This is a genomic window from Enterobacter sp. PGRG2 (assembly GCF_030291195.1).
Taxonomy (GTDB): Bacteria; Pseudomonadota; Gammaproteobacteria; order Enterobacterales; family Enterobacteriaceae; genus Enterobacter_D.
Map to the genome: position 1 here is coordinate 90,301 of NZ_CP127837.1, position 44,097 is coordinate 134,397.

Genomic DNA, 44,097 nt, shown 5'->3' on the forward strand with positions numbered 1-44,097 from the left:
TCCGTTCACTTTGCGTTCCGTGTCAGGCGTGACGCCGCTGACGGTGAACGTGCTAAGGGGGCCACCGCGGCCCCCTTAGCAATCCCCGCGGCCCCGCAMAGAAACCGRTGCTGCGCACTGCGCTCACCTCCCGMCCGTCTGCCCGCGGTCGGCTCTATTCGGCCTCCTGCCTCATTTCGCCTCTGGCCGCCATCCATGGCGTCCAGCCCTTGTCATCCGGCCTCCGGCTCGCCGGTTTCAGCGGGGACTCAACCCCTCGCGTCATTATCTTTATTTTTTATAAGGCGACGGAGTGGCTTTAATTTTTTTACGAACTTACAGGAAGCTGTGAGTGGTGTTTTTTAGAAATCATGAAGTGTGGGGAGTCCGGCTGAAAATCGCTGAGGCGTTCCCTTACGGCCGGGGCAGCCCGCATGGATGCGGGCTGAGGGCGCGACTTGCAGGGACGCTGCATCGCGCCCGACCCGAAGCCGGAAGGGATAAGCCGAGGGCACCGCGAAGCGGCGATTTTCTTGCCGGGAGCCCGGGGGTGCAGGGGGCGGCGGCGACTGGCCGCCCCCTGCGYGCTCTGTGCGCCTGAAGTCTGAGTCGTACGCAGAAGTCAGTAAGAGCGCAACTTACCACATTACACCAAGCGTGCAGCCGCAATAATCCCCTGCCCCAATGCGATCCCCCCATCCCCCGCCGGTAACGCCTTCGGAAACAGCAACCTGAACTCCGCCAGATAATGCCGTAAGCGCGCCACCAGCAGCCGGTTGTGCATCACCCCGCCGCCAAAACACAACGTCGTGATCCCCCGCGCCTGCGCCTCGCGCCGCATCAGTCCCGCCAGCCCTTTTGCCAGCGCATCATGAAACGACCAGGCTTTTTCGCTTACCGTTGCGTCCCACCTGAGCCATGTCCGCCAGAACGTCGTCAAATCATGCGGCTGCAACTGCACCGGATGCGCCACGCCGGAACATTCACTTGCCAGCGCCTCCAGCCGACAGGCCGCCTCGCCCTCGTAGCTCAGGCTTTCCGGCGCGCAGCCGAGCGCGCAGGCCACGGCGTCAAACAGCCGCCCGCAGGATGACGCGCGGGGGGAATTAATCCCCTGCGCTATCGCCCGCGCCAGCAACGGCCAGTTTTTATCCTGTAGCACGCGGGTTTGCGGATAACGCTGCCAGTCCGGCACAAAGGCCAGACAGTGCGCCAGCAGGTTGCGCCACGGCTGTCGTGCCGCGAGGTCGCCGCCGGGCAGCGCCACCGCCGGTAAGCCGCCGAGGTGCTCGCATTCGCGGTAGTTCACCCGCAGACACTCCCCGCCCCACAGACGGCCGTTTTCACCCATGCCGATGCCGTCAAGGATCAGCGCGATCGCGTCACCACCGTCACGCGGCCAGCCGTGTTCTGCCAGACAAGCCGCCGCGTGAGCGTGATGATGGAGCACGTGGCTCACCGGCAGGCCGAGCGCCTCGCCCCATTGCGTGGAGCGATAGCCGCTGTGGGCATCGCATACCGCCTGCTGCGGCGTGAAGTCATAAATTTTCTGCATCAGATCGAGGGCGGCGCGCCACTGGGTTTCCACCCCGTCCTCGGTCAGATCGCCAAAATGCTGGCTCAGCACCGCCCGGTCGCCCCGCAGCAGACAAAAGGTATTTTTCATGTCCGCCCCGAGGCACAGCAGCGGCGGCACATCCTGGAAGCCCGGCGGCAGCGGCAGCGCGTCCGGCACGAAGCCGCGCGCCCGGCGCAGCATCTCACCGCTGACGCGCATCACCGAGTCATCCATGCGCTGCACGATATCGCGGTTATGCAGTAAAAAGCCGTCGGCAATATCCGCCAGATCGTTGAGCGCCTGGTCGTTGGTCAGCGCAGGCGGTCGTCCGCTGAGGTTGCCGGAGGTCATCACCAGCGGACGCTCCAGCGCCTGCATCAGCAAATGCTGGAGCGGACTGGCGGGCCACATCACGCCCACCTCCGCAAGCGACGGCGCAATGGCCTCGCACAGTTCCGGCAACGCGCTTTTCGCCACCAGCACAATGGGCGCGGCGGCGGTTTGCAGATGTTCTGCCGCCGCCTCACAACTGCCGCGGGGGATCATCACCGCCAGCGGTTTGGCCGGACGGCGCTTACGTTCCCGTAGCCGCATCACCGCCTGCTGGTTTTGCGCATCAACGGCGAGATGAAAACCGCCCAGGCCCTTGATGGCGACGATCTTTCCCGCCGCCAGCATGGCGATTGCCGCCTGCAATGCCGCCTCGCCCACTTCGCTTACCCCTGCTGCCTGCCATTCAAGCTGCGGGCCGCAGTCTGCGCAGGCCACCGGCTGAGCATGAAAACGCCGATCCGCCGGATTGCGGTACTCCGCATCACAGACCGGACACAGCGGAAAGGCGCGCATCACAGTAAACGGACGGTCGTAAGGCATGGCGTGAATGATGGTAAACCGCGGCCCGCAGTGGGTGCAGTTGATAAAGGGGTAACGGTAGCGCCGCTCGGCAGGATCGTTCATTTCCGCCAGACAGGCCGGACAGGTGGCGGCGTCCGGCACAATCTGCGTGTCCATGCTGCCGCCGGTGCTGTGGCGAATGGTGAAAGCGGTGGGCGCATGGTCCCACTGCCAGGGGGTCACCTCAGTATCGTCAATGCGCGCCAGCGGCGGGCAGTGCCGGTACAGTTCACGAAGAAAACGCGTGGCGTCGCCAGACAGCCGGATTTCGACGCCGTGCCCGTCGTTGCAGACATCGCCACGCAGATCGAGTTGTTGCGCCAGCTGCCAGACGAAGGGGCGGAAACCCACCCCCTGCACCTTGCCGCGCACACGGATCAGTACGCCGTTATTTCTCATTCTGTCCTGTCATACCACTGCATCACGCAGCCGGTTTTTCATCTCGAGATAGGTGGTCTGAGTGTAATCTTCCGCCCAGCGCTGGTCGTCGATCGCGCTCACCTTCACCGCGCAATATTTGGTTTCCGGGGTTTTGGAGATCGGATCGAGATTGTCCTGGGTCAGTTCATTACAGGCGCCAATCCACCACTGATAGGTCATGTACACGCTGCCGGTGTTGATACGTTCGTTAACATCGGCACGGCTGATCACCCTGCCACGGCGCGAGGAAACCCACACCAGTTGCCGGTCCTGAATGCCCAGCGCGCGGGCGTCCTGCGGGTTGATCTGTACAAAACCCGGCTCATCCGCCAGGGTTTGCAACGCCGCGCAGTTACCGGTCATCGAGCGGCAGGAGTAGTGCCCCACTTCGCGCACGGTGCACAGCACCAGCGGGTAGTCGGCGTCCGGCACTTCCGCAGGCGCGCGCCACGGGGCGGCAAACAGATGCCCTTTGCCGTCCGGCGTATCAAATTTATTGCCTTTGTAGAGGAAAGGCGTGCCGGGGTGATCGAGGGTCGGACAAGGCCACTGTACGTGTCCCATATCGCCCATTTTTTCATACGTCACGCCATAGAACAGCGGGCACAGCGCGCGCAGTTCATCCCAGATCTGCTGATTATTGTCGTAGTGCATCGGGTAGCCCATCTCGGTGGCGATGAGGCTGATAATTTCCCAGTCACGTTTGACGTTATAGGCAGGCTCAATGGCTTTTTCGAAGCGCTGAAAGCCGCGGTCGGCGCAGGTAAAGACGCCGCCGTGCTCGCCCCAGGAGGTGGCGGGCAGGATCACGTCCGCCTGCTCGGCGGTTTTGGTCATGAAAATGTCCTGCACGACGATAAAATCAAGGGCCGCAAAGCCTTTGCGCACCAGGCCCAGATCCGCTTCGGTCTGCAATGGATCTTCACCCATGATGTAATAGGCTTTCACTTTGCCTTCGATGGCCAGATGCGGCACTTCGGTGATGCGTACGCCGGGTTTATCGTCCATGTCGTCAGGGTTAATGTCCCAGGCGGCAGCGAATTTTGCGCGCACCGCCGGATCCACCACATCCTGATAGCCGGGGAACTGGTTAGGGATGACGCCCATGTCGCACGCCCCCTGCACGTTATTCTGCCCGCGCACCGGCCCGACGCCGACGTGCTCGCGCCCCAGATTGCCGGTAAGCAGCGCCAGGCTCGCCAGCCCTTTCACCACGTCCACCGCCTGACCGAACTGCGTCACGCCCATGCCCCACATAATGGTGGCCGACGGCGCGGCGGCGTAAGTGCGCATCGCCTGACGGATCTGCTGCGCCGACACGCCGGTCAGGTGCTCTACCTTTTCCGGCGCATAATCTTTTACCGTTTCCCGGTAGCCGTCCAGCCCGCTGGTAAAGCTGGCGACGTACTCTTTGTCGTAGAGCTGCTCTTCCAGCAGCACATAACCAAAGGCGTTAACCAGCGCCATATTACAGCCGTTTTTGATTTGCAGATGCTGATCGGCGATGCGCGCGGTTTCGATACGGCGCGGATCGCAGACGATAATTTTCGCGCCGTTCTGTTTCGCCTTGATCACCCGACGCGCCACAATGGGATGCGAATCCGCGCAGTTATAGCCAAATACCAGCAGGCAGCGGGAATTTTCAATGTCGCCGATGGAGTTACTCATCGCGCCGTTGCCAAGCGTTTCCTGCAATCCCGCCACCGATGGACCGTGACAGACGCGCGCGCAGCAGTCGACGTTATTGGTATTGAGCACGCCGCGGGCGAATTTCTGCATCACATAGTTGGTTTCGTTCCCCGTTCCGCGGGACGAACCGGTGGTCATGATGGCGCGCGGGCCGAACTGCGCGCGGATCTCGCCCAGGCGTTTTGCGGTATAGCGGATCGCCTCGTCCCAGCTGACCGGCGTGAGTTTGCCGCCTTTTTCGTAGCGGATCATCGGCTGCGTCAGGCGTGGCGTGAGGAGCTTAGTATCGTTCAGAAAATCCCAGCCATAATAGCCTTTCAGGCACAGCTGATTCTGGTTGGTCACCCCTTCGGCGGCTTCCGCGCGCACGATTTTATTGTTCTCAACGACCAGTTTAAGTTTGCAGCCTGCGCCGCAGTAGGGACATACGCTTGTGATTTTTTTCATCAGTAACAGACCTGTTAAAAGTTGAAATCGGGTTCGGGTTAAAACAGCATGCCGGTGGTATCCAGGGCGGAACGACGACGTTTATCGGCGCTCATTTTTTCCAGCATATTGCGGTCGACACAGACCAGCGCCCGGGTCGGGCAGACTTCCATGCACGCCGGACCGGCGTCACGGTGATGGCAGAGATCGCATTTGTTGGCTTCGGCTTTTTCGGCGCGCACGTTCAGGCCCGCGCCGCTGTTGCGCACGACCGGGCGCACCACCACTTCCATTGCGCCATACGGGCAGGCGACCACGCAGGTTTTGCAGCCGATGCAGCGTTCCTGCATCACATGCACAAAGCCTTTATCGCGGCTGATTGCGCCGTTCGGGCAGACGTTGGCACAAGGGGCGTCTTCACACTGACGGCACAGGGTGGCGGTGGAGATATTCACACCTTTAATCACATGGATACGCGGCAGAAAGGTGGTGGGCGTCAGGGCAGCGCAGTCCTGATCTTGCTGATGCGAAACCACGCAGGCGACTTCGCAGGTGCGGCAGCCAATGCATTTACTGGCATCCGCCATGATGAAACGGTTCATCGGGTTCTCCGGCTGTAAAGGTTACCGCGGAGCTATACATGAATCGTGCCAGATTTTAATTTATTGATATTTATAAATATTTTAGAAAAGACGAGGCAGAAAGAAAGTGTCATCGACACGAGTGACGATGACACCTGTCGACGTCAGGCGTGTGGCCCGTCAATGATGGAGTCGCGGGAATGTAATTCCCCGGCGAAGGTTTGCTGATATTTAAATTCACCGCCGTCGAGCATAAAGATTAACCGGTTAATGGTTTCTTTGATCATTTCCGTGACCGGAATACGCACGCTGGACAGCGACGGCATAATATAAGGGGCCAGCGCAATATCATCGAATCCCAGCACGGAAACCCGCTCGGGAACCGTTATTCCAGCCTCATGCAGCTGCTTAATTGCGCCAATCGCCATGTCGTCATTACTGGCCACCAGCGCGGTAAAGCTTTGCTGCCGTGAGAGCAGCGTTTTCACGCCCTCAGCGCCGCTGGCCGGCGTCCATTTTCCTTCGACAATCAGATCGTTGCGCAGGGCAACGCCATGCTGCGACAGCGCATCTTTATAGCCCGCCAGACGTTCAATACCGGTTGGCGAATCCAGCGAGCCGGTAATAAAAGCAATATCCCGGTGGCCGCGCGCTAATAAAGTCGACACCGCTTTAAAGCTGGACTGCTTTTGATCCGACCAGACGCAGTGGCTGCTATTTTTCCGCAGCCGACGATTAAGCACCATAACCGGCTGAATATGGTTTTCGACAATCGCATCCAGTTCATCCACGCTGAGAAAGCGCGGATAAATAATGATCGCGTCACAGCGCATATCGAGTAAATACTGGATCGCCTGACGCTCTTCTTCCGCGCTGTGTTTACCGTCGGCGAGGATCAGCTGGCGGCCATGATCTTCCGTCATCCGCGCGGCATGGAACAGCAACTCGCTGAAATAGACGCCGTAATAGAGGGTGTTGGTCACCACAAGGCCGAGCGTCTGCGTCTTTTTCGTCGCCAGATTGCGCGCCAGCAAATTAGGCCGGTAGCCGCTCTCCTCAATCGCCTGAAACACCCGGTCTTTGGTTTCCTGGCTCACATAGCCATTCCCTGACAGCACGCGGGATACCGTGGCTTTGGACACCCCTGCCCGCTTTGCGACCTCCAGCATCGTCGTCATGATCATTGTCCCTTTAATGTCGATAAGCGGCAGTGTACTTCACAGTCACGCAGTTTGCAGCTTTGGTGCCGGGCGGCGACGGCGTCTGGCCCGGCCTACAGCTAACCAAATATTTGGCGAGCCTCATCACAAATCAATATAAAAATCATTGTTTGATTCACAAGAACTCATCATTCTTTTGTGGAACCGGTTTCCTATCTGCTGTGTCATTGTCTGACAATGAAAGCGTATCTTACTGATAAAACAGGATTACTTCCCGATGGCTAAGAATTATGCGGCGCTTGCCCACTCTGTGATTGCTGCGCTGGGCGGCGTTGACAATATCGCTGCCGTGACGCACTGCATGACGCGTCTGCGCTTTGTAGTAAAAGATGAATCGCTCATCGACGCTCCCGGCCTGAAAAGCATCAGCGGCGTAATGGGCGTGGTACGTAACGATAACCAGTGCCAGGTGATCATCGGCAACACGGTCTCGCAGGCGTTCCGCGAAGTGGTGAGCCTGCTGCCGGGAGATATGCAGCCGGTGGAAACCGCATCAAAACAGAAACTGACCTTAAAGCGCATCGGCGCAGGGATTCTGGATGTGCTGATCGGCACCATGTCCCCACTGATTCCGGCGATCATCGGCGGATCGATGGTCAAGCTGCTGGCGATGATTCTGGAGATGACCGGCGTGCTGGAAAAAGGCGCGCCAACGCTGACCATCCTGACGGTGATCGGCGACGGGGCCTTCTTCTTCCTGCCGCTGATGGTGGCGGCTTCGGCGGCGATCAAATTTAAAACCAACATGTCGCTGGCGATAGCCATTGCCGGTGTGCTGGTGCACCCGAGCTTTATCGAGCTGATGGCGAAAGCAGCTCAGGGCGAGCACGTCGAATTCGCTTTTATCCCGGTAACGGCGGTGAAGTACACCTACACGGTGATCCCGGCGCTGGTGATGACCTGGTGCCTGTCTTATATCGAACGCTGGGTCGATAAGATCACCCCGGCGGTGACGAAAAACTTCCTCAAGCCGATGCTGATCGTGCTGATTGCCGCCCCGCTCGCCATCGTGCTCATCGGCCCAATCGGTATCTGGATCGGCAGCGCCATCTCTGCGCTGGTATACACCATTCACGATTATCTTGGCTGGCTGTCCGTCGCCATTATGGGCGCGCTGTGGCCGCTACTGGTGATGACCGGCATGCACCGCGTGTTTACGCCGACTATTATTCAGACCATCGCCGAAACCGGTAAAGAAGGCATGGTGATGCCGTCAGAAATTGGCGCTAACCTCTCCCTTGGCGGCTCCTCACTGGCGGTGGCATGGAAAACGAAAAACCCGGAACTGCGTCAGACGGCGCTGGCGGCCGCAGCCTCTGCCATTCTGGCGGGCATCTCGGAACCGGCGCTGTACGGCGTGGCGGTACGACTGAAACGACCGCTTATCGCCAGCCTCATCAGCGGCTTTATCTGCGGCGCGGTGGCGGGCATTGCCGGACTCGCCAGCCATTCAATGGCAGCACCCGGACTGTTTACCAGCGTGCAGTTCTTCGATCCGGCCAATCCGATGAGCATCGTCTGGGTATTCGGCGTGATGGCGCTGGCGGTGGTGCTGTCCTTTGTGCTCACGCTGATGCTGGGCTTTGAAGATATTCCGGTAGAAAAAGAAGCGGCGAAAGCGCGTGAGTTGCAGGCGGCGAAAGCGACCGTCAGTACCGAAGCCAGAGCATGATTTAAGGAGAAGTAAGTATGTCAGTATTTCCGGAAGGATTTTTATGGGGCGGCGCGCTGGCCGCCAACCAGTCTGAAGGGGCATATCGCGAAGGCGGCAAGGGCCTGACCACCGTCGATATGATCCCCCATGGCGCAAACCGCCTGGCGGTGAAGCTGGGCCAGGAAAAGCGCGTGGCGCTGCGTGATGATGAGTTCTACCCCAGCCATGAAGCGATTGATTTTTATCATCGCTACAAGGAAGACATCGCCCTGATGGCGGAGATGGGCTTCACGGTGTTCCGCACTTCCATTGCCTGGGCGCGTCTGTATCCGAACGGCGACGAGCTGACGCCCAACCCGGAAGGCATCGCCTTCTATAAAGCAGTGTTTGAGGAGTGCAAAAAGTACAACATCGAACCGCTGGTGACGCTGTGCCATTTCGACGTGCCGATGCATCTGGTGGTGGAATACGGCTCGTGGCGCAACCGCCAGATGGTGGAGTTTTTCACCCGCTATGCGCGCACCTGTTTCGAAGCCTTTGACGGGCTGGTGAAATACTGGCTGACGTTCAATGAAATCAACATCATGCTGCACAGCCCGTTCTCCGGCGCGGGACTGGCGTTTGAAGAAGGTGAGAATCAGGACCAGGTAAAATACCAGGCGGCGCACCATGAGCTGATTGCCAGCGCGCTGGCGACTAAAATAGCCCATGAGGTGAACCCGCAGAATCAGGTGGGCTGTATGCTGGCGGGCGGTAATTTTTACCCCTACTCCTGCAAGCCGGAAGATGTGTGGATGGCGCTGGAGAAAGATCGCGAAAACCTGTTCTTTATCGACGTGCAGGCGCGCGGGGCCTATCCGTACTATTCCGCCCGCGTGTTCCGCGAGAAAGGCGTACACATTGAGAAAGCGCCGGGAGACGATGAGATCCTGAAAAACACCGTCGATTTCGTGTCGTTCAGCTATTACGCCTCCCGCTGCGCATCGGCTGATATGAACGCCGGGAATACCAGCGCGGCGAATATCGTGAAGTCGCTGAAAAACCCGTACATTCAGGCCAGCGAATGGGGCTGGGGCATCGATCCGCTGGGCTTACGCATCACCATGAATATGATGTATGACCGGTACCAGAAGCCGCTGTTCCTGGTGGAAAACGGTCTTGGCGCGCGGGATGAAATCGATGACAACGGCGAGATCAACGACGATTACCGCATCAGCTATCTGCGCGAGCATATCCGGGCGATGGGTGACGCCATCGAAGACGGCGTGCCGCTGATGGGTTACACCTCCTGGGGCTGTATCGATCTGGTATCGGCGTCCACCGGTGAAATGAGCAAGCGCTATGGTTTTGTGTATGTTGATCGTGATGACGCCGGCAACGGCACCCTCGCCCGCACGCGCAAGAAATCGTTCTGGTGGTATAAGAAAGTGATTGCCAGTAATGGCGCGGATTTGGAATAAATTGCATTGCCCGGTGGCGGCTTCGCCTGACCGGGCCTACAAAAATCCGCATTGTCGAAATTATGTAGGCCGGTGCAAGCGCAGCGCCGCCCGGCATTTCCCACCGGGCAGAGTTTCAATCACAGCGGTGAAAAACCGCCGTTCCCCTGCCATCCGGCGAGGCGCTGATACACCGTCTCCACCGCCGCCTTTACCGGCGGGGTCATCGGATAATAAAAGCCGACAATATCCGGCTGAATGCCGACAAAAATCACTTCGCCGACATCGTCTTTTAACTGATCGGCCAGATAGTTGAGCGGCATATTGTGGGTGGTCATCATAAACATCTCGGCGATGTCATCCGGATCGATAATGCGGATCTCACCCGGATTAAGCCCCATATCGGTGGCATCAACAATCATCAGCCTCGCGGGTTTAAGCTCGCGGATCGCCACGATGTCATTTTCCGGGGCGCTGCCGCCGTCAATCACCGTCCACGCTTCGCAGCCCCGCTCCGCGCAGATTTCCGCCAGCAGCGGACCTGCGCCGTCATCGCCCATCATGGTGTTGCCGACACAGAGTAAAACATCAGTCACGTAATCTCCTCACCATCAGGTAGATGGCATTCTCCTGATAAATATCGTGCAGCATACTGAGCAGCGTCTGGCTCCAGGCCTGTTGCTCCGGCGTCTGCTGCGCCTGGGCGCGATCAAAGGCGTTGGCCAGCATGCTGATATGCGAATGGTCAATGACGATCTCGCCATACTTCGGCACGCCTTCCATTTTGCGCCGCGCCTCGCTGCCCTCCTCCAGCGTACCGATCCACGCCAGATACGCCTGCCACGGGCAGGTCAGCGCCGCTTCCAGGCAGTCGATCACCCCCAGGTGATGACCGATCGCCAGGCTGTAATAGACCACCTGCTGCGCGGCGGGCGGCGTGGCATCATTCTCGTCGACAAATTTGCGACTCAACTGACTGAAAACGACCTTCTCGCTCATCCGATGCGCGCCTCGTTCACCACGCTGTTAAGCCGCTGCACGATTTCATTCAGCCGCGGATCGTTTTCTGCTTCCAGCCAGCGCGCCACCTGCTGTTCGCCCTTGCCCAGCAGCCGCAGATAATCATCGGCAATCTGGCGGCCATAGCGATAGCCGGCCAGCTGGCGGGCAGCGCGATCCACCCGCACGCGCAGCGGCTGCATCATGTCGTCATGCAACAGTTCAGCGGGCTGGTTGTCCTGCTCACCCGGCAGACGGGCGTGAATTTTTTGCTCCAGCAGGCCCAGCGCCATGGCGAAGCCATACAGCGTGGCGGCAGGCGTCGGCGGGCAGCCCGGAATATAAACGTCCACCGGCACAATTTTGTCGGTGCCGCCCCACACGCAGTAGAGATCGTGGAAAATGCCGCCGCTGTTGCCGCAGGCGCCGTAAGAGATGCAGATTTTCGGATCCGGCGCTGACTGCCAGGCGCGCAGCGCAGGCGAACGCATGGCGCGGGTCACTGCCCCGGTAAACAGCAGAATATCGGCGTGACGCGGCGAGGGCACCACTTTGATGCCGAAGCGTTCGGCGTCGAACAGCGGCGAAAGGGTGGCGAAAATCTCGATTTCACAGCCGTTGCAGCCGCCGCAGTCCACCCGGTAGACGTAGGCGGAACGTTTGATGTTTTTCAGCAGCGAGGTTTTCATGCGCGCGATGGATTCATCCACCGTCATCGGCACCGGGATGCCGTTATCGTCACGCGGTCCAATTAAGTTTTGCATTAGCTGGCCTTCCTCATGTGGCGGGTCAGTTCAATCCGCTCTGACGGCACCAGGCATTTCTGACGTTTGCAGTCCGGGCAGGTTTCGAAGCTCTCCCGGTGCTCGTGCGCGCGGGTGTCGCCGTTGTGTTGCAGCAGGGCGATGGCGTAGTCGATCTCTTTTTGCACGGCAAAGGGCCGGGCGCAGACGCGGCATTCGCACAGCGCAAAGCGCGACTGTTGCAGGAAATCTTCTTTCTTCCATACCGCCAGTTCATAGGCCTGGGACAGGGTAATCGCCGCCGTCGGGCAGACCTCCTCGCAGCGGCCGCAAAAAATGCAGCGCCCGAGGTTAAACTGCCAGGCCTGCTCGTCGCGGGCCAGATCGGTTTCCACGCTCAGGGCGTTTGACGGACAGGCGTTCACGCAGGCGGCGCAGCCGATGCACTGCCGGGGATTGTGCTCCGGCTTGCCGCGAAAGTTTTTATCGACGGCAATCGGCTCCAGCGGGTACGACGAGGTCGGCGCGCCGGTTTTGATGACTTTTTTGATAAAGGTAAACATGGCGACTCCTTATTTCAGCGGCGAGTTTTTACGCTCGATGCTGTAGCGCTCAAGCTCTTTGTACGGCACCACTTTGCTTTTCTTCCTGCGCACATCCACCACCGTCATACGGTCGGTGCAGGAGTAGCAGGGATCGAGGCTGCCGATGATCAGCGGCGCGTCGGATACCGTGTTGCCGCGCAGCATATAGCGCAGGGTCGGCCAGTTGGCGTAGGTCGCCGCCCGGCAACGCCAGCGGTAGAGTTTCTGGTTGTCGCCGGTCATGCTCCAGTGAATATCATCGCCGCGCGGCGCTTCGGCAAAACCGAGGGCAAAACGGTGCGGGATATAGGTAAAGCCCTCCACCAGCAGCGGGCCGCCGGGCAGGTTATCCAGACCAAAGTCGATCATATTGAGCGCGGTCAGCACTTCGTTGATGCGCACTTTCAGGCGAGAGATGACGTCGCAGCCCTGTTCGCTGTGCACGGTCATCGGCAGCAGCCCGTAGCCGACGAACGGGTGATCGGCGCGGGTATCGCGCGCATGGCCGCTGGCGCGCACCATCGGGCCGACATTGCTGAAGTCGCGGGCGATCTGCGGATCCAGACGGCCAATGCCGACGGTACGCTGTTCAATATTCGGCGTGCTCATCAGCACGTCCACCAGTTCCATCACGTCGCGGCGCATCTGTTGCGCCAGTTGACGGGTCTGGATCATGTCGTCTTTCAGCATGTCGCGACGAATGCCGCCGATCAGGTTCATGCCGTAGGTTTTACGCGCCCCGGTGAGGATCTCCGCCATTTTCATGGAGGTTTCGCGTACGCGGAAAAACTGCATAAAACCGGAATCAAAGCCGACAAAGTGACAGGCCAGGCCGAGGTTGAGCAGGTGGCTGTGCAGCCGCTCCACTTCCAGCAGAATGGCGCGGATCATCTGCGCACGCTCCGGCACCTTGATGCCCATCGCGTTTTCCACCGAGGTGGTGTAGGCGGTACTGTGGGCAAAGCCGCAGATGCCGCACACGCGATCCGACAGGAAAGTCACTTCGTTATAGCCCATGCGGGTTTCCGTCAGTTTTTCCATGCCACGATGGACATAAAACAGGCGGTAATCGGCGTCGATAATGTTTTCACCATCGACAAACAGGCGGAAATGGCCCGGTTCGTCGGAGGTGACGTGCAGCGGGCCAATCGGTACGACGTTATTTTTCTTACTGCCCAGTTCGTTAATAAACTCGTAGGTTTCGCTGTCGGTGGTCGGGGCCGGGCGTTGACGGTAATCCATACTGTCTTTACGCAGCGGATAGAGTTCGTCCGGCCAGTCATCCGGCAGCACCAGGCGACGCTCATCCGGCAGCCCAACCGGGCGCAGGCCGTACATGTCGCGCACTTCGCGCTCGCCCCAAACCGCCGCCGGTACGCGCGGCGTCACCGATGGAAACTCAAGGGTATTTGCATCCACTTCCACCCGCACCGTGATCCAGCATTTGGTGCCCTGCTCCATCGACAGCACGTAGTAGACGGCGTAATGGCCGCACAGCTGGCGTTCGTCGTTGCCGAACAGCACCGACAGCCAGCCGCCCTGCTGGTAATAGAGAAACTCCACTACTTCCGGCAGATAATTCACTTTCACCGTCAGGGTGAGCTGATCGCGGGTCTGCCAGGCTTCATCCAGCACCACGCCCGGAAAGGCCTGATGCAGGGCGGCGAGGTAGTGTTGACCGATTTTTTCTTCAGACATACATAAGTTCTCTTAAATCACGCCGCCAGCAAGGAGACGAAGGCTAAAAAGGCAAAGCCGAAACCGGCCCAGGTGACGCGCGAGGTGGCGCAAAAACGCAGACGCGCCATGCTGTTTTCAAACAGGGCGATCGCTAAAACGCCGACAAGCAGTTTCACCACGGCAATGACCAGCGCCAGCAGCAGGCCGGTGACGCTAAAGTGCATCATCTGCCCCCAGGGGAAAAAGACGCCGACGAAGAGTTGCAGCACCACCAGCTGTTTGAGGCAGATGCCCCACTTCAGCACCGCAAAGCCGCTGCCGCTGTACTCGGTCAGCGGCCCTTCCTGTAACTCCTGCTCCGCTTCCGCGAGATCGAACGGCAGTTTGCCCATCTCAATAAAGGTGGCGAAGGCACAGGCGCACAGTGCGAGGATCAGCGGCAGGCTGCGACCGACGGGCCAGTGGTAAATCGCGGCGGTGATATAAGAGATGTGCGTCGAACCCGCCACCAGCGCGGCGACCCACAGTCCTAAGATCAGGATCGGCTCCACCAGCACGCCGAGCATCGCCTCGCGGCTGGCCCCCAGCCCGGTAAAGGGACTGCCGGTATCCAGCCCGGCGATGGCAAAGAAGAAGCGCGCAATGGCGAACAGGTAGATCAGGGTGATCAGATCGCCCAGTACCGGCAGCGGCGAGGCGACGGTGATCACCGGCAGCGCGGTGGCGATGGTCAGCATCACGCCGACCATCACGAACGGCATCAGGCGAAACACCCAGCCCGCCGCGTCCGGCGCAATGCTCTGCCGACCGAACAGCTTGATCAGGTCGCGGTATTCCTGGAGCACCCCCGGCCCGCGACGATTATGCAGACGGGCGCGCGCCACGCGGGTTACGCCGGACAGCAGCGGCGCGAAGGCAAACAGCGCCAGCGCCTGAAGTAACGGAAACAGCAGATTCATGTTCAGGCTCCTCGGGAAATCACAACCACCACCAGCACCGCCAGCTCGATCAGCGCCAGGCGACGGAACAGTACCGCCGCCCCTTCACGCTGCCAGCCAGGAAAGCGGGCGACCGGGTTCAGCCAGTGACGCAGCTTCAGCACCGGGGCGAAAGCGGCTTTCACCGGATGGGCAAAACCGTGGGCGGTGATCACCATCGACGGCTCATGATCGTACCCGCACACCCATGCCGCCCCGCGCTGGCGTCCCGGTAAACGGTCGCCCTTAAACAGCAGCATGATAATCAGCGGCAACAGCGGACAGGCCACCAGCAGCAGCGCGATCATCGGCTGCGACACGCTGGTCTGCGCGGTGGCTAGCGGCAGCGGTACCGCCGTTGATAACAACGGCAGCAGCCAGGGCGCGCCCACGCCGCCCGCGATACAGCACAGCGCCAGCGCCACTACGGAGAAGGTCATCAGCAAGGGCGCGGGACGGGCGTTTGCCGCCTCCGGGGTGCGGGGCGCGCCGAGAAAGGTCACGCCATAAACTTTCGCCATACACATCACCGCCAGCGCGCCGGTGATCGCCAGCCCCACGGCTAACAGCGGGCCGAGCAGACGGCCGATAAACAGCTCGCTGCTGCTCAGGCGGAAGAAGGACTGGTAGATCACCCACTCCCCGGCAAAGCCGTTGAGCGGCGGCAGCGCCGCCATCGCCATCAGCCCCACCAGCATGGCGAGCGAGATCAGCGGCATGCGTTTACCGATACCGCCCAGCTTTTCAATGTCTCGGTGTCCGGTCTGATACCAGACGCTGCCCGCGCCGAGAAACAGCGTGCTTTTAAACAGGCTGTGGTTGATGAGGTGATAGAGGCCGCCGGTCATGCCGAGGGCGATAAGCGCAGGCTGTTGCAGGGCGATGCCGGTCAGACCGGCCCCCAGACCGAGCAAAATAATGCCGATATTTTCCAGCGTGTGGTACGCCAGCAGACGCTGAATATTGTGCTCCATCAGCGCGTAAAGGCCGCCGACAAAAGCCGTCACCATGCCCAGCACCAGTAGCACAATGCCCCACCACAGCGGTGGATTGCCGCCCGCGAGCGATAATGTCAGGATGCCGAACAGGCCGATTTTCATCACCACGGTGGAGAACAGCGCCGCGGCGGGCGCACTGGCATTCGCATGGGCCTGCGGCACCCAGCCGTGCAGCGGGATGATCCCCGCCAGCAGGCCAAATCCGGCCACGCCGGAGAGCCAGATCCCGGCGCTCAGCGGTAACTGTTGGGCGGCCATATTCATCTGCGTCAGATCCAGCGTGTGATAACGCTGCCAGATCAGCCCGCCGCTGATAACCAGCAGCAGCGTGCCCGCCCGACCCAGCACAAACCACAGTTTTGCCGACTGGCCGCAGCCGGTAAGAAACACCGCGCACAGCGCCATGACCTCCGCCATGACCACCAGCACGCCAAAGTTATCTGCAACGACAGCGCACACCGCCGCCGCCATCAGGGCGTTAATCAGCAGACCGTTCGCCTGCACCCCGGCATGGCGATGCCAGTCAAGGTTAAACAGACTGACAAACAGCCCGCACAGGCCGAGGGTGATAAGCCAGATAGCCGACAGCGGCGTGATCAGCATCCCCATACCCGCCAGCGACACCGTGCCCTGCACCGCCACGCCGTTGAGCAGCACCAGCGCGCCGGCCCCCGCCGTCATGGCGCTGGCGAGCGCGCCGCCCAGCCCTGCCATCACGCCGCTCAGCGGCTTACAAAATGAAAAGGCCGCCGCCAGCAGCGCCGCCGCGGAAAAAAACAGCAGCGCGCTGTTAATGAGTGAAAGCGCGTTCAATGTGTACCTCCTGGCGGCAGCATCAGCGCCGACAGATCGCCGAAATCCGCGTTAATGGTCAGCTCGCGCTTGCGTTTGCTGGCGCGGGCGATGTCATGGTTATCGACCAGATGCAGCGCCTGCGTCGGGCAGGTGCGCACGCAGGCGGGACCGGCGTCATCGAAGCTGCACAGATCGCATTTCACCGCCACGGCGCGGATACCTGGCACCCAGTCCAGCAGCGTGCTGACACGGGCTGGCGCAGGCGGCGCGGCGGGCGCTTTCGGCGTGTTGGCGTTTGCCGGAATATGCAGCGGGCGGCTGCCGGACATTTCAATGGCACCAAACGGACAGGCGATGGCGCACAGCTTGCAGCTGACGCACAGGCTTTCATTGAGCTGCACCGCGCCATCGACGCGGTTAATAGCATTCACCGGGCAGACCCCGGCGCAGGGCGCATCTTCGCAGTGATGACACAGCTGCGGCGCAGATTCTTTTTCGTTGCGCATCACTTTCAGGCGCGGCATAGACTGCAAACCGCGCTGGCGATGCGTCTCGGCACAGGCGGCTTCACAGGTGTGGCAGCCAATGCAGAGGGTGGAGTCAGCAATTACAAAACGATTCACCAGGCATTCCTCAGGTGGTCATTTTTGACGAAATCATGCCGATGTACTGTCTGTTTCGACACTCATCGACACCCGTGCGGTTACGCCTGCGCCCTTTGTAACGGGCGGTTCACCAGCTGATGCAGATCGATGGGCAGATCCTGTTCAATGGCGGCATACAGGCCGTGGTAAACGGTGGCGATTTTATCGAGATAGTGTTCGAGTACGGCTTCGCGGGAGCGGTTGCTGACGTGGCCGTCAACCCGGCCGTCCAGCCCCAGTTGCGCCTGCGCAATCAACAGCTTGTCGTCGCTGTTTTTGCTGCCGACGTAATACTCGATGGTGTGGCTGTTAAAGCCGTCGGCGAGGGTGACGTAAACCGGAAAGTGCTCGAATAAGACAAAGCACAGATCCCGGTCCGGCGCGCAGCTCATGGCATGATGCAGCCGCGCTTTTGACAGGGTGATCCCCTGAACCAGTGAGTTGCAGTAATGACGCCATTCATCCTGGAGGCGTTGATGCCGTTCGGCAATGTAGTCCGCTTTTTCGCTAATTTCCCAGATGGTCATGTCAGGTTACCCAATTAGTTGCGATAACCGCTGTTAGCAGTTTTTATGCCAGTTTTTAATGCATTGAATTTTAAAGATAAAAAACAAAACCATTGCAAAAATGACATGTCATTTCGTCAGCGTCGACATCGTCAGTGACATGTCAAAAAGAGCTGGCATCGTTATTGCATTCGTTAGGCCATCGACTAACGGGAGGCGCTATGCACGAAATTACCCTTTGCCAGCGCGCGCTGGAACTTATCGAACAGCAGGCGGCGGCGCACGGCGCACGTCGCGTCACCGGAGTGTGGTTAAAAATTGGCGCATTTTCCTGCGTCGAAAGCAGCGCGTTGAGCTTCTGCTTTGATCTGGTATGCCGTGGCACGGTGGCGGAAGGTTGTACACTGCATCTCGATGAGCAACAGGCCGAGTGCTGGTGCGGGCATTGTCAGCAGTACGTCACCTTACTGAGCCAGCGCGTGCGCCGTTGTCCGCTGTGTCACAGCGACGGCTTACAGATTGTCGCCGACGACGGTCTGCAAATTCAGCGTCTGGAAATTGAACAGGAGTGAAATATGTGTACCACCTGTGGTTGCGGTGAAGGCAATCTCTATATAGAAGGCGACGAGCACAATCCGCACTCGGCGTTTCGCGGCGCGCCCTTTGCGCCAGCCGCCCGGCCCGGGCTTACCATTACTGGCATGAAAACCGCCTTTAGTCCGACGCGAACCGACAGCGGCGATCTGCATTATGGTCATGGCGAGGCGGGCACCCATGCGCCCGGCATGAGCCAGCGCCGGATGCTGGAAGTGGAAATCGACGTGCTGGATAAAAACAATCAGCTTGCCGCCCGCAACCGCGCGCGCTTCGCCGCCCGCGAACTGCTGGTGCTGAACCTGGTTTCCAGCCCCGGCTCCGGTAAGACCACCCTGCTCACCGAAACCCTGCTGCGCCTGAAAGGGAAAACCGCCTGCGCGGTGATTGAAGGCGATCAGCAAACGGTAAACGACGCCGCGCGTATTCGCGCCACCGGCACCCCGGCCATTCAGGTGAATACCGGTAAAGGCTGCCATCTGGATGCGCAGATGATCGCCGACGCCGCGCCGCGTTTACCGCTGGACGACGGCGGGATTTTGTTCATCGAAAACGTCGGCAACCTGGTGTGCCCGGCGAGCTTTGACCTGGGCGAGCGGCATAAAGTGGCGGTGCTGTCGGTCACCGAAGGCGAAGACAAGCCGCTGAAATATCCGCATATGTTTGCCGCCGCCTCGCTGATGCTGCTCAATAAAATCGACCTGCTGCCCTATCTGAATTTTGACGTCGAACACTGTTTAGAGGCGGCGCGGGCGGTGAATCCGCAGATAGAAGTGATCCTGATCTCCGCCACCAGCGGCGAAGGCATGGACAGCTGGCTTGCCTGGCTGGAGGCGCAACAATGTGCATAGGCGTACCGGGGCAGATCAGCGCCATCGACGGTTTACAGGCGAAAGTGGACGTCTGCGGCATTCAGCGCGATGTGGATCTGACGCTGGTGGGCAGCACCGACGAAACGGGCCAGTCGCGTCTCGGCCAGTGGGTGCTGGTGCACGTCGGCTTTGCGATGAGCGTGATCAACGAAGCGGAAGCCCGCGACACCCTGAGCGCCCTGCAAAATATGTTCGAGGTAGAGCCGGACGTCGGCGGTCTGCTGTACGGTGACGCCCACAACAGCGGAGGCCGGTGATGCGTTTTGTTGATGAATACCGCGCCCCGGAACAGGTGATGCAGCTTATCGATCGCCTGCGGGATCGCGCCCGCCTGCTCTCTTACACCGCTTCCCGCCCGCTGCGCATTATGGAAGTGTGCGGTGGTCATACCCACGCGATTTTTAAATTCGGCCTCGATCAGCTGCTGCCGGACAATATCGAATTCATTCACGGGCCGGGCTGCCCGGTATGCGTGTTGCCGATGGGACGCATCGACAGCTGCGTGGAGATCGCCAGCCGTCCGGAGGTGATTTTCTGCACCTTCGGCGATGCCATCCGCGTGCCGGGAAAAAACGGTTCGCTGTTGCAGGCGAAAGCGCGCGGCGCGGATATCCGCATCGTCTATTCGCCGATGGATGCGCTGACGCTGGCGGCGGAAAATCCGCAGCGCAAAGTGGTGTTTTTCGGCCTCGGCTTTGAAACCACCATGCCCGCCACCGCCATTACGCTGCAACAGGCGAAGGCGCGCGGGCTCAATAATTTCTTTTTTTTCTGCCAGCACATCACGCTGATCCCGACGCTGCGCAGCCTGCTGGAAGCGCCGGACAACGGCATCGACGCCTTTTTAGCGCCGGGGCACGTCAGTATGGTGATTGGCATCGACGCCTACGGCTTTATCGCCAGCGACTTTCAGCGACCGTTAGTGGTGGCGGGTTTCGAACCTCTTGATCTACTGCAAGGCGTACTGATGCTGGTTGAGCAGAAAATAGCAGCCCGCAGTCTGGTTGAAAATCAGTACCGCCGCGTGGTGCCCGATGGCGGCAACGCGCTGGCCCGTCAGGCGATGGCCGAGGTGTTCTGCGTCGAAGGCAAAAGCGAGTGGCGCGGGCTTGGCATGATCGAACACTCCGGCGTGCAGCTGACACCGGCGTACCAGTCATTTGATGCGCAGGCGCATTTTCGCCCTGCCCCGCAGCAGGCGTATGACGATCCGCGCGCCCGCTGCGGCGACGTGCTGACCGGTAAATGCAAACCGCACCAGTGCCCGCTGTTCGGCAAAACCTGCGATCCGCAGTCGGCCTTTGGCGCGCTGATGGTCTCCTCAGAGGGAGCCTGCGCCGCCTGGTATCAGTATCGCAGTCAGGAGAGTGAAGCATGAGTACCGTACAACTGGCCCACGGCAGCGGCGGCCAGGCGATGCAGCAGTTGATCGGCAGCCTGTTTATGCAGGCCTTTGACAATCCCTGGCTGGCGGAGCAGGAAGATCAGGCGCGCCTTGATCTCGCCACGCTGAGCGCCGCGGGCGACCGGCTGGCTTTTTCCACCGACAGCTACGTTATCGATCCGCTGTTTTTCCCCGGCGGCGACATCGGCAAGCTCGCCATCTGCGGCACCGCTAACGATGTGGCGGTGAGCGGCGCGCTGCCGCGCTTTTTCTCCTGTGGGTTTATCCTTGAAGAAGGATTGCCCCTCGACACGCTGCGGGCAGTAGTCAACAGCATGGCGGCGACGGCGAAAGCCGCCGGTATCGCGATTGTCACCGGCGATACCAAAGTCGTGCAGCGCGGCGCGGCGGATAAGCTTTTTATTAATACTGCCGGGATCGGCGCTATCCCCGCCGGGATCCGCTGGGGGGCGCAACAGCTGCAACCCGGCGATCTGCTGCTGGTGAGCGGCACGCTCGGGGATCACGGCGCGACCATTCTCAACCTGCGGGAAAACCTCGGTCTGGATGGCGATCTGGTGAGCGACTGCGCCGTACTGATGCCGCTTGTCCAGTCTCTGCGCGACATTCCCGGCGTCAAAGCCCTGCGCGATGCCACCCGCGGCGGCGTCAACGCGGTGGCCCATGAGTTTGCCGCCAGTTGCGGCTACGGTATTGAACTGCGCGAGGCCGACCTGCCGATGAAACCGGCGGTGCGCGGCGTCTGTGAACTGCTGGGGCTTGAGGCGCTGAATTTTGCCAATGAAGGCAAACTGGTGATCGCCGTGGAACGCCATGCCGCCGATGCGGTACTGGAGCGACTGCGCGCCCATCCGCTCGGCCGCGACGCGGCGCTGATAGGCGAAGTGGTCGGGCGCAAGGGCGTGCGTCTCGCCGGATTATATGGCGTGAAGCGCATACTGGATCTGCCGCACGCTGAGCCGCTGCCGCGCATTTGCTGATATTTGCGCCGCCGCCACCTGTATTCATTAAAACTCTTTTTGCACCGGCTTTCGGTGCCTTTCTGGACTAGCGATATGTCGTATACACCGATGAGCGATCTCGGGCAGCAGGGCCTGTTTGATATTACGCGCACGTTATTACATCAGCCCGATCTGCCGTCGCTCTGTCAGAGCCTGACGCAGCTGGTGAAGGCGTCAGACCTGGCGGACAGCGCAGCGATCGTATTGTGGAACGCCGACGATCATCATGCCCGCTATTACGCCACGCGGGCAGATGGCCGCGCGGTGAAATATGAAGATGACACCCTGCTGGCGCACGGCCCGGTGCGGCGCATTCTGTCACGCCCGGAAGCGCTGCACTGCAATTACGCGGAGTTCTGCGACACCTGGCCACAGCTGGCGGCCAGCGGCCTGTACGATCCCTGGGGGCACTACTGTCTGCTGCCTCTGGCGATTGACGGGCGGATCTTCGGCGGCTGCGAGTTTATTCGTCAGGCGGACAGGCCCTGGAGCGAGAAAGAGTACGCCCGTCTGCATACCCTCGCCCAGCTCACCGGCGTGGTGATGGAACATATTCAGCAGCACCCTGACGGCGCATCCGATCACGAACTGCTGTGCCGCGAGCGGGATAACTTTCGCATTCTGGTGGCCATTACCAATGCGGTATTGTCCCGGCTGGACATTGACGATCTGGTCAGCGAGGTGGCGAAAGAGATCCACCACTATTTCCACATCGACGCCATCAGCATCGTGCTGCGCAGCAGTCGCAAAGGCAAACTCAATATTTACTCCACCCATTATCCGAATGACCGCTCGCCGGTGCATGAGCAAAGTGAAGTAGACGAGGCGGGTACGCTCTCAGAGCGGGTATTTAACAGCAAGGATGTGCTGGTGCTGAAACTGCACGAGCGCGACAAACTGGCCCCTTATGAGCGTCGGCTGTTTGAAACCTGGGGCAATAAGATCCAGACGCTGTGCCTGCTGCCGCTGATGTCCGGCAGCACGCTGCTCGGCGTGCTTAAACTTGCGCAGTGCGATGGCGAAACCTTTACGCCGTCCACCCTGTCGCTGTTGCGGCAGATCGCTGAACGGGTGGCCATTGCCGTCGACAATGCGCAGGCCTATCAGGAAATTCACCGCCTGAAAGAACGGCTGGTGGATGAAAACCTGGCCCTTACCGAGCAGCTCAATAACGTGGACAGCGAATTCGGGGAGATCATCGGCCGCAGCGAAGCCATGTACAGCGTGCTGCAACAGGTGGAAATGGTGGCGAAAAGCAACAGTACGGTGCTCATCCTTGGCGAAACCGGCACCGGGAAAGAGCTGATTGCCCGCGCTATTCATAATCTCAGCGGACGCAACGCGCGCCGCATGGTGAAAATGAACTGCGCCGCCATGCCTGCCGGACTACTGGAAAGCGATCTCTTTGGTCATGAGCGCGGGGCTTTTACCGGGGCCAGCGCCCAGCGCATCGGTCGCTTTGAGCTGGCGGATAAAAGCTCGCTTTTCCTGGACGAAGTGGGCGATATGCCGCTCGAACTTCAGCCTAAGCTGCTGCGGGTATTGCAGGAGCAGGAGTTTGAACGCCTCGGCAGCAACAAACTGATCCAGACGGATGTGCGCCTGATCGCCGCCACCAACCGCGATCTGAAGCAGATGGTGGCCGATCGCGAATTTCGCAGCGATCTCTACTATCGCCTGAACGTCTTTCCGATCCGCATTCCGCCGCTGCGTGAACGCCCGGAAGATATTCCCCTGCTGGTCAAAGCCTTCACCTTCAAAATCGCCCACCGGCTGGGGCGCAATATCGACAGCATCCCCGCCGAAACGCTGCGTATTTTAAGCAACCAGCCATGGCCGGGTAATGTGCGCGAGCTGGAAAACGTTGTCGAGCGCGCCGTGCTGCTGACGCGGGGCAACGTTCTGCAACTGTCGATGGCGGAAATGAGCGTGCCGCAACGCTTCGATGCGGCGGTGGAAACGCCGCAGGAGGGCGAAGATGAATATCAACTGATCGTCAGGATCCTGCGTGAAACCAACGGCGTGGTTGCCGGGCCAAAAGGTGCGGCGCAGCGGCTGGGGTTAAAACGCACGACGCTGCTCTCAAGGATGAAGCGGCTGGGGATTGATAAAGATACGCTGTACTAAACGGATGGCCCGGCGGAATAAAGGTCGGGCTATTTTTTGGGGCGGTATTTTTCCGGCAGTTCCGGCACCGGGCGCTTATCATCGATCAGATGGCGCACCGTCAGCACCGGGTGCCGCCACAGCATCCGCGGCCCCGCCCAGCGCATGATCGCCTTCATCTCTTCACGCTTTACCGGCTGATAGCAGTGCACCGGGCACTGTTTGCACGCCGGTTTTTCCTCGCCAAACACGCATTTATCCAGCCGTTTTTCCGCATAGGCGTACAGCGCGTCGTAATGCTCCGCGTCGGCAACGGCATCGGGTGACTGCCGCTGATAGAGCGTGATCATTTTACGGATAGTGAGTTTTTCGCGGGCAATGCGTTTGCCGGACATAGGAACGCGCTCCTGAATATAAAGATGCTTTTATTTTACAACTTTCCATACCCTGCCACCAGATCGGTGATTTTTTGTCTGTCTGGCTATTAAATGCGAATAATTTTCGCTCAGACCTATAGCGTGTGCTATATAACATAGCAAAGGCTATATTCGCTGTATTATTAACCACGCCATCATGAGGGATACCATGCCGTACTCATCACGTCTGAGATTCGTGTTCGCCGCTGCCCTGGTTGCGCTGTTCGCCCTTTCGCCCGCGCAGGCAAAAGAGAAATTCAGGGTCATCACCACTTTCACCGTGATCGCAGATATGGCGCAAAACGTGGCGGGAGATGCGGCAGAGGTCAGTTCGATCACCAAACCGGGGGCGGAGATCCACGAATATCAGCCGACGCCCGGCGACATTAAACGCGCCCAGGGCGCGCAGTTGATCCTCGCCAATGGTCTGAATCTGGAGCTGTGGTTTGCGCGTTTTTATCAGCATCTGTCCGGCGTGCCGGAGGTGGTGGTATCTGATGGTGTAAAACCGATGGGCATCAGCGAAGGCCCCTATAACGGTAAACCTAACCCTCATGCATGGATGTCTGCCGAAAATGCGCTGATCTACGTGGATAACATTCGTGATGCGCTGGTGAAATACGATCCGGACAACGCGCAAATCTACCAGCAAAACGCGACAGCCTATAAAGCGAAGATCCAGGCAACGCTGGCTCCGGTGCGCGCGCAGCTGGACTCACTGCCTGCGGACAAACGCTGGCTGGTGACCAGCGAGGGGGCGTTCTCCTATCTGGCGCGGGATTATGATCTCAAAGAGCTGTACCTGTGGCCGATCAATGCCGATCAGCAGGGCACACCGCAACAAGTGCGCAAAGTGATCGACGCGATCAAGAAAAATCATATTCCGGTGGTGTTCAGCGAAAGTACGGTATCGGATAAACCGGCGAAACAGGTGGCGCGGGAAACCGGCGCGCTCTACGGCGGCGTACTCTACGTTGACTCCCTCAGCGCCGCCGGCGGCCCGGTGCCGACCTTTCTCGATCTGCTGCGCGTAACCAGTGAAACCCTGGTGAAAGGTATTCAGCAGGGCGTGGAGGCGCAAAAATGAATACCTCAGCGCAAACCCAGCCGCCAGGCCTGCATATTCAGAATGTTACCGTCACCTATCGCAACGGCCATACCGCGCTGCGTGACGCCAGTTTTAGCGTGCCGCGGGGTTCCATAGCCGCGCTGGTGGGCATCAACGGCTCGGGTAAATCCACGCTGTTCAAGGCACTGATGGGCTTTGTACGGCTGGCGGGCGGTGAGATTTCCATCCTTCAGCGGCCTGTTAAACAGGCGCTGCGGGAAAATCTGGTGTCCTATGTCCCACAGGCCGAGGAGGTGGACTGGTCCTTTCCGGTACTGGTGGAAGATGTGGTGATGATGGGCCGTTACGGGCATATGGGGATGCTGCGCCGGGCGAAAGCGCCGGATCATCAGGCGGTGGACGCCGCCCTTGCCCGCGTGGGGATGCTGGAATTTCGTCACCGGCAGATCGGCGAGCTCTCCGGCGGGCAGAAAAAGCGGGTGTTTCTTGCCCGCGCCATCGCCCAGGACGGGCAGGTCATTCTGCTGGATGAGCCATTCACCGGTGTCGATGTGCAGACCGAAGCGAAGATCATCGAACTGCTGCGCGAGCTGCGCGACGAGGGGCGCACCATGCTGGTGTCGACGCACAATTTAGGCTCCGTCACAGAATTCTGTGATTACACGGTGATGGTCAAAGGCACGGTGCTGGCGAGCGGGCCGACGGAAACCACCTTTACCGCAGAAAACCTTGAACAGGCGTTCAGCGGCGTGCTGCGTCACGTGGTGTTAAGCGGCAGTGAGGAGCACATCATCACCGATGACGAGCGCCCCTTTATTTCCCGCCGTCCTCCTGCAAAAGGAGAGCAGCCGTGAACTGGATCCTGGAGCCGTTCGGTTACGAATACATGCTTAACGCCATGTGGGTATCGGCGCTGGTGGGCGGCGTGTGCGCGTTTTTATCCTGCTATCTGATGCTTAAAGGCTGGTCGTTGATCGGCGACGCGCTGTCTCACTCCATTGTGCCGGGCGTAGCGGGGGCTTATATGCTCGGCCTGCCCTTCTCCCTCGGCGCGTTCTTATCCGGGGGGCTGGCGGCGGGCGCGATGCTGTTTCTTAATCAGCGCTCGCGCCTGAAAGAAGATGCCATTATCGGCCTGATTTTTTCATCCTTTTTCGGCATTGGCCTGTTTATGGTGTCGCTCAATCCCACGTCCGTAAATATTCAGACCATCGTGCTGGGCAATATTCTGGCCATCGCGCCGGATGACGTCATTCAGCTCGCCATTATCGGCATTGTCTCGCTGGTCATTCTGTTTCTGAAATGGAAAGACCTGATGGTGACCTTTTTTGATGAGAACCATGCCCGCTCCATTGGCCTCAACCCGGCGCGTCTGAAGCTGCTGTTCTTTACGCTGCTGTCGGTGTCCACCGTCGCCGCGCTGCAAACCGTCGGGGCCTTTCTGGTGATCTGTCTGGTGGTGACGCCGGGCGCGACCGCCTGGCTGCTTACCGACCGCTTCCCCAGCCTGTTGATGATTGCGGTGGCGATTGGCAGTATCACCAGCTTTCTCGGCGCCTGGGTCAGCTATTATCTCGACGGCGCCACAGGCGGCATTATCGTGGTGGCGCAAACGCTGCTGTTCCTGCTGGCCTTTGTGTTTGCGCCTAAACACGGTCTGCTGGCGAACCGCCGCCGGGCGCGGCTGGCAAATCAGGAGGCGGCATAATGTTCGAACCCTTCCAGTTTGATTTTATGGTAAACGCGCTGGCGATTTCGGTGATTGTCGCCGTGCCTTGTGCCTTACTGTCGGTTTTTCTGGTGCTGAAAGGCTGGGCGCTGATGGGTGACGCCATGAGCCACGCCGTCTTTCCCGGCGTGGTGATCGCCTGGATCATCGGTATCCCCGTCGCCATCGGCGCTTTTATCGCCGGACTGTTCTGCGCCATCGCTACCGGCTATCTCGACGATAATAGCCGCATTAAGCGCGATACGCTGATGGGCATTGTCTTTTCCGGCATGTTTGGCGCAGGACTGATCCTCTATATCTCCATCCAGTCGGAAGTGCATCTCGACCATATTTTATTTGGCGACATGCTGGGCGTGGCAACGAGCGACATCCTGCAAAGCAGCCTGATAGCCGCCGGAGTGGCGCTGGTGATGCTGGTAAAATGGAAGGATTTTTTACTGCATGCCTTTGATGCTCAGCAGGCAAAAGCCTGCGGCCTTAACACCGCCCTGCTCCATTATGGCCTGCTGTGCATGATCGCCCTGACGATAGTCGCCACCTTAAAATCGGTGGGGATTATTCTGTCGATTTCGCTGCTCATCGCCCCCGGCGCGGTCGCGGTGCTGCTGACGCGCCGTTTCGCCCATGCCCTGTGGCTGGCGGTGATACTGGCCGTGGTGGTCTCTTTTGCCGGGGTCTATCTCTCTTTCTGGCTCGACAGCGCCCCCGCGCCAACCATTGTCGTGCTTTTCACTGCGGTATTTATCCTCGCCTTTCTGGTCGCAGGCTGGCGGGATCGCCGGGCGACAGCCATAAATTAAGCGCCCGCCGGGGGGCGTCAGACGCCCCCAGGTAGGGTAAAAACGTTATTAATGTCAATTTATTGTTTTAAAACGATAAAAAACCATCAACTTACTGTGACTAAACTTTACAAATCACGCCAGCAGGCAGCAAAATGGCTCCTGTCTTAAACTTAAATTGGTTGCGGCTTTTTTCAGCGACCAGCTGATGGTTCCGGGTGAGGATGGAGAATGTTTTCTTTTGTCGCAAGGCAGGCAATTTTTGATGAAAATCTCAATACCTTCGGGTATGAGCTGCTCTTCAGAGATAGCATGACTAACCAGTTTCCCAATGTCTCGCCTGAACAAGCGACTGCTCAGCTTATTGAAGAACAATTTCTCGGTGTACCAACCGACCGTCAGAGCGCTGCCAGCGCGGTATTTGTTAACTTTCCCTATGAACTCCTGATCAAAGGACTGGCGGAAACCTTGCCCAAAGATCGGGTAGTTGTCGAAATTCTGGAAACCGCGCAGCCGGATCCGCGTCTGCTGGAAACCGTTAAGCAACTGCATAAAAAAGGCTTTCGTATTGCGCTGGATGATTTTTCGCTCAGCGATAACTGGAATGCTTTTCTGCCCTATGTCCACATTATTAAATTTGATGTGCGCGAAAGCACCTTACAGGAAATTCAGGCTTATATTCTGCACCACCGTGCGTTGCTCAACGGGACGATTTTCCTCGCGGAGAAAGTCGAAACCATCGAAGAATTCGACACCTGCAAAAATATGGGCTTCACCCTTTTTCAGGGGCATTTTTTTAGCAAGCCGGTGATCTTCAAAAGTAAAAAAATTATTCAGAATCAGATCATTGCGCTAAAGCTTATTCAGGAAGTTAACGCAGAATCCCCGGATCTCATGCAGATTGAGGAATTGCTCAAGCGTGATATCGCGCTCTCGTTCAAAATTATGCGTTATGCGCAGAATATTTTATACAATGCGCGCGGCATTCGCGGCAGCCGCAGCCAGTCAATTAAAGACATTGTGGTTTATCTTGGCGTCACCGAGTTGCGCCGTTTTGTGCTGGTCGCCTGTCTGACGTCGTTTAATAGCCCCAAAACTAATGAAATTTATTATTTAAGCCTGATCCGTGCCCGTTTCTGCGAACTCGCAGCCAACCGGCTGCTTGGCATCCACTCTTCTAACGATGCTTTTATGGTCGGCCTGTTTTCACTGCTGGATGTCATTCTGGGTATTCCTCAGGAAGAGCTGATCGAACAGGTGGTGATCTCCGCCGACGTGCGCATTGCGTTGCAGGAGCGTAAAGGCATGCTTTTTCAGCTGGTGAATCTGGCGCAGCTGTATGAAAACCGCCAGTGGGAAGAAGCCAGCCTGGAAGCGAAAAAGGTCGGGCTGACGCGGGGTATTGTCGCCGAAATGATTAACGACGCCACCAAATGGGCAGATGAAATGCCCATCGGTAAGCCTCAAAGAAGCGGCATTGAGCGCACGCGCTGGCGTTAAGTCTGGCGCTTATCTGTGCTTTTTCTTGCGATGTTCGGAATACATCACCGTATCGCTGTCATTGAGCATTTCAAATATATCAGCGTATTTTTCCGCATCGCTTTGCAGCAGGCCATAGGCATAGTTGATGTGATATTTGTTATCCGCATTAAGATTTAACTCATCGATTTTGGTTTGCAGTTTAAACAGAAACGCATCGGCGTCGTGATCGTTTTTCTGCTGTAGCAATACCGCAAAGGCGCTACCATCCACTCGCCCACAAATATCATCTTTATGCAGACAACTGCCAAGACTGCGGGCAAACCCGCGCAGTACATTATCGCCCTCGGCATGCCCCCAGATGTCATTAATTGACTGTAAGTTGTCTACCACGAAATAAAGCAAGCTGAATGGCGTCTGTGTGCTGGTCATCTCTTTAAAACGTTTGTCGCCAAGGCGGTAAAAACCACGACGATTAGGCAGATCGGTCAGCTTGTCAGTCATCGCCTGGCTGATGATCAGAAATTCATCTTCCACTACTGCCCCCAGGTCGAGCAGTAAATTAATTTCATCGGAACTGAAATCACGGGGTTTTGAGTCAATAATGCAGATGGTACCGGCAATGGAGCCGTCGGGCAAATGTACCGGGCACCCGGCATAAAAGCGCACAAAAGGCGCGCCTGTGACGTAAGGATTCTTCGCGAAGCGCTCATCCTTATGGGCATCTTTGACGATCAAAATCCCCTGCAACAAAATGGCATGGGCGCAAAAGGAAACATTTCGCGAGGTCTGTCGTAAATTCTCGTTGATCGGGGAGATCAGCCACTGCCTGTCGCGATCCAGCAGGGAGATCAGCGCAATAGGCACATTGAAGGTCGCCTTTGCTACACGGGTCAAGCGTGATAATCGCTCATCATCTTTTCTGTCCAGTAAATCCATCATATAGAGAGATTTAAGACGTTCAGTTTCATTGGCGGGCAGTGCGGGTATGTTCATCGGCGTCCCTCATAAATAGTCTTATTAATATAAGACATATATACAAATCCACTAACACTTTCGCATGAGGAAAATAAGGAAAAGCTTATTGCACAATATATTCTTACGTGAATGAAACGCGTTGCTGTTTTTGCATTGCATTTCTGGAATCCGCCTCGCAATTCCTCACCTTGCCTTCCGGTATTTTACTGTTAATTTATACAGCAATTTATGACGGTATGTTCAACAACCGATAAGTGGAAAAGGAGTGGTGTATGACCGGGAAGCCAGTAGTTTCAGAGGTAAAAATGTCTAAAGCGATGCGCCGTATCACGGTGGGATATGTGCGCAGACGTCATGAAGAGCGCAAAACCAAAATCCCCCGGCGTTACAGCCTGCACCCGAGTTTGTCTTTACAGGGCGACTGGCTCGCCGAAGCGGGCTTTCCCACAGGGGCCGCGGTATCGATTGTGGTCGAATTCGGGCAGTTGATCATCCGCCCGTGCACGGAGTAGTGTAATGCGCCTTTATCCGGTATATCACCGGGTAAATTACCTGCAAGGGAGAAGAAATCAGCATGGGTRTATCCCGCTTTACGACATGGATTGGGCAGGTTAACGCCACCGGGGACATCCCATGACGCCAGATAACCACGCGCCACGAATCCGACGGGCCTTTTATTATGCGCCGTTTCGCCATTTGTTTTTTGCCCGCTTGTTTACCGTTTTAGGTAACGGCATCGCGCCCATTGCGCTGGCGTTCGCGGTGCTGGATATGGGTGGCAGCGCCACCGAGCTTGGGATCGTTGTGGCGGCCCGTTCGATTTTTAACGTCGCCTTTCTGCTGATTGGCGGCGTGCTGGCAGATCGTTACTCCCGCAGTATGGTGCTGGTGTCCTCATCCATCATCGCTGCGCTGTCGCAAGGCCTGGTGGCATGGTCAGTGCTGGATGGCGCGGCGACCTTTACCCTGCTGACGGTGCTGGGCGCCATTAACGGCGCAGCGGCGGGCATTGCGCTTCCGGCCTCTTCCGCGATGGTACCGCAAACAGTGCCCGCGCCGACGCTGCGCGAAGCCAACGCTTTTATTCAACTGGGAATTTATGGCGGCACCGTTATCGGCGCTTCGCTGGGCGGGATCCTGATCAGCGCCATTGGTCCGGGCTGGGGACTGGCGGTGGATGCGCTGGGCTTTGCCGCCGCCGCGCCGCTGTATCTGTTGACCCGCGCCGTCGCGCACGCGTCTGACGGCCCGGCTTCCCATATTTTGCAGGATCTGTGCGATGGCTGGAAAGAGTTCATCGCCCGTTCATGGGTTTGGGCGATAGTCGCGCAGTTCGCCATCGTCAACGCGGCCTTCAGCGGTATCGTGATGGTGCTGGGTCCGGTAGTAGCGGACGCCACCTTTGGCCGCGCGAACTGGGGATTTATTATTGCCGCGCAGAGTCTCGGCCTAATCTCAGGATCGGTTATCGCGCTTCGCTGGCGCCCCCGCCGGGATCTGTTTATCGGCGTCATACTGGTCAACCTCTGCGCTCTGCCGGTAGCCTTGCTCAGCCTGTTACCTTCGCCCGCGCTGTTGATGGCGGCCTTTTTTATGGCAGGCGCGGGATTTGGGTTATTTGGCGTGTCCTGGGCGCAGTCGCTGCAAACGCATATCCCACCTGATAAGCTCGCCCGCGTGTACGCTTATGATGCGCTCGGCTCCTTTGTGGCTATCCCGGCAGGAGAACTGGCTGCGGGGCCACTGGCGGCACACTATGGCAGCAATAATGTGCTGCTGGCGTCTGCCGTGGCTATTGTGACGGCGACCATCGCCGTCTGCTTCACCCCATCCATTCGTCAGCTGGATAATACGCCGCCGTTGACGTCTGTCGCCAGATAAGCAAAAGGGGAAAAACAGACGCCGCTAAGCGTTGGTTTTTCCCCTTTCGTTGCCAGAGTCTGGCGCTGACAGGTTATGTCAGCAGACTGGCATTACTTTTTCGGATCGGAATCGGTTTTGTCGCCGGATTCCGGCGCTTCAGATGGATCGTCTTTTTGACCAGCCATAGGGTTCATCATATATTTCATCTTGCCCTCCTTTATTACATCTGTTCAGGCTACTAAATACGCATCAATAACGAAGCGCAAATAAACTCAGGAATATTATTAATTCCAGTCTCTTATTTTCAAAAAAGACTCTTTAAGTCTGACCTCATATTAAAAACTGTCAAGCCACACTTACCCGAAAAATTTCAACAAGCGTTCAGGATTTGTCTTATGTACAAAATACAAAGCTGAACTAATAAACTTAAAAATAAAATACAAAATATATTATGCAGACTGAACTTCTTGATTCCGGTCAAAAACTAATACCTGCGCATGAGCCACTGATTTACAAAAAAATTTGCATTAAATTAGCGCAACCCGAAGCCTGTGCTACGCTTAACTATCAGAAAGTAAAACAATGAAAACATTGAAACATAATAATGATGATGTTTCGCTGTTTCCATTGTGTCCGATAAACAAAAATGTGGGGGGGGAATTATCATTGTGATGATAGCAACTTTTCCGCCACATATATTGCCTACAACAATGTTCTATCAGGAGAAATTAATATGACTCATCTGGAAAATTATCATGACTGGTTACGTGATGCTCATGCGATGGAAAAACAAGCTGAGTCAATGTTGTCCAAAATGGCAGACCGCCTGGAGCATTACCCCGATCTGAAAGCCCGCATTGTGCAGCACATTGAAGAAACCCGTCAGCAACAAGTCCTGCTTGATCAGGTGATCGAACGCAATGGCGTTTCCACCTCAATCGTAAAAGATGCCATGAGCAAAATGGCGGCGCTGGGCCAGGCCGTTGGCGGCATGATGACGCCTGATGAAGTGGTAAAAGGCGCCATCAGCGGTTATGTGTTTGAGCACTTCGAAATTGCCTGTTACACCTCCCTGATCGCTGCGGCGAAAATGGCCGGTGATGAGGAAGGCGCACGCGTATTTGCACAAATTCTGGAGCAGGAAAAAGCGATGGCGGAATGGTGCATCACCCATATTCCAGACGTCACCGAGCAGTTCCTGATCCGTTCGGCGACACCAGACACCGAAGCTAAAAAGTAATCTTTCCACTGAGAACCGGCGCAGACCACGCCTTCGGGCGATGATGATAATACAGAGGAAATTATGTTCAGACATGTGAAGCAATTACAGTACACCGTTCGTGTAGCGGAGCCTAATCCGGGCCTCGCTAACCTTTTACTTGAGCAGTTTGGCGGCCCGCAGGGCGAACTGGCTGCTGCCTGCCGTTACTTTACCCAGGGCCTGAGTGACGACGATCCGGGACGCAAAGATATGCTGCTGGATATCGCCACTGAAGAGCTGAGCCACCTCGAAATCATCGGTACGCTGGTCGGCATGCTGAACAAGGGTGCCAAAGGTGAACTGGCGGAAGGGACTGAAAAAGAAGCAGAGCTTTATCGCTCGCTGACCGGCCGCGGCAACGACAGCCATATCACCTCCCTTCTGTACGGTGGCGGTACGCCGCTGACCAACTCCGGGGGCGTGCCCTGGACGGCAGCTTATATCGATACCATCGGCGAACCGACCGCGGATCTGCGTTCTAACATCGCTGCTGAAGCACGTGCGAAAATCATCTATGAACGCCTTATTAACCTGACGGACGATCCAGGCGTGAAAGATGCGCTGGGCTTTTTGATGACGCGCGAAGTGGCGCACCAGATGTCTTTCGAAAAAGCCCTGTACTCTATTCGCAACAATTTCCCGCCGGGTAAATTGCCGCCGATCGAGCAGTATGCCAACACCTACTTCAATATGTCTGAAGGGGAAGAAGTTCGTGGCAGCTGGAACAGCGACGAGAACTTCAACTATGTTGCCGATCCGCAGCCAGCCGTTGATGGTGGCGACGGTAAAGCCTCTGTCACGCTGCCTTCGCAGCAGGAAAGTGATTTGCTGGCGATGATCAAGCGCACGCAATCCGATCCAGCTATCAATCCGGTCACCGGCACTGACCTGGGATCTGTTGCAGAGCCGATCGAAAATACCGCAGCGAAAAAAGACGTTTAATTTTTTCAATGCATTCTGAGCGAGCCCGGATCTTATTCCGGGCTCGCGCAGTTAAGGAGTTTGTTATGACAATGCCTTCGGCGTCTATTGCCAATGAATTAGGTCGCTTACTGACGGAAAAAAAACTCTTTTTGACCACTGCTGAGTCCTGTACCGGCGGACAAATTGCCTCTGCATTATGTGCGGCAAAAGACACCCCCTCTTTTTATGGCAGCGGTTTTGTCACTTTTACGGATGAAGCAAAAATCACCACTCTCGGCGTTAAGAAGAAAACCATTGAGATGCACACTGCCGTAAGTCAGCAGACAGTGATTGAGATGACGGCCGGTGCTATTGCTCATTCTGGCGCGGACGTGGCAATTGCGGTCAGCGGTTACGCCGGGCCTGATGGTGGCGAAGACGGCACGCCCGCGGGAACTATCTGGTTTGCATGGCAATTACCGGGGTCAGAAACCTATACCCAGTGTAAACAATTTGAAGGGGACAGTGAGGCAGTATTATTGCAGGCGGCGAATTACGCCATGGCCGGCACTATTCTGCTGCTGGAAGAATTAAAATCCTGATAGCTCTTTTTATTTATCATTTCCTGAAAAACAAAATGGCAACCCCACACGTAAGTGCAGGATTGCCAGTACCGGTTCTTTAATTTTTAACGTCGTCATTCACGTCAGCAAATGAAAGAACACCGGTTAGCGCATTGACGGATCAGGAAGAACGTCCGCCGCCATGGCTGTTTTTACCGCCTTTTTTACCCGCTTCTGAGGCTCTTTCAGGGTCATTCTTAAAGTTGCCGCCGCTTTGCTGGCCGCCTTTTTTCCCTGCTTCGGATGCGCGTTCGCGATCTTGTGAGAAATTACCGGAACCGCCACGTTGCTGAGTCATAATTAATACCTCATTGAGTTTTGGTAAATCAGGGGAAGTATTTCCCCGTCAGGCAATATTAACTATAGCGTCTGCCAGCGAAGATGCAAATATAAAAGCCATTATATTAATCGTGCCAGGAGTGCCTGGAATTATCTTAAAGCGAGACATGGAATATAACGAAGCGGCAGAGTAAGAATATATTTATTTATATTTAATAATCTTACAAAAAAAAGAGGCGGGCCAGTATGCCCGCCTTCTGATTAAATACGATATATCGCAGAGCGCGACAGGATTAATGCCAGGTGGTAGCCGTTTCCTTGCGCTCTTTCAGCACGCGAGTGTTGTCTGCTTCAGTCGCGTTGCCCATCGGTTTACCGTTGTACTCCATAGTGGCATGAGAGTAATAGTTGATGCGCGGGCAGGATTTGGCGCAGCCATAGGACATGATGGTACGGAACAGGAATTCCGGATCCTGCCAGCCGAAACCATAGCTGTAGGCATAAGCGTTGGCGCTGGATTTGTTATGCGCCGCCCCCAGCAAATGGCCAATTTCATGACCGAAGCTGTAACCGCCCACCGCGCAGGAAGCCTCCACCACCGCAAAGGCGGTTGACGCTCTGGCGTTTACATAGGCCTGGCCGCAGAAACCGTACTTCTTCGCCAGCAGAACCGCAATATTGGCATTGGTCAGGCCGCGCTGGTAGTGCACTTCTTCCAGCTTGTTGTCATTGGTGTTTTTCAGATCGCGCAGCATGTCGGATGAATTCGCTGGCTCAACATAGGACGGATCGATCATGGTCCCTGCCAGCACCAGTTTCAGATCGATACCGCTGTTTTCGTAGCCTTCGTTCGTTTCTTCCACCGCCAGCTGCGCCACCGCGTCCAGATCGCCCAGGCTTTTCGCCGCCGCCGGTGTGGCAGCAACCAGCACGCTCACCCTGGTCTTTTCAGGCTGCGGCACTACGGGCACATAGCAGGTGCCCTGCGGCTCCCACACCGGGTTAACGCCCGGCACATCATCCGCCGCCACCTTATTACGGCTGCGATAGTTGATGCCCTGGTAGCTCACCAACAGATCCGCCTGCGGATAGCTGTTCTGCGCCGCCCATTCCGCCGCACAGACCTGCACGGGTACAGGTAATGGTAGTGGCGCCGGGGCTTCACCAGTCTGAACACAGACGCCATTTGGCTCCCATACCGGCGACACACCCGGCATTTCGCCTTTGGTTTCCCAGCGGCTGCGGTAGTTACGCTCGTTGTAGCTCACCATCCAGCCTTTTTCCGGATAGGTGGTATCGGCCCCCCAGGATGACTGACACGGCAGCGTATAACCCAGGCGGGATAAATCAGGCGCGTCGTTTTCTTCGTAGGTGACATCTGAAACCACCGTTTCCAGATGTTCCGTGTCGTAAGGTACGGCGGCTTCGTTGATTTTGATCACCGCATGCTGGCCGCTGCTCAGCGGCTGGATGCGGTACAGCTGTCCGTTGCGACGCACGGTGCCGGTGACCTTATCGCCTTTGCGTACCAGGATCACCGAATCAAAGTCAGCCGCCTTCAGTGACTTCATGGCGGTATTTTTCAGCATTTTGCGGTTATAGCGGCCGCGCCAGACCTGCATCCCACGATCGGTTTTGCTGAAGCTGGCTAACCAGACCTTTTCTTCCTTCGTCTGGCCCGGCAGCAGCACCGTCAGAAAAGGCGTGGAGTCGGCAATAATGTTGCTGTTAATGCCGATAACCTCAACCGAGGCCGTTGCAGGATCCGCGGCGATGGCGCGGGTTTCGCTGGAGGATTTCAGTAATTTGCTTTTGATAAAAAGGCTATTATCCGCGGCGCTGACCTGGCTGGCGCCCAATAACAGCGAGGTGCCTAATAAATATAATAGTGGGTGTCGTTTCATTGTCGTCTTCCTTTTAACGCTCATCATCCTGATGGGCGTATTCCATGAAATAGTGTGACTGACCGGTAATATGTTTAAAAAACAATCACCCCTGTCAGTTAGCGACACATCTTAAATAAACAGGTAATTGATATCTCTTGATGAAATCTGAAAAGGCGGGGAAATGCAGGCGGGTAATAGGTTAATAACATTGACTATATTCACCGGGCAGATAACTGCCCGGTGTTAACACAGATTATAAACCTGAATGACGATATTCGTCGTTTTTCACTTTTTCCGCGGCAACTTTACCGGCAATAAAAGCATGATCGGAATTGTAATATTCCCATTCGCTATAGCGTCCGGACAGAATGATGTCACGGGATAACAGCCATTTTCTGACCGTTTCAACATTTGCTTTACGCTGATGATCGTAAAGCACATACGCGCAGGGAATATCGACCTGGCTTGCGGTCAGCACGGGATCGTCAGCGGTAAAGAGCCCCACTTCAATACATTCCCGGATGCATCTGTCGATCAGCACCTGTCCCTGCTCCGGCAGCGGCTTGTCCGGTGAATAGGTGATCTCGCAGGTCAGCCCGAAGCCATTTTCCGGATTACAGTGTGGGCTGGCGTTGCCCTGCACAAAAATACGGTGGAAGACGGTTCTGCCCGCAAAATAGATCCAGTGTTTATCGGTTAAATTCGCCCGGCCTATTCCCAGGTTGACGCAGCGCACCGACACATGACGCAGGCCATTCGCCGCCGCCCGTACCGATGACGGCACTTCATCGCCCATAATATGGATAAGCTGCGGCAGCGGCATGGTGCTGATCAGCTGTTCGTACCGATACTGCCTGCCGTCCGCCAGCACCGCCAGATGCTGCTGGGCAAAGATCTGCTTCACTTCCGCCCCGGTTTCCACCGTACCTTTGATATAGGGTAAAAATGCCGTCATCAGCGCCTGGAAGCCGCCTTTCAGCGGATAGCCGAAGAAAGCGTTCGGCCCCATCGGTTTGCCCTTTTCGGTCAGCGCGCCTTCAATGATCTGTGCCAGATCCGGCAGCGGTACGCGTCCGCCCAGCCATGAGGTTTCCATCTCGGCGAGCGGCACCGCCCACAATTTTTTGTTGTACGGAATGGCGAAGTGCCTGGCGATGCCCGCGCCCCAGGTTTTATAGATGAAGCTTTCAAAATTGTCCGGCGGCATGGCGTCCTGCACGCTGTCATTGCTGCTCAGATCCGGGATGCTGCCATCCGCGCAGCAGTCCACCACCTGACCGGCGCTGCTGTCACATGAGGCCTCTTTATCGCTACGGATCGACACGGTTTTCGCCGCGGATGCCACGCCATAACGCGCCTCTATCGCGCCGAGAATACACTCTTTAATGATATTGGGCGGCAGGCCGTAGAGCGCGCCCTGGAAAGGGTAGCGGGTATAGACGCCCTCGGTGTAAACCCAGGCCTCTCGCGCCTGCCAGTGAAGGTTACTGCCAAGCAGCATGTCGTACAGCGCCTTCACGTAGCTGTCTTCGGAAAACATAATGTGTCCGGCATAATCGAAGGTGAATCCTTTGTCCTCGATGGATCGGCACAGCCCGCCGACGGTGGCATTGCGCTCCAGCAGGGTCGCGCCTTCGCCATAATGAAAGGCGGCGCTCAGCCCTGTCGGTCCGGCTCCCAGAATCAGACAGCGGGTGGACACTGCCGGCGCATGGTGCGGCGGCGTCAGGCGTAATACCGAAGGGTCGTTGATCTCCGCCATGTCCGTTGCGGCGCTGAGCACATTTTCCGGCGGCGTGCTGTACAGCAGATTATCCATCAGCGTATGCATTTTTTCGGCAGTGTGATCCCATGAAGTCGCCGCCACAATGCCCTGCATCGCCTGCTGCTGATTTTGGCGGGCCGCGTCACTCATCTGCAGCGCCGCTTCACAGGCGCGAACGTACTCTGCGGGCGTACGGGCAATCGCCACCACGTGGCCATATGGTTTTTCCACGTCGGTAATGGGCGTGCTGACCACCGGCAACTGCGCCGCCATATACTCCAGCACTTTGGTGGGGCTGATAAACTGCGTCGCGGCATTGAGCGCAAAAGGCATCAGACACACATCCCATCCCGCCAGGAACTGCGGCAGCGCCTGATAGGGCTGCATGCCGAGATAATGGATATTTTGTCGCTGCGGCAGCGAAGCCGGATCGATTTTCACCACCGGCCCGACCATTACCAGTTGCCAGTCGGGATGCGCGTCCGCCAGCGCGCTGATAATGTCCAGATCCATACGCTCATCAATCACGCCGCAAAATCCCAAACGTGGATGGGGAATATCGTCCTGTAAAGGATGATGGTTAGCGCGATCCAGCGCCTGTTCAAAATGCACCGCATCGACGCTGCTGGTGAAGCAGTGCACGTTGTGATGCCGCCCGGCTTTCGCTGCATACAGGCTTGGCCCGCCGGTGAAAACAATATCCGCCCGTGAGAGCAGCGCGGATTCACGTTGCAGCAGCTGACGCGGCGCTTTTTCGAAGGCGGCCAGCTCATCCATGCAGTCGTAAACCACCAGCGCGGGCGAAAACACTTTCAGCAGCGGCAGCGCCATTGGGGTATAAAACCAGACGATGGGCGTTTCGTCGTCTTCGGTAATTTCCGCCAGCAACGACTGCATATACTCGATCTGCCCGTCATGAAAACCGGTAACCGGCGATGGCGTATGCGGCTTCACGACGGTCACATTAGGCGCGGGCTGGCTCAGGTAAAGCGCCGGTTCATCGGCGGAAAATACCGGCTCTTCGATAAAAAATATCGAATAGTGCTCAGCCAGACGGGTCATCAAATGCTGCGGGCGCTGAAATACAAAATCCCAGCGCAGATGGCTAAAAACATAGATTCTTTTCATAGGTTTTCTCTCTTTGCAGGCCCTGTGCGCCACGCTAAATAAACACTGGAAATGATCGAGCATCTGCCGGGCGCGGTTGAGCGCCTGCGCATAGACTGGATCGAGCTGACGTTCAAAAGGGTCATGTCCTTCGGGGTCGATATTCCATAAGCCGCTGCGATGCCAGACGGCGTGGTTTTCCCAGTCCGGCCGGTCAATGACGGGATAAAGACAGATCCCCATCATCTCCACGCCCGCGATCTGCGCCTGGGCGACTTCCCGGGCAATCTCCGTGATCCAGGCACCCCGCCCGCTGCCCACATGGCTGGTTTCAGCCAGCAGGAGGGGGCGCTCGTAACGCTGATAAAGTTCTGCCAGCAGGCTGTGCAGCCTTTTGCGCCGACTGTCGCCCAGATGCCACCAGAGACGGCGGTTGGTTTCGCTTTCCCACTGGTTGTCGTGGTAGTAATTCGCGCCAATCAGATCCAGATAACGCGGCGCGCCGCCCAGTTCCGGCTCCAGACGCCCGGCGAGCATATCCCAGGCCTGAAACTGCGCGTTGTGCCAGCCTGCCGCGTTCTGCTGCGATTCGGGGCTGTCGTCCGGCGATACCAGATGAATAATGGGATCGCAGTGTAAAAATCGCGCCCGGGGATCCGCCTGCCAGATGGCATCGCAGGCGGCAAGCGTGGCGCGAACAAGTTGACGTTTGCTGCGAATACCGGTCGGATCGCGCACGCTGAGAGAAGGCGCAAATAGTCCGACCGATATCCCCCAGCTGGTAAAAGACATTTCATTGATCGGCGAATAAACTGGCGCCTCGTCATAATACGGGCGCAGGAATGTAGCCAGCGCTCCGCACAGCTGAGCGAAGCGCGAAATAAAATCTTCGGAAAAGAATTCAATATTTTCCGGCCAGCCGTAATGACAAATGGTCCAGCAAATCTGAATGCCGTTGTCCTGCGCTGCTGCCATTTTTTCAGCAACGGAAGAAAAGTCGTAGCCATTTTCCTGTTCCACCAGCCGCCAGCCGACGCTTTCCCTGACGGTGGTAATTTGAAATGGCGCGAGCGCCTGATAATCCTGCCGATGCTTTTTATCATGGGCTGTGGCGTTATTCATTGAAAGCGCATCATTATTTCGGGTGATATGATCGGCACCCTCATACCCCGCCTGCCAGAACGATCTGAACACCTGCATAGCAACGTCTCCGCAATGATACTTTTCATGCGCACACGGGACGTGAATGAAAAATAAAATTGATAAATTATTCCGGGGAACCGCTCGGTTTCTTTAGCATTAAAGAGAGTTTTATTAAGAGATTGCGCTGCTTTATAAGAATAGAGCCTAATTAGCAAACGGGCAGAAAGATAAATGTTTAAGGGTACTTATAAGATTAATCCTGGCTGTAATTAATTTTAGTTCGTCTGCTAATCAACGAAATAATTTGCACAAGAAAGTGCTAATAAAAACTTCGTTAAAATAATAAATATCTATCATGGAAATTTTAATTGTGAGATTAATCAATTCATAACGGTGTTAAAACACGCGACCAATATTTATGGCGTTTTAATAATTATTAACCTTTACCCTGAAAAATTTCTGCATCCGGCACCCGGTGACTACTGGCGCGCGCTCCCCCATGCCCCGGGCTGGTCTTTTGTTAACAATCAGGCTATAAAGAACGCCATACGGACATTCAGACATCCATACGTTTAGAAGGTGATATGCAAAGGCAACAAGAAAATGGCGAGCTTAAGCGCACCATGAAACCCCGGCATTTGATCATGCTTTCCCTGGGCGGCGTCATTGGCACAGGGTTGTTTTTTAACACGGGCTACATCATTTCCACCACAGGCGCGGCAGGGACGCTGCTGGCTTACCTGATTGGCGCGCTGGTGGTCTGGCTGGTGATGCAGTGCCTCGGGGAGCTTTCCGTGGCGATGCCCGTGACAGGCGCTTTCCATGTTTATGCGGCGCGCTATATTGGCCCGGCAACCGGCTACACCGTGGCATGGTTATACTGGCTTACCTGGACAGTGGCGCTGGGATCGAGCTTCACCGCCGCCGGATTCTGTATGCAGTACTGGTTTCCACACGTCCCTGTCTGGATATGGAGCGCCCTGTTTTGCGTGCTGATTTTTTCCCTTAACGCGGTCTCAACGCGCTTTTTTGCCGAAGGGGAATTCTGGTTCTCCCTGATTAAAGTCGCGACTATTCTCGTCTTTATTATCCTGGGCTGCGGGGCGATCTTCGGTTTTATCCCGATGAAGGATGGATCCTCCGCGCCTGGGCTGGTTAATCTCACCCGCGAGGGCTGGTTCCCCCACGGCGGTCTGCCCATTCTGATGACCATGGTGGCGGTGAATTTCGCGTTTTCCGGCACTGAGCTTATTGGCATAGCGGCAGGGGAAACGGAAAATCCGCATCAGGCGATCCCGGTGGCGATCCGGGCCACTATCGCCCGGTTGATTGTGTTTTTTATCGGCACGGTCTTTGTTCTCGCAGCGCTGATCCCCATGGAAGTCGCGGGCGTTGAGAAAAGCCCCTTTGTGCTGGTCTTTGAAAAAATTGGCATTCCGTACGCAGCGGATATTTTCAACTTTGTCATCCTGACGGCCATTCTTTCCGCGGCGAATTCCGGTCTCTATGCATCGGGCCGTATGCTGTGGTCGCTGTCCAATGAAAAAACCTTGCCGGGCTGTTTTGCCCGCGTTAATAAAAACGGCGTGCCGCTGGTGGCGCTTTCCGCTTCTATGATCGGCGGCCTGCTGGCGCTGTTATCCAGCGTGATCGCCCCTGATACGGTATTTGTTGCCCTCAGCGCCATATCTGGCTTTGCCGTGGTAGCCGTCTGGCTCAGCATCTGCGCGTCTCATTTTGTATTTCGTCGCCGCCATATCCGGTCGGGTAAGCTGCTCGCCGGGTTGCAATACCGGGCGCCCTGGTATCCCCTGGTGCCGGTACTCGGCTTCCTGCTGTGTCTGCTCGCCTGTATCGGTCTGGCGTTCGATCCCGATCAGCGCATTGCCCTCTGGTGCGGCATACCTTTCGTTGCCCTCTGCTATGCCAGCTATTTTCTGACTCATAAAACCACATCGAAGGAGACTGACTATGCCGCAGATTAATCCCCTTACCGCTCTGCTTGAAAGTCATCCTTTTGCCGTACTTGATGGCGCGCTGGCCACCGAACTGGAAGCGCGCGGATGCAACCTTGCGGATAATCTCTGGTCCGCGAAAGTGTTAATGGAAAATCCGCAGCTTATCCGGGACGTGCATCTGGACTATTTCCGCGCGGGCGCGCAAATTGCCATTACCGCCAGTTACCAGGCCACGCCTTTGGGCTTTTCGGCACGTGGACTGACGGAGGCGCAATCGGCAGCGCTGATTGAACAGAGCGTTGCGCTGGCGAAAGAAGCGCGGGAAATTTATCTGCGTGAGGATCCAGCCGCGGGTCCGCTGCTGGTGGCGGGATCTGTCGGGCCATACGGCGCTTATCTGGCCGATGGTTCTGAATATCGCGGCGATTATGTACGCCCTGCGGAAGAATTTAAGGCTTTTCATCGCCCGCGCATTGAAGCCCTGCTCAATGCCGGGGCCGATCTGCTGGCCTGTGAAACCTTACCCTCTTTTGCCGAAATCACCGCGCTGGCCGACCTGCTGACAGAGTACCCGCAGGCACGGGCGTGGTTCTCCTTTACCTTAAGGGATGACCAGCATCTGAGCGATGGCACACCGCTCGTTCAGGTGGTGAATACGCTTGCCGCCTGTCCACAAGTTATTGCGCTGGGGATTAACTGTATCGCGCTGAATAAAACCACCGCCGCGCTGAAGCACCTGCAAAGCCTGAGCGCGCTGCCACTGGTGGTTTATCCTAATTCCGGTGAAACCTATGACGCGGTAAGCAAAGCCTGGCATACGCATGGCGACAGCTGCGGATCCCTGGCGGGGCATTTGTCACAGTGGTTAGAGGCCGGGGCGAAACTGATTGGCGGATGCTGCCGCACGACGCCAGAAGATATCGCCGCGCTGCGTGAACGCCGCTGATGCATCTTTAATGATACGCGCAGGCTCTGAAACCGACTGGCAGCATAGCGGCTTTTCATCCTGCGCGATGTCCCTTTAAACGAAAGCCTTCCCCTGTTGTTTTCCTGCCCTACAGACTCCGTTATCATGCTCGCTATGCCTTATAAACC

The 44,097-nt window shown here is 57.1% G+C and carries 39 protein-coding genes; 20 read left to right on the forward strand and 19 right to left on the reverse strand.

The window, feature by feature from the left end; genetic code table 11:
* Positions 1-625: 625 nt before the first annotated feature.
* The 4 genes from hypF to QRD42_RS00345 all read right to left on the reverse strand — a co-directional run bounded on the left by hypF (position 626) and on the right by QRD42_RS00345 (position 6,725).
* Positions 626-2,830 (reverse strand): carbamoyltransferase HypF, encoded by a 2,205-nt coding sequence (hypF, locus tag QRD42_RS00330; RefSeq protein ID WP_321987929.1) that lies wholly within the window; start codon positions 2,828-2,830, stop codon positions 626-628.
* Between the two features lie 9 nt (positions 2,831-2,839).
* A complete protein-coding gene (gene fdhF / locus QRD42_RS00335; RefSeq protein ID WP_321987930.1) occupies positions 2,840-4,987 on the reverse strand; it encodes a formate dehydrogenase subunit alpha in 2,148 nt (715 codons plus the stop codon).
* Between the two features lie 38 nt (positions 4,988-5,025).
* Entirely contained in the window at positions 5,026-5,568 is a 543-nt protein-coding gene (gene hydN / locus QRD42_RS00340; protein ID WP_321987931.1) for an electron transport protein HydN, read from the reverse strand.
* A gap of 143 nt (positions 5,569-5,711) precedes the next feature.
* A complete protein-coding gene (locus QRD42_RS00345; protein WP_321987932.1) occupies positions 5,712-6,725 on the reverse strand; it encodes a LacI family DNA-binding transcriptional regulator in 1,014 nt (337 codons plus the stop codon).
* Positions 6,726-6,984: 259 nt separating this feature from the next.
* On the opposite strand from QRD42_RS00345, the gene ascF reads away from it, so the two are divergent.
* Entirely contained in the window at positions 6,985-8,439 is a 1,455-nt protein-coding gene (gene ascF / locus QRD42_RS00350; protein WP_321987933.1) for a PTS cellobiose/arbutin/salicin transporter subunit IIBC, read from the forward strand.
* Positions 8,440-8,456: 17 nt separating this feature from the next.
* The gene (locus QRD42_RS00355; RefSeq protein ID WP_321987934.1) at positions 8,457-9,881 is read left to right on the forward strand and encodes a 6-phospho-beta-glucosidase; all 1,425 of its coding nucleotides are present in this window, start codon (positions 8,457-8,459) and stop codon (positions 9,879-9,881) included.
* Positions 9,882-10,000: 119 nt separating this feature from the next.
* On the opposite strand, the gene hycI is transcribed toward QRD42_RS00355, so the two are convergent.
* From hycI to hycA, 9 genes are all read right to left on the reverse strand, one after another.
* Positions 10,001-10,456 (reverse strand): hydrogenase maturation peptidase HycI, encoded by a 456-nt coding sequence (gene hycI / locus QRD42_RS00360; RefSeq protein ID WP_321987935.1) that lies wholly within the window; start codon positions 10,454-10,456, stop codon positions 10,001-10,003.
* Entirely contained in the window at positions 10,449-10,859 is a 411-nt protein-coding gene (locus QRD42_RS00365) for a formate hydrogenlyase maturation HycH family protein (protein WP_321987936.1), read from the reverse strand. The genes hycI and QRD42_RS00365 overlap by 8 nt, the downstream gene beginning before the upstream one ends.
* Positions 10,856-11,623, reverse strand: a complete 768-nt coding sequence (locus QRD42_RS00370; RefSeq protein WP_318373553.1) for an NADH-quinone oxidoreductase subunit B family protein — start codon at positions 11,621-11,623, stop codon at positions 10,856-10,858. The genes QRD42_RS00365 and QRD42_RS00370 overlap by 4 nt, the downstream gene beginning before the upstream one ends.
* On the reverse strand, positions 11,623-12,165 hold the full coding sequence (locus QRD42_RS00375) for a formate hydrogenlyase complex iron-sulfur subunit (RefSeq protein ID WP_321987937.1): 543 nt from the start codon (positions 12,163-12,165) through the stop codon (positions 11,623-11,625). Before QRD42_RS00375 ends, QRD42_RS00370 begins: the two co-directional genes overlap by 1 nt.
* A 9-nt stretch (positions 12,166-12,174) precedes the next feature.
* Positions 12,175-13,884 (reverse strand): formate hydrogenlyase subunit HycE, encoded by a 1,710-nt coding sequence (gene hycE, locus QRD42_RS00380; protein ID WP_321987938.1) that lies wholly within the window; start codon positions 13,882-13,884, stop codon positions 12,175-12,177.
* 17 nt (positions 13,885-13,901) lie between these two features.
* A complete protein-coding gene (locus QRD42_RS00385; protein ID WP_318373556.1) occupies positions 13,902-14,825 on the reverse strand; it encodes a respiratory chain complex I subunit 1 family protein in 924 nt (307 codons plus the stop codon).
* A gap of 2 nt (positions 14,826-14,827) precedes the next feature.
* Positions 14,828-16,654, reverse strand: a complete 1,827-nt coding sequence (gene hycC, locus QRD42_RS00390) for a formate hydrogenlyase subunit 3 (protein WP_321987939.1) — start codon at positions 16,652-16,654, stop codon at positions 14,828-14,830.
* Complete coding sequence (locus QRD42_RS00395; protein ID WP_072570012.1) at positions 16,651-17,259, reverse strand: 4Fe-4S dicluster domain-containing protein; 609 nt, start codon at positions 17,257-17,259, stop codon at positions 16,651-16,653. The genes hycC and QRD42_RS00395 overlap by 4 nt, the downstream gene beginning before the upstream one ends.
* An 80-nt stretch (positions 17,260-17,339) precedes the next feature.
* Positions 17,340-17,807: a formate hydrogenlyase regulator HycA gene (gene hycA, locus QRD42_RS00400; RefSeq protein ID WP_072570011.1), complete on the reverse strand. Its 468-nt coding sequence runs from the start codon at positions 17,805-17,807 to the stop codon at positions 17,340-17,342.
* Positions 17,808-18,007: 200 nt separating this feature from the next.
* On the opposite strand from hycA, the gene hypA reads away from it, so the two are divergent.
* The 6 genes from hypA to flhA all read left to right on the forward strand — a co-directional run bounded on the left by hypA (position 18,008) and on the right by flhA (position 23,785).
* Positions 18,008-18,358 carry a hydrogenase maturation nickel metallochaperone HypA gene (gene hypA / locus QRD42_RS00405; protein ID WP_318373559.1) on the forward strand — a complete coding sequence of 117 codons (351 nt, stop codon included), beginning with the start codon at positions 18,008-18,010 and terminating at the stop codon, positions 18,356-18,358.
* A 3-nt stretch (positions 18,359-18,361) separates the two neighbouring features.
* Complete coding sequence (gene hypB / locus QRD42_RS00410) at positions 18,362-19,231, forward strand: hydrogenase nickel incorporation protein HypB (RefSeq protein ID WP_321987940.1); 870 nt, start codon at positions 18,362-18,364, stop codon at positions 19,229-19,231.
* Entirely contained in the window at positions 19,222-19,509 is a 288-nt protein-coding gene (locus QRD42_RS00415) for a HypC/HybG/HupF family hydrogenase formation chaperone (RefSeq protein ID WP_318377443.1), read from the forward strand. The genes hypB and QRD42_RS00415 overlap by 10 nt, the downstream gene beginning before the upstream one ends.
* Positions 19,509-20,630, forward strand: coding sequence for a hydrogenase formation protein HypD (gene hypD / locus QRD42_RS00420; RefSeq protein ID WP_321987941.1), 1,122 nt, complete (start codon positions 19,509-19,511; stop codon positions 20,628-20,630). Before QRD42_RS00415 ends, hypD begins: the two co-directional genes overlap by 1 nt.
* Positions 20,627-21,637: a hydrogenase expression/formation protein HypE gene (gene hypE / locus QRD42_RS00425; RefSeq protein ID WP_321987942.1), complete on the forward strand. Its 1,011-nt coding sequence runs from the start codon at positions 20,627-20,629 to the stop codon at positions 21,635-21,637. The genes hypD and hypE overlap by 4 nt, the downstream gene beginning before the upstream one ends.
* A gap of 75 nt (positions 21,638-21,712) precedes the next feature.
* Positions 21,713-23,785: a formate hydrogenlyase transcriptional activator FlhA gene (gene flhA / locus QRD42_RS00430; protein WP_321987943.1), complete on the forward strand. Its 2,073-nt coding sequence runs from the start codon at positions 21,713-21,715 to the stop codon at positions 23,783-23,785.
* Positions 23,786-23,814: 29 nt separating this feature from the next.
* Here flhA and QRD42_RS00435 read toward each other — a convergent pair whose 3' ends face one another.
* Positions 23,815-24,159, reverse strand: coding sequence for a nitrous oxide-stimulated promoter family protein (locus QRD42_RS00435; protein ID WP_072570004.1), 345 nt, complete (start codon positions 24,157-24,159; stop codon positions 23,815-23,817).
* 190 nt (positions 24,160-24,349) lie between these two features.
* Here QRD42_RS00435 and QRD42_RS00440 point away from each other — a divergent pair, with 190 nt between their 5' ends.
* The 5 genes from QRD42_RS00440 to QRD42_RS00460 all read left to right on the forward strand — a co-directional run bounded on the left by QRD42_RS00440 (position 24,350) and on the right by QRD42_RS00460 (position 29,257).
* On the forward strand, positions 24,350-25,267 hold the full coding sequence (locus QRD42_RS00440; protein WP_321987944.1) for a metal ABC transporter substrate-binding protein: 918 nt from the start codon (positions 24,350-24,352) through the stop codon (positions 25,265-25,267).
* Entirely contained in the window at positions 25,264-26,103 is an 840-nt protein-coding gene (locus QRD42_RS00445) for a manganese/iron ABC transporter ATP-binding protein (RefSeq protein WP_321987945.1), read from the forward strand. The genes QRD42_RS00440 and QRD42_RS00445 overlap by 4 nt, the downstream gene beginning before the upstream one ends.
* Positions 26,100-26,957 (forward strand): iron/manganese ABC transporter permease subunit SitC, encoded by an 858-nt coding sequence (sitC, locus tag QRD42_RS00450; RefSeq protein WP_321987946.1) that lies wholly within the window; start codon positions 26,100-26,102, stop codon positions 26,955-26,957. The genes QRD42_RS00445 and sitC overlap by 4 nt, the downstream gene beginning before the upstream one ends.
* The gene (sitD, locus tag QRD42_RS00455) at positions 26,957-27,778 is read left to right on the forward strand and encodes an iron/manganese ABC transporter permease subunit SitD (protein ID WP_072570000.1); all 822 of its coding nucleotides are present in this window, start codon (positions 26,957-26,959) and stop codon (positions 27,776-27,778) included. The genes sitC and sitD overlap by 1 nt, the downstream gene beginning before the upstream one ends.
* Positions 27,779-27,988: 210 nt before the next feature.
* A complete protein-coding gene (locus tag QRD42_RS00460; protein WP_321987947.1) occupies positions 27,989-29,257 on the forward strand; it encodes an EAL and HDOD domain-containing protein in 1,269 nt (422 codons plus the stop codon).
* 9 nt (positions 29,258-29,266) lie between these two features.
* On the opposite strand, the gene QRD42_RS00465 is transcribed toward QRD42_RS00460, so the two are convergent.
* A complete protein-coding gene (locus tag QRD42_RS00465) occupies positions 29,267-30,232 on the reverse strand; it encodes a sensor domain-containing diguanylate cyclase (RefSeq protein WP_321987948.1) in 966 nt (321 codons plus the stop codon).
* A gap of 254 nt (positions 30,233-30,486) precedes the next feature.
* On the opposite strand from QRD42_RS00465, the gene QRD42_RS00470 reads away from it, so the two are divergent.
* Positions 30,487-30,726 (forward strand): SymE family type I addiction module toxin, encoded by a 240-nt coding sequence (locus QRD42_RS00470; protein WP_321987949.1) that lies wholly within the window; start codon positions 30,487-30,489, stop codon positions 30,724-30,726.
* Positions 30,727-30,847: 121 nt separating this feature from the next.
* On the forward strand, positions 30,848-32,095 hold the full coding sequence (locus QRD42_RS00475) for an MFS transporter (RefSeq protein WP_321987950.1): 1,248 nt from the start codon (positions 30,848-30,850) through the stop codon (positions 32,093-32,095).
* Between the two features lie 92 nt (positions 32,096-32,187).
* Here QRD42_RS00475 and QRD42_RS00480 read toward each other — a convergent pair whose 3' ends face one another.
* The gene (locus tag QRD42_RS00480) at positions 32,188-32,283 is read right to left on the reverse strand and encodes a hypothetical protein (RefSeq protein ID WP_318373570.1); all 96 of its coding nucleotides are present in this window, start codon (positions 32,281-32,283) and stop codon (positions 32,188-32,190) included.
* Positions 32,284-32,810: 527 nt separating this feature from the next.
* Here QRD42_RS00480 and QRD42_RS00485 point away from each other — a divergent pair.
* The 3 genes from QRD42_RS00485 (at position 32,811) to QRD42_RS00495 (ending at position 34,843) form a co-directional block, all read left to right on the forward strand.
* Entirely contained in the window at positions 32,811-33,317 is a 507-nt protein-coding gene (locus tag QRD42_RS00485; RefSeq protein WP_072569995.1) for a ferritin-like domain-containing protein, read from the forward strand.
* 63 nt (positions 33,318-33,380) lie between these two features.
* Positions 33,381-34,280, forward strand: coding sequence for a manganese catalase family protein (locus tag QRD42_RS00490; RefSeq protein ID WP_318364273.1), 900 nt, complete (start codon positions 33,381-33,383; stop codon positions 34,278-34,280).
* A 65-nt stretch (positions 34,281-34,345) separates the two neighbouring features.
* Entirely contained in the window at positions 34,346-34,843 is a 498-nt protein-coding gene (locus tag QRD42_RS00495) for a 2-oxo-tetronate isomerase (RefSeq protein ID WP_072569993.1), read from the forward strand.
* Between the two features lie 142 nt (positions 34,844-34,985).
* Here QRD42_RS00495 and QRD42_RS00500 read toward each other — a convergent pair whose 3' ends face one another.
* The 3 genes from QRD42_RS00500 to QRD42_RS00510 all read right to left on the reverse strand — a co-directional run bounded on the left by QRD42_RS00500 (position 34,986) and on the right by QRD42_RS00510 (position 41,101).
* Positions 34,986-35,162, reverse strand: coding sequence for a general stress protein (locus QRD42_RS00500; RefSeq protein ID WP_072569992.1), 177 nt, complete (start codon positions 35,160-35,162; stop codon positions 34,986-34,988).
* Positions 35,163-35,436: 274 nt separating this feature from the next.
* On the reverse strand, positions 35,437-37,047 hold the full coding sequence (locus QRD42_RS00505) for a reprolysin-like metallopeptidase (protein WP_321987951.1): 1,611 nt from the start codon (positions 37,045-37,047) through the stop codon (positions 35,437-35,439).
* 235 nt (positions 37,048-37,282) lie between these two features.
* The gene (locus QRD42_RS00510) at positions 37,283-41,101 is read right to left on the reverse strand and encodes a glycosyltransferase (protein WP_321987952.1); all 3,819 of its coding nucleotides are present in this window, start codon (positions 41,099-41,101) and stop codon (positions 37,283-37,285) included.
* A gap of 527 nt (positions 41,102-41,628) precedes the next feature.
* On the opposite strand from QRD42_RS00510, the gene mmuP reads away from it, so the two are divergent.
* Together mmuP and mmuM are read left to right on the forward strand one after the other, a co-directional pair.
* Positions 41,629-43,029: an S-methylmethionine permease gene (gene mmuP / locus QRD42_RS00515; RefSeq protein WP_321987953.1), complete on the forward strand. Its 1,401-nt coding sequence runs from the start codon at positions 41,629-41,631 to the stop codon at positions 43,027-43,029.
* Positions 43,016-43,948, forward strand: coding sequence for a homocysteine S-methyltransferase (gene mmuM / locus QRD42_RS00520; RefSeq protein ID WP_321987954.1), 933 nt, complete (start codon positions 43,016-43,018; stop codon positions 43,946-43,948). Before mmuP ends, mmuM begins: the two co-directional genes overlap by 14 nt.
* The last annotated feature ends 149 nt before the right edge of the window (positions 43,949-44,097 follow it).

What these genes read in the sequence shown, in the direction of transcription:
- hypF (WP_321987929.1), bottom strand. Translation starts at nt 2,830, where the DNA reads ATGAGAAATAACGGCGTACTGATCCGTGTGCGCGGCAAGGTGCAGGGG.
- fdhF (WP_321987930.1), bottom strand. Translation starts at nt 4,987, where the DNA reads ATGAAAAAAATCACAAGCGTATGTCCCTACTGCGGCGCAGGCTGCAAA.
- hydN (WP_321987931.1), bottom strand. Translation starts at nt 5,568, where the DNA reads ATGAACCGTTTCATCATGGCGGATGCCAGTAAATGCATTGGCTGCCGC.
- QRD42_RS00345 (WP_321987932.1), bottom strand. Translation starts at nt 6,725, where the DNA reads ATGACGACGATGCTGGAGGTCGCAAAGCGGGCAGGGGTGTCCAAAGCC.
- ascF (WP_321987933.1), top strand. Translation starts at nt 6,985, where the DNA reads ATGGCTAAGAATTATGCGGCGCTTGCCCACTCTGTGATTGCTGCGCTG.
- QRD42_RS00355 (WP_321987934.1), top strand. Translation starts at nt 8,457, where the DNA reads ATGTCAGTATTTCCGGAAGGATTTTTATGGGGCGGCGCGCTGGCCGCC.
- QRD42_RS00365 (WP_321987936.1), bottom strand. Translation starts at nt 10,859, where the DNA reads ATGAGCGAGAAGGTCGTTTTCAGTCAGTTGAGTCGCAAATTTGTCGAC.
- QRD42_RS00370 (WP_318373553.1), bottom strand. Translation starts at nt 11,623, where the DNA reads ATGCAAAACTTAATTGGACCGCGTGACGATAACGGCATCCCGGTGCCG.
- QRD42_RS00375 (WP_321987937.1), bottom strand. Translation starts at nt 12,165, where the DNA reads ATGTTTACCTTTATCAAAAAAGTCATCAAAACCGGCGCGCCGACCTCG.
- hycE (WP_321987938.1), bottom strand. Translation starts at nt 13,884, where the DNA reads ATGTCTGAAGAAAAAATCGGTCAACACTACCTCGCCGCCCTGCATCAG.
- QRD42_RS00385 (WP_318373556.1), bottom strand. Translation starts at nt 14,825, where the DNA reads ATGAATCTGCTGTTTCCGTTACTTCAGGCGCTGGCGCTGTTTGCCTTC.
- hycA (WP_072570011.1), bottom strand. Translation starts at nt 17,807, where the DNA reads ATGACCATCTGGGAAATTAGCGAAAAAGCGGACTACATTGCCGAACGG.
- hypA (WP_318373559.1), top strand. Translation starts at nt 18,008, where the DNA reads ATGCACGAAATTACCCTTTGCCAGCGCGCGCTGGAACTTATCGAACAG.
- hypB (WP_321987940.1), top strand. Translation starts at nt 18,362, where the DNA reads ATGTGTACCACCTGTGGTTGCGGTGAAGGCAATCTCTATATAGAAGGC.
- QRD42_RS00415 (WP_318377443.1), top strand. Translation starts at nt 19,222, where the DNA reads ATGTGCATAGGCGTACCGGGGCAGATCAGCGCCATCGACGGTTTACAG.
- hypD (WP_321987941.1), top strand. Translation starts at nt 19,509, where the DNA reads ATGCGTTTTGTTGATGAATACCGCGCCCCGGAACAGGTGATGCAGCTT.
- hypE (WP_321987942.1), top strand. Translation starts at nt 20,627, where the DNA reads ATGAGTACCGTACAACTGGCCCACGGCAGCGGCGGCCAGGCGATGCAG.
- flhA (WP_321987943.1), top strand. Translation starts at nt 21,713, where the DNA reads ATGTCGTATACACCGATGAGCGATCTCGGGCAGCAGGGCCTGTTTGAT.
- QRD42_RS00435 (WP_072570004.1), bottom strand. Translation starts at nt 24,159, where the DNA reads ATGTCCGGCAAACGCATTGCCCGCGAAAAACTCACTATCCGTAAAATG.
- QRD42_RS00440 (WP_321987944.1), top strand. Translation starts at nt 24,350, where the DNA reads ATGCCGTACTCATCACGTCTGAGATTCGTGTTCGCCGCTGCCCTGGTT.
- QRD42_RS00445 (WP_321987945.1), top strand. Translation starts at nt 25,264, where the DNA reads ATGAATACCTCAGCGCAAACCCAGCCGCCAGGCCTGCATATTCAGAAT.
- sitD (WP_072570000.1), top strand. Translation starts at nt 26,957, where the DNA reads ATGTTCGAACCCTTCCAGTTTGATTTTATGGTAAACGCGCTGGCGATT.
- QRD42_RS00460 (WP_321987947.1), top strand. Translation starts at nt 27,989, where the DNA reads ATGTTTTCTTTTGTCGCAAGGCAGGCAATTTTTGATGAAAATCTCAAT.
- QRD42_RS00465 (WP_321987948.1), bottom strand. Translation starts at nt 30,232, where the DNA reads ATGAACATACCCGCACTGCCCGCCAATGAAACTGAACGTCTTAAATCT.
- QRD42_RS00470 (WP_321987949.1), top strand. Translation starts at nt 30,487, where the DNA reads ATGACCGGGAAGCCAGTAGTTTCAGAGGTAAAAATGTCTAAAGCGATG.
- QRD42_RS00475 (WP_321987950.1), top strand. Translation starts at nt 30,848, where the DNA reads ATGACGCCAGATAACCACGCGCCACGAATCCGACGGGCCTTTTATTAT.
- QRD42_RS00480 (WP_318373570.1), bottom strand. Translation starts at nt 32,283, where the DNA reads ATGAAATATATGATGAACCCTATGGCTGGTCAAAAAGACGATCCATCT.
- QRD42_RS00485 (WP_072569995.1), top strand. Translation starts at nt 32,811, where the DNA reads ATGACTCATCTGGAAAATTATCATGACTGGTTACGTGATGCTCATGCG.
- QRD42_RS00490 (WP_318364273.1), top strand. Translation starts at nt 33,381, where the DNA reads ATGTTCAGACATGTGAAGCAATTACAGTACACCGTTCGTGTAGCGGAG.
- QRD42_RS00495 (WP_072569993.1), top strand. Translation starts at nt 34,346, where the DNA reads ATGACAATGCCTTCGGCGTCTATTGCCAATGAATTAGGTCGCTTACTG.
- QRD42_RS00500 (WP_072569992.1), bottom strand. Translation starts at nt 35,162, where the DNA reads ATGACTCAGCAACGTGGCGGTTCCGGTAATTTCTCACAAGATCGCGAA.
- QRD42_RS00505 (WP_321987951.1), bottom strand. Translation starts at nt 37,047, where the DNA reads ATGAAACGACACCCACTATTATATTTATTAGGCACCTCGCTGTTATTG.
- QRD42_RS00510 (WP_321987952.1), bottom strand. Translation starts at nt 41,101, where the DNA reads ATGCAGGTGTTCAGATCGTTCTGGCAGGCGGGGTATGAGGGTGCCGAT.
- mmuP (WP_321987953.1), top strand. Translation starts at nt 41,629, where the DNA reads ATGCAAAGGCAACAAGAAAATGGCGAGCTTAAGCGCACCATGAAACCC.
- mmuM (WP_321987954.1), top strand. Translation starts at nt 43,016, where the DNA reads ATGCCGCAGATTAATCCCCTTACCGCTCTGCTTGAAAGTCATCCTTTT.